This is a genomic window from Streptomyces sp. NPDC088350, from assembly GCF_044753545.1.
Lineage (GTDB): Bacteria > Actinomycetota > Actinomycetes > Streptomycetales > Streptomycetaceae > Streptomyces.
In genome coordinates, this window is the sequence record NZ_JBIVNL010000013.1 from 219,697 (window position 1) to 274,259 (window position 54,563).

General features: G+C 69.5%; 59 protein-coding genes and 2 pseudogenes (2 of these 61 only partly in view). 28 read left to right on the forward strand and 33 right to left on the reverse strand.

Annotated elements, in window-relative coordinates:
- Positions 1-202, reverse strand: a pseudogene (locus tag ACIQBL_RS38660) (helix-turn-helix domain-containing protein); it reaches 1,027 nt to the left of the window's first position.
- Positions 203-860: 658 nt separating this feature from the next.
- Between ACIQBL_RS38660 and ACIQBL_RS38665 the strand changes: the two are divergent.
- Positions 861-1,214: a hypothetical protein gene (locus ACIQBL_RS38665; protein WP_401950961.1), complete on the forward strand. Its 354-nt coding sequence runs from the start codon at positions 861-863 to the stop codon at positions 1,212-1,214.
- Between the two features lie 121 nt (positions 1,215-1,335).
- Here the strand turns inward: ACIQBL_RS38665 and ACIQBL_RS38670 are convergent, their stop codons facing one another.
- From ACIQBL_RS38670 to ACIQBL_RS38680, 3 genes are read right to left on the reverse strand one after another with little or no spacing between them, the layout of a single operon-like run.
- Positions 1,336-1,974 (reverse strand): hypothetical protein, encoded by a 639-nt coding sequence (locus ACIQBL_RS38670; RefSeq protein ID WP_401950963.1) that lies wholly within the window; start codon positions 1,972-1,974, stop codon positions 1,336-1,338.
- Positions 1,967-3,229, reverse strand: a complete 1,263-nt coding sequence (locus ACIQBL_RS38675; protein ID WP_401950966.1) for an ABC transporter permease — start codon at positions 3,227-3,229, stop codon at positions 1,967-1,969. Before ACIQBL_RS38675 ends, ACIQBL_RS38670 begins: the two co-directional genes overlap by 8 nt.
- Positions 3,229-4,035 (reverse strand): ATP-binding cassette domain-containing protein, encoded by an 807-nt coding sequence (locus ACIQBL_RS38680; protein ID WP_401950969.1) that lies wholly within the window; start codon positions 4,033-4,035, stop codon positions 3,229-3,231. The genes ACIQBL_RS38675 and ACIQBL_RS38680 overlap by 1 nt, the downstream gene beginning before the upstream one ends.
- Before the next feature lie 869 nt (positions 4,036-4,904).
- On the opposite strand from ACIQBL_RS38680, the pseudogene ACIQBL_RS38685 reads away from it, so the two are divergent.
- The 3 genes and pseudogenes from ACIQBL_RS38685 to ACIQBL_RS38695 form a co-directional block, all read left to right on the forward strand.
- A pseudogene (locus tag ACIQBL_RS38685) lies at positions 4,905-5,141 on the forward strand (helix-turn-helix domain-containing protein); the annotation flags it as partial.
- Between the two features lie 129 nt (positions 5,142-5,270).
- Positions 5,271-5,729 (forward strand): SRPBCC domain-containing protein, encoded by a 459-nt coding sequence (locus ACIQBL_RS38690; RefSeq protein ID WP_401950972.1) that lies wholly within the window; start codon positions 5,271-5,273, stop codon positions 5,727-5,729.
- Positions 5,726-6,070, forward strand: a complete 345-nt coding sequence (locus ACIQBL_RS38695) for an ArsR/SmtB family transcription factor (protein WP_401950974.1) — start codon at positions 5,726-5,728, stop codon at positions 6,068-6,070. Before ACIQBL_RS38690 ends, ACIQBL_RS38695 begins: the two co-directional genes overlap by 4 nt.
- A 15-nt stretch (positions 6,071-6,085) precedes the next feature.
- Here ACIQBL_RS38695 and ACIQBL_RS38700 read toward each other — a convergent pair.
- From ACIQBL_RS38700 to ACIQBL_RS38710, 3 genes are all read right to left on the reverse strand, one after another.
- Positions 6,086-6,912 (reverse strand): IS5 family transposase gene (locus ACIQBL_RS38700; RefSeq protein WP_401950977.1). Its coding sequence is split into 2 segments (ribosomal slippage): positions 6,086-6,552 and positions 6,552-6,912, totalling 828 coding nucleotides; the frame shifts between segments, so codons are not numbered across the junction.
- Positions 6,913-7,045: 133 nt separating this feature from the next.
- The gene (locus ACIQBL_RS38705) at positions 7,046-7,462 is read right to left on the reverse strand and encodes a hypothetical protein (RefSeq protein WP_401950980.1); all 417 of its coding nucleotides are present in this window, start codon (positions 7,460-7,462) and stop codon (positions 7,046-7,048) included.
- An 84-nt stretch (positions 7,463-7,546) separates the two neighbouring features.
- Complete coding sequence (locus tag ACIQBL_RS38710; protein ID WP_401950982.1) at positions 7,547-8,077, reverse strand: hypothetical protein; 531 nt, start codon at positions 8,075-8,077, stop codon at positions 7,547-7,549.
- Between the two features lie 627 nt (positions 8,078-8,704).
- Here ACIQBL_RS38710 and ACIQBL_RS38715 point away from each other — a divergent pair.
- On the forward strand, positions 8,705-9,187 hold the full coding sequence (locus tag ACIQBL_RS38715; RefSeq protein WP_401950985.1) for an NUDIX hydrolase: 483 nt from the start codon (positions 8,705-8,707) through the stop codon (positions 9,185-9,187).
- A 76-nt stretch (positions 9,188-9,263) separates the two neighbouring features.
- Here ACIQBL_RS38715 and ACIQBL_RS38720 read toward each other — a convergent pair whose 3' ends face one another.
- Entirely contained in the window at positions 9,264-12,032 is a 2,769-nt protein-coding gene (locus tag ACIQBL_RS38720; protein ID WP_401950987.1) for a helicase-associated domain-containing protein, read from the reverse strand.
- A gap of 154 nt (positions 12,033-12,186) precedes the next feature.
- On the opposite strand from ACIQBL_RS38720, the gene ACIQBL_RS38725 reads away from it, so the two are divergent.
- Both ACIQBL_RS38725 and ACIQBL_RS38730 read left to right on the forward strand, forming a co-directional pair.
- On the forward strand, positions 12,187-13,188 hold the full coding sequence (locus tag ACIQBL_RS38725; RefSeq protein WP_401950990.1) for a hypothetical protein: 1,002 nt from the start codon (positions 12,187-12,189) through the stop codon (positions 13,186-13,188).
- A 44-nt stretch (positions 13,189-13,232) separates the two neighbouring features.
- Positions 13,233-13,874: an HAD family hydrolase gene (locus tag ACIQBL_RS38730; RefSeq protein WP_401950993.1), complete on the forward strand. Its 642-nt coding sequence runs from the start codon at positions 13,233-13,235 to the stop codon at positions 13,872-13,874.
- Here the strand turns inward: ACIQBL_RS38730 and ACIQBL_RS38735 are convergent.
- Complete coding sequence (locus ACIQBL_RS38735) at positions 13,853-14,101, reverse strand: hypothetical protein (protein WP_401950996.1); 249 nt, start codon at positions 14,099-14,101, stop codon at positions 13,853-13,855. The genes ACIQBL_RS38730 and ACIQBL_RS38735 overlap by 22 nt on opposite strands.
- A gap of 151 nt (positions 14,102-14,252) precedes the next feature.
- On the opposite strand from ACIQBL_RS38735, the gene ACIQBL_RS38740 reads away from it, so the two are divergent.
- Complete coding sequence (locus tag ACIQBL_RS38740) at positions 14,253-14,636, forward strand: cold-shock protein (protein WP_019072514.1); 384 nt, start codon at positions 14,253-14,255, stop codon at positions 14,634-14,636.
- Positions 14,637-14,649: 13 nt separating this feature from the next.
- On the opposite strand, the gene ACIQBL_RS38745 is transcribed toward ACIQBL_RS38740, so the two are convergent.
- The 4 genes from ACIQBL_RS38745 to ACIQBL_RS38760 all read right to left on the reverse strand — a co-directional run bounded on the left by ACIQBL_RS38745 (position 14,650) and on the right by ACIQBL_RS38760 (position 18,300).
- The gene (locus ACIQBL_RS38745; RefSeq protein ID WP_401950998.1) at positions 14,650-15,501 is read right to left on the reverse strand and encodes a 1,4-dihydroxy-6-naphthoate synthase; all 852 of its coding nucleotides are present in this window, start codon (positions 15,499-15,501) and stop codon (positions 14,650-14,652) included.
- On the reverse strand, positions 15,498-16,181 hold the full coding sequence (locus tag ACIQBL_RS38750; RefSeq protein WP_401951001.1) for a futalosine hydrolase: 684 nt from the start codon (positions 16,179-16,181) through the stop codon (positions 15,498-15,500). Before ACIQBL_RS38750 ends, ACIQBL_RS38745 begins: the two co-directional genes overlap by 4 nt.
- Positions 16,151-16,615: a DUF2771 domain-containing protein gene (locus ACIQBL_RS38755; protein ID WP_401951004.1), complete on the reverse strand. Its 465-nt coding sequence runs from the start codon at positions 16,613-16,615 to the stop codon at positions 16,151-16,153. Before ACIQBL_RS38755 ends, ACIQBL_RS38750 begins: the two co-directional genes overlap by 31 nt.
- Before the next feature lie 260 nt (positions 16,616-16,875).
- On the reverse strand, positions 16,876-18,300 hold the full coding sequence (locus tag ACIQBL_RS38760) for an MFS transporter (protein ID WP_401951007.1): 1,425 nt from the start codon (positions 18,298-18,300) through the stop codon (positions 16,876-16,878).
- Positions 18,301-18,677: 377 nt separating this feature from the next.
- Between ACIQBL_RS38760 and ACIQBL_RS38765 the strand changes: the two genes are divergently transcribed.
- Both ACIQBL_RS38765 and ACIQBL_RS38770 read left to right on the forward strand, forming a co-directional pair.
- Positions 18,678-19,604, forward strand: coding sequence for a DUF3027 domain-containing protein (locus tag ACIQBL_RS38765; protein WP_401951009.1), 927 nt, complete (start codon positions 18,678-18,680; stop codon positions 19,602-19,604).
- A 37-nt stretch (positions 19,605-19,641) separates the two neighbouring features.
- On the forward strand, positions 19,642-20,196 hold the full coding sequence (locus ACIQBL_RS38770) for a Uma2 family endonuclease (RefSeq protein ID WP_401951012.1): 555 nt from the start codon (positions 19,642-19,644) through the stop codon (positions 20,194-20,196).
- Here ACIQBL_RS38770 and ACIQBL_RS38775 read toward each other — a convergent pair.
- Complete coding sequence (locus ACIQBL_RS38775) at positions 20,190-21,059, reverse strand: helix-turn-helix domain-containing protein (protein ID WP_401951015.1); 870 nt, start codon at positions 21,057-21,059, stop codon at positions 20,190-20,192. The genes ACIQBL_RS38770 and ACIQBL_RS38775 overlap by 7 nt on opposite strands.
- 207 nt (positions 21,060-21,266) lie before the next feature.
- Positions 21,267-21,773 (reverse strand): ATP-binding protein, encoded by a 507-nt coding sequence (locus tag ACIQBL_RS38780; RefSeq protein WP_401951018.1) that lies wholly within the window; start codon positions 21,771-21,773, stop codon positions 21,267-21,269.
- Between the two features lie 157 nt (positions 21,774-21,930).
- On the opposite strand from ACIQBL_RS38780, the gene ACIQBL_RS38785 reads away from it, so the two are divergent.
- The 5 genes from ACIQBL_RS38785 (at position 21,931) to ACIQBL_RS38805 (ending at position 27,659) form a co-directional block, all read left to right on the forward strand.
- Positions 21,931-22,797, forward strand: a complete 867-nt coding sequence (locus tag ACIQBL_RS38785; protein ID WP_401951021.1) for a helix-turn-helix domain-containing protein — start codon at positions 21,931-21,933, stop codon at positions 22,795-22,797.
- Positions 22,794-23,003 carry a DUF397 domain-containing protein gene (locus tag ACIQBL_RS38790; protein WP_401951024.1) on the forward strand — a complete coding sequence of 70 codons (210 nt, stop codon included), beginning with the start codon at positions 22,794-22,796 and terminating at the stop codon, positions 23,001-23,003. Before ACIQBL_RS38785 ends, ACIQBL_RS38790 begins: the two co-directional genes overlap by 4 nt.
- Positions 23,000-23,188, forward strand: coding sequence for a DUF397 domain-containing protein (locus ACIQBL_RS38795; RefSeq protein WP_401951027.1), 189 nt, complete (start codon positions 23,000-23,002; stop codon positions 23,186-23,188). Before ACIQBL_RS38790 ends, ACIQBL_RS38795 begins: the two co-directional genes overlap by 4 nt.
- Positions 23,189-23,466: 278 nt before the next feature.
- Positions 23,467-26,598 (forward strand): sacsin N-terminal ATP-binding-like domain-containing protein, encoded by a 3,132-nt coding sequence (locus ACIQBL_RS38800; RefSeq protein ID WP_401951030.1) that lies wholly within the window; start codon positions 23,467-23,469, stop codon positions 26,596-26,598.
- Positions 26,599-26,825: 227 nt separating this feature from the next.
- A complete protein-coding gene (locus tag ACIQBL_RS38805; protein WP_401951033.1) occupies positions 26,826-27,659 on the forward strand; it encodes a hypothetical protein in 834 nt (277 codons plus the stop codon).
- 12 nt (positions 27,660-27,671) lie between these two features.
- Here ACIQBL_RS38805 and ACIQBL_RS38810 read toward each other — a convergent pair whose 3' ends face one another.
- Positions 27,672-30,068, reverse strand: a complete 2,397-nt coding sequence (locus ACIQBL_RS38810; protein WP_401951036.1) for a cation-translocating P-type ATPase — start codon at positions 30,066-30,068, stop codon at positions 27,672-27,674.
- A gap of 113 nt (positions 30,069-30,181) precedes the next feature.
- Complete coding sequence (locus ACIQBL_RS38815; protein ID WP_401951039.1) at positions 30,182-30,463, reverse strand: DUF2530 domain-containing protein; 282 nt, start codon at positions 30,461-30,463, stop codon at positions 30,182-30,184.
- 122 nt (positions 30,464-30,585) lie between these two features.
- On the opposite strand from ACIQBL_RS38815, the gene ACIQBL_RS38820 reads away from it, so the two are divergent.
- Entirely contained in the window at positions 30,586-31,980 is a 1,395-nt protein-coding gene (locus ACIQBL_RS38820; protein ID WP_401951042.1) for an NCS2 family permease, read from the forward strand.
- Positions 31,981-31,999: 19 nt separating this feature from the next.
- Here the strand turns inward: ACIQBL_RS38820 and ACIQBL_RS38825 are convergent, their stop codons facing one another.
- Complete coding sequence (locus ACIQBL_RS38825; protein ID WP_262064267.1) at positions 32,000-32,182, reverse strand: BrnA antitoxin family protein; 183 nt, start codon at positions 32,180-32,182, stop codon at positions 32,000-32,002.
- A gap of 163 nt (positions 32,183-32,345) precedes the next feature.
- Here ACIQBL_RS38825 and ACIQBL_RS38830 point away from each other — a divergent pair, with 163 nt between their 5' ends.
- Both ACIQBL_RS38830 and ACIQBL_RS38835 read left to right on the forward strand, forming a co-directional pair.
- Positions 32,346-32,783 carry a MarR family winged helix-turn-helix transcriptional regulator gene (locus tag ACIQBL_RS38830; protein ID WP_026150457.1) on the forward strand — a complete coding sequence of 146 codons (438 nt, stop codon included), beginning with the start codon at positions 32,346-32,348 and terminating at the stop codon, positions 32,781-32,783.
- 25 nt (positions 32,784-32,808) lie between these two features.
- Positions 32,809-34,167: an MFS transporter gene (locus ACIQBL_RS38835; protein WP_401951046.1), complete on the forward strand. Its 1,359-nt coding sequence runs from the start codon at positions 32,809-32,811 to the stop codon at positions 34,165-34,167.
- Between the two features lie 33 nt (positions 34,168-34,200).
- On the opposite strand, the gene ACIQBL_RS38840 is transcribed toward ACIQBL_RS38835, so the two are convergent.
- A complete protein-coding gene (locus ACIQBL_RS38840) occupies positions 34,201-34,713 on the reverse strand; it encodes a GNAT family N-acetyltransferase (protein ID WP_401951049.1) in 513 nt (170 codons plus the stop codon).
- 26 nt (positions 34,714-34,739) lie between these two features.
- Between ACIQBL_RS38840 and thpR the strand changes: the two genes are divergently transcribed.
- Positions 34,740-35,294: an RNA 2',3'-cyclic phosphodiesterase gene (gene thpR / locus ACIQBL_RS38845; protein WP_401951051.1), complete on the forward strand. Its 555-nt coding sequence runs from the start codon at positions 34,740-34,742 to the stop codon at positions 35,292-35,294.
- Between the two features lie 219 nt (positions 35,295-35,513).
- Here thpR and ACIQBL_RS38850 read toward each other — a convergent pair whose 3' ends face one another.
- A complete protein-coding gene (locus ACIQBL_RS38850; RefSeq protein WP_401951054.1) occupies positions 35,514-36,506 on the reverse strand; it encodes an aldo/keto reductase in 993 nt (330 codons plus the stop codon).
- Positions 36,507-36,549: 43 nt separating this feature from the next.
- Positions 36,550-37,143 (reverse strand): Uma2 family endonuclease, encoded by a 594-nt coding sequence (locus ACIQBL_RS38855; protein WP_401951057.1) that lies wholly within the window; start codon positions 37,141-37,143, stop codon positions 36,550-36,552.
- 146 nt (positions 37,144-37,289) lie between these two features.
- Here ACIQBL_RS38855 and ACIQBL_RS38860 point away from each other — a divergent pair, with 146 nt between their 5' ends.
- The gene (locus tag ACIQBL_RS38860) at positions 37,290-38,063 is read left to right on the forward strand and encodes a Stf0 family sulfotransferase (RefSeq protein ID WP_401951060.1); all 774 of its coding nucleotides are present in this window, start codon (positions 37,290-37,292) and stop codon (positions 38,061-38,063) included.
- On the opposite strand, the gene ACIQBL_RS38865 is transcribed toward ACIQBL_RS38860, so the two are convergent.
- A complete protein-coding gene (locus tag ACIQBL_RS38865; RefSeq protein WP_401951141.1) occupies positions 37,994-38,773 on the reverse strand; it encodes an SGNH/GDSL hydrolase family protein in 780 nt (259 codons plus the stop codon). The genes ACIQBL_RS38860 and ACIQBL_RS38865 overlap by 70 nt on opposite strands.
- A 118-nt stretch (positions 38,774-38,891) precedes the next feature.
- Here ACIQBL_RS38865 and ACIQBL_RS38870 point away from each other — a divergent pair, with 118 nt between their 5' ends.
- Positions 38,892-39,893 (forward strand): WD40 repeat domain-containing protein, encoded by a 1,002-nt coding sequence (locus ACIQBL_RS38870; RefSeq protein ID WP_401951062.1) that lies wholly within the window; start codon positions 38,892-38,894, stop codon positions 39,891-39,893.
- Positions 39,894-39,945: 52 nt separating this feature from the next.
- On the opposite strand, the gene ACIQBL_RS38875 is transcribed toward ACIQBL_RS38870, so the two are convergent.
- Complete coding sequence (locus ACIQBL_RS38875) at positions 39,946-40,728, reverse strand: TetR/AcrR family transcriptional regulator (protein WP_401951065.1); 783 nt, start codon at positions 40,726-40,728, stop codon at positions 39,946-39,948.
- A gap of 111 nt (positions 40,729-40,839) precedes the next feature.
- Between ACIQBL_RS38875 and ACIQBL_RS38880 the strand changes: the two genes are divergently transcribed.
- From ACIQBL_RS38880 to ACIQBL_RS38890, 3 genes are all read left to right on the forward strand, one after another.
- On the forward strand, positions 40,840-41,844 hold the full coding sequence (locus ACIQBL_RS38880) for an ATP-binding cassette domain-containing protein (RefSeq protein WP_401951067.1): 1,005 nt from the start codon (positions 40,840-40,842) through the stop codon (positions 41,842-41,844).
- Positions 41,841-42,713, forward strand: a complete 873-nt coding sequence (locus ACIQBL_RS38885) for an ABC transporter permease (RefSeq protein WP_401951070.1) — start codon at positions 41,841-41,843, stop codon at positions 42,711-42,713. Before ACIQBL_RS38880 ends, ACIQBL_RS38885 begins: the two co-directional genes overlap by 4 nt.
- Positions 42,714-42,858: 145 nt before the next feature.
- A complete protein-coding gene (locus tag ACIQBL_RS38890; RefSeq protein WP_401951073.1) occupies positions 42,859-43,398 on the forward strand; it encodes a hypothetical protein in 540 nt (179 codons plus the stop codon).
- A 59-nt stretch (positions 43,399-43,457) separates the two neighbouring features.
- On the opposite strand, the gene ACIQBL_RS38895 is transcribed toward ACIQBL_RS38890, so the two are convergent.
- Positions 43,458-44,117, reverse strand: a complete 660-nt coding sequence (locus ACIQBL_RS38895) for an ester cyclase (protein ID WP_401951076.1) — start codon at positions 44,115-44,117, stop codon at positions 43,458-43,460.
- Between the two features lie 95 nt (positions 44,118-44,212).
- On the opposite strand from ACIQBL_RS38895, the gene ACIQBL_RS38900 reads away from it, so the two are divergent.
- On the forward strand, positions 44,213-44,671 hold the full coding sequence (locus tag ACIQBL_RS38900) for a MarR family winged helix-turn-helix transcriptional regulator (RefSeq protein ID WP_401951079.1): 459 nt from the start codon (positions 44,213-44,215) through the stop codon (positions 44,669-44,671).
- 99 nt (positions 44,672-44,770) lie between these two features.
- Here the strand turns inward: ACIQBL_RS38900 and ACIQBL_RS38905 are convergent, their stop codons facing one another.
- Positions 44,771-45,142: a winged helix-turn-helix transcriptional regulator gene (locus ACIQBL_RS38905; RefSeq protein ID WP_401951082.1), complete on the reverse strand. Its 372-nt coding sequence runs from the start codon at positions 45,140-45,142 to the stop codon at positions 44,771-44,773.
- 105 nt (positions 45,143-45,247) lie between these two features.
- On the opposite strand from ACIQBL_RS38905, the gene ACIQBL_RS38910 reads away from it, so the two are divergent.
- Positions 45,248-46,087 carry an SDR family oxidoreductase gene (locus ACIQBL_RS38910; RefSeq protein WP_401951144.1) on the forward strand — a complete coding sequence of 280 codons (840 nt, stop codon included), beginning with the start codon at positions 45,248-45,250 and terminating at the stop codon, positions 46,085-46,087.
- Between the two features lie 94 nt (positions 46,088-46,181).
- Here the strand turns inward: ACIQBL_RS38910 and ACIQBL_RS38915 are convergent, their stop codons facing one another.
- Positions 46,182-46,595 carry an ATP-binding protein gene (locus ACIQBL_RS38915; RefSeq protein WP_401951085.1) on the reverse strand — a complete coding sequence of 138 codons (414 nt, stop codon included), beginning with the start codon at positions 46,593-46,595 and terminating at the stop codon, positions 46,182-46,184.
- Between the two features lie 186 nt (positions 46,596-46,781).
- Between ACIQBL_RS38915 and ACIQBL_RS38920 the strand changes: the two genes are divergently transcribed.
- Together ACIQBL_RS38920 and ACIQBL_RS38925 are read left to right on the forward strand one after the other, a co-directional pair.
- Entirely contained in the window at positions 46,782-47,651 is an 870-nt protein-coding gene (locus tag ACIQBL_RS38920) for a helix-turn-helix domain-containing protein (protein ID WP_401951088.1), read from the forward strand.
- Positions 47,648-47,830, forward strand: coding sequence for a DUF397 domain-containing protein (locus ACIQBL_RS38925; protein ID WP_401951090.1), 183 nt, complete (start codon positions 47,648-47,650; stop codon positions 47,828-47,830). The genes ACIQBL_RS38920 and ACIQBL_RS38925 overlap by 4 nt, the downstream gene beginning before the upstream one ends.
- Positions 47,831-48,011: 181 nt before the next feature.
- On the opposite strand, the gene serC is transcribed toward ACIQBL_RS38925, so the two are convergent.
- The 7 genes from serC to ACIQBL_RS38960 form a co-directional block, all read right to left on the reverse strand.
- Positions 48,012-49,130 carry a phosphoserine transaminase gene (gene serC / locus ACIQBL_RS38930; RefSeq protein ID WP_401951093.1) on the reverse strand — a complete coding sequence of 373 codons (1,119 nt, stop codon included), beginning with the start codon at positions 49,128-49,130 and terminating at the stop codon, positions 48,012-48,014.
- A gap of 93 nt (positions 49,131-49,223) precedes the next feature.
- The gene (locus ACIQBL_RS38935; protein WP_401951095.1) at positions 49,224-50,447 is read right to left on the reverse strand and encodes a cytochrome P450; all 1,224 of its coding nucleotides are present in this window, start codon (positions 50,445-50,447) and stop codon (positions 49,224-49,226) included.
- Between the two features lie 46 nt (positions 50,448-50,493).
- Complete coding sequence (locus tag ACIQBL_RS38940; RefSeq protein WP_401951097.1) at positions 50,494-51,699, reverse strand: cytochrome P450; 1,206 nt, start codon at positions 51,697-51,699, stop codon at positions 50,494-50,496.
- Positions 51,696-52,334: a GTP-binding protein gene (locus ACIQBL_RS38945; RefSeq protein WP_401951100.1), complete on the reverse strand. Its 639-nt coding sequence runs from the start codon at positions 52,332-52,334 to the stop codon at positions 51,696-51,698. The genes ACIQBL_RS38940 and ACIQBL_RS38945 overlap by 4 nt, the downstream gene beginning before the upstream one ends.
- A complete protein-coding gene (locus ACIQBL_RS38950; RefSeq protein WP_401951103.1) occupies positions 52,315-52,659 on the reverse strand; it encodes a DUF742 domain-containing protein in 345 nt (114 codons plus the stop codon). Before ACIQBL_RS38950 ends, ACIQBL_RS38945 begins: the two co-directional genes overlap by 20 nt.
- Entirely contained in the window at positions 52,659-53,063 is a 405-nt protein-coding gene (locus ACIQBL_RS38955) for a roadblock/LC7 domain-containing protein (RefSeq protein WP_401951106.1), read from the reverse strand. The genes ACIQBL_RS38950 and ACIQBL_RS38955 overlap by 1 nt, the downstream gene beginning before the upstream one ends.
- Positions 53,060-54,563: the 3' portion of an ATP-binding protein gene (locus tag ACIQBL_RS38960; RefSeq protein ID WP_401951109.1), read on the reverse strand. 203 nt of this gene lie beyond the right edge of the window; only the last 1,504 of its 1,707 coding nucleotides appear in the window; the start codon falls outside the window, past its right edge; it ends in the stop codon at positions 53,060-53,062. Before ACIQBL_RS38960 ends, ACIQBL_RS38955 begins: the two co-directional genes overlap by 4 nt.

Consider the following 54,563-nt stretch of genomic DNA (forward strand, 5'->3'; position numbering starts at 1 on the left):
TCAGGTCGTTCGGGTGTACGTGCAGTTCCGAGGCGAGCAGGTTGAGAAGGCCGACACGGTCCAGCTCGATGTGTCCTCGTTCCATCTTGGACACCCACCCCTGTGTCTTGCCCAAGGCGGAGGCGAGGTCGGCTTGCGTCATCCCGAGGCGTAGCCGCGCGCGCCGTACACGACGGCCGATCTCTTCGGCTTCTTCCAGCATCAGCGCGCCCCCCCTGTAGGTGAGGCGCCGGCGGTCCTGTATGCGGCGAGGCATCGTGCTCCATCCGTCGGGCTTCTACCCTTGACGGTACCGAGGCCGCGCACCTCGTGTGCAGAGCTACGGGTCAGGACGTGCTCGCCAACACATTCAGCGGCCCCTGGGACCAAGTCCCGAGCGAAACGACGGGGCTGGGACGGCAACCCTGATGGCAACGACAGTGCTCTTGAAGACGACCGTTGGCGATCACGTCGGAGCCAGTTGGGACGTTCTGCCACGACGCTGGCTGACCCTACTGGTCAGCACATGGATCAGGACGTGATCAGGCTATTGCGCAGCACGAGTTCAACCTGAGTAACTCCGCCACGGTCCGCAACCCAAGGGCCTCCTGCGCCGACGGCGACAACCGCCATGCCGCCCCGAACAGTTCACGCACGCAGGGATCAGCGGCCGAGGACCTACCGTTCGATCAATATCCTGCTGTTTTCGCACTATGGTCGTTGCGCAACAGAAATCCTGATGCGATCATGACAGTCGGTGTGAGCGTTCAACCGCTCACACTTTTCAGTCAACCACCGGTAGCGGAACAACGGTTGGGGTTACGGCGAGGCAACGCCGCTATCCCGCCCCGTCGCCGGTCTGCACATCAGGAGAAATAAATATGGCGGAGCTCACTCAAACCGCGACGCGAGCGCGAAAGACGATGGTGCGAGCGGTTGCGATCGCGGGACTGGCCGCGGCAGCCGTCACGATGGCCGCCCCGACCGCGCTGGCCAGCGGCACGAGCAGCACGACGTACGGCTGCTATTCCACTTGGGGCAACACCGGGTCCAACGGACACTGCCAGTCGGTGTCGCGCACCGGTGACTTCCAGAACGAGATCGACTGCAGCCTCTCCGGAGACTCGTCGATCTGGTACCTGTTCCACTCCGGGTCCGCCCATTCCAGTTGGGGCTACGTGGAGTGCACTTTCTCCGCAAACAAGTCCTGGATAAACTTCAAGATTGACTCGTAAGAGGCAACGCGAGATCAGCGCTGCGGGGGTGCTCCGGTTCGGGGCACCCCCGCAGCGCGTCCATTGAGCATGCGTATGGGCAATCAGATGATCGCATACGTCGGAACTAATTTCTCTGCTGCTACCTGTTGCGCTGAAATGCGCGTCGCAACCGGTTTACGCGCCATGGAGTCAACGCCATTGCGACTCCGCCCGCAAACATGCTGCCGATTGCGATTCCCCAGCAGGGAATCGAGAAGCCGGGCTGATCCGTCCAGTCCCACCACCGGAACCGTCCCAGGCCGTCGATCTGCCAGTACGTCAGGGGGAACAGAGTGACCAGCGGAAGGATCCAGGAGAATCTCCATCCCCATGCCCGCCCGGACAGGAGGGCGAGCCCGACCCAGATCAGCAAGCCTCGGAGGAGCAGCAGAACGGTGCCCATGGGGCTTACGAGCGCTTCTGCCGCGACGAGCAGCACCGCAGCAGCTGAGACGGCTCCGACCAGGCAGGAGATCTCGACTCGTCTGAAGCCCTTCGCTGCCGCCTCTTCCAGGGAATCCATGGCGCTGCCGAGGCCGCCTACGGCGATCACGGCCAGGGCGAGGGGAATCTCATGCCTCAGAGGAGTTGCCGAGGATCCGCCACCGCTGAAGGGAAAATCGAGACGGGCGGACCCGAACGCCACATCGCATGCGATTACCACAGCCCAGGCCACTGCGATTCCGTGGAAGCGATGAGCCTGCAGGTAACGGATCCAGGTCTCGCGGAGATCAAGCACAGCGCGTCACCTTGATCACCTTGATCCGCTTCTCCACCCAGTCCTGCTGTGCCGACTGGGACTGCTTGATCAGCCTTGCGATCGCTCTCTGGTCAACACCGGGCGGCCCGCCGTGAATGCCGGACGGCTGTCCAGCGCCTGAGATTCGGGCTGCAAGCCATGAGTCCAGCTCGAAGTACGCCATCAGGCGCCGGTCTTCCGCGCTGCTGTTCGCTGCCTGGCAGAAAGGCGGAGTGGACGCCCGGGAGATTGCGATGGACATGCTGTCGGCCACCTCCCACATGGACCCTTCGAAGATCGAGAAGTCGGTGTCCTGCGCCTTGTGGCCCCTCAGCCCTTCCTCGTAGAACACCGAGGGCGACTTGATAGCAGGAGGAAGCCCGGATATACGCTTTGCCATCGCATCGAGCCGCGGTAGATACATGCGCTCTTCGGGCCATACGCAGATCTTCGGCGCTGTAAGCGTGCACGCCGGAGCACTCGGATTCGCTCGCGCCGTCTGCACCGGTCCTGCCGCGATCACGCCTGCCAGGCATGCGACAGCCAGTGCCGAGCTGCCGACGGCTGGCAGCCTCGCGATCAGTTTCCCGCGTGCGCCGGTGTATCCGGGCAAGCTTCGTGGCGTGAGAACGGCGACGGCCACCGCGGCGAGCGCCAGAGCCCACCGAATGGCGAGACGCTCCGAATTCACTTCCACGGCAGGGGCACCGGAGAGCACGAACAGGCCGGCCTTCGACGGGCCCCCGTTCATCGTCACTACTACGAAGCAGACCAGACCGGAGATGACCGGGGTGGCGAAAGCGGACGGGAACCAACGTCCGGCGCTGTGGCCGACAGCGATGCACAGAACGATGAGGGCCGCTCCCAACAGCAGGTAACTGGGCCACAGGAATCCAGGTCCGGCGTCGCGGTAACTGACTGCCGCGGCAACCGCGGCGCCCACGACGTAGGCGGCACCACCGTAAACGGCGGCTGCCGCGATGTGCGTTCCCTCGACCTGCCATCTGGGCCTGGTTCCCGCAGTGTGCTGGTCCTCGAAGCCGAGTCGATGGATCCGGCCGGAGGCCCAAGCGGCGTAGGCCGCCAGGAACGGGCCGATATAGAAGGCGGGTATCTGGGCCGCCGCGCTGGCCTGCGGCCAGACCCCGATCCACCATTGAGACCGTCCGAAAAGAACTGCCACGTCCAGGGCGACGAGGACGGGGAACCACCATCGCAGGGGAGAGCGCCGCAACTCCATCAAGAGGATACGCATCAGGCAGGCTCTCCTTGTCCTGACAAGGCCGCCATATATCCGCGTTCCAACGGGCTGTCGCCCGCCACTCCAGATCGGGTGTTGCCCGCAAGGGCCTCAGGGGTGTCGCGGAAGAGGAACCGTCCGGACTGCATGACGACGACCTCATCGCAGACTGCCGCCACGTCCTCGACGAGGTGTGTGCTCAGCACGATCGCCGAGCCCGTCAGCGACCTGATCAGCTCGCGGAACTGCAGGCGCTGTTCAGGGTCCAGGCCGACGGTCGGCTCGTCCAGGAGCAGGAGTCTCGGCGAGCCGACGATTGCGGCGGCAATGCCTGCGCGACGCAACATGCCACCGGAGAGGGACTTCATCTTGGCCTGCGCCCGTCCGTCGAGAAGGACGGATGCGATTGCTTTCAGAGTCGCGCCATGCGCCTCACGGTCAGGAACCCCGCGCAACCACGCGCTGTATCTGACGAAATCGTAGACGGAAAAGGACGGATAGTATCCGAATTCCTGAGGCAGGTAGCCGATCATGGGGCGAGCCGCCCTCGCCGACCGCTCGGAGTGCACCTTTCTGCCGTAGATCTCCAGAGTCCCCTCCCGGGGAGGCGCAACCGTGGCAAGAGTGCGGAGAAGTGTCGTCTTACCCGCACCGTTGGGGCCCAGAAGTCCATAGACTCGCACGTCGAGATCCCAGTCGAGTCCAGTGATCACCTGGTGCCGGCCGTAGCCCTGAGTGATTCCCGACAGTGACGCGATCGGTCCCACGTTGTTCCTTTCACGTGTGTGACCGGGTGCCACCCTCGGGTGGCACCCGGTCACGTCACCTCTGACTGCCGATATACCTCAAGACGTGTACAAGATGTAAGACTTCTCGATATCAAATGTGCACTCGACGCCGCCCCACTTCGAGTCCGACTCCCCGTACCCGAAGACCGTCCAGAGTGAGTCCTCGTTACCAAAGGTGCACACGCCGCGGTTCTTGTACTGGCCGGACTTCGTCACGGAGACGCAGTGCCCCACTGATCCGGTACTTCCCCAGGTGGAGTAGCAACCGTTGAGTTTGGCGCTCGTGCCGCTCGCCATCGCGGATGGCGCAGCCAGGGCGACGACAGCGACCGCCGCGCCTGTGAGCGCAGCAACCCGCGCTATTGTGTTCCGTGCCCGTCTTGTGGGCTGAGTGTGCTCCGTCATCACTGTCTCCTCCTGATGTGCAGACCGATGGCGGGGGCGGGGTCGCAGCGTTGCCTCGCTGCGGCCCCAACCATGCTGTCCGTCACCGACGCTTGACCGTGAAGGTCTCGTGAAGCGCTTTCACGACTTGTCATGATCACAGTTTTTTTTGGATCATGCAAGATCATAAAAATCATGATCAGACCAGCTGGGCGGGTCGGATGGGCTATGTCCATCGCGCCTGCTGAGCGGCAGCGCTTCTCGCCGGAAGTGCCGATGAAGCCCTGAGTTTCCGAAGTTGGCGGCAGTCCTGACGGCAACGACGGCACACGGAAGCGCATGATCGCTGCACTGGGCAATTGGAGCGGCCGACCGCAGACGCCTCTCGCCGCGCTCTGACCGATCCCACGGATCAGAAGGTCGAAGGCTAGCTAGTGCTCTGACCGCGTAGGTTCGCCGGTTTGATGGTCGTGGCGGTTGGGTGTGCGGTGACGTCTGACCCGACCGCTGGAGGCGCGGTGGCTGAGCCTGTCCGTGTGCGCAGACTGACCGACCAGGAAGGACAGCGGCTGCAGCAGATCGTGCGCCGTGGCAGCACGAGTTCGGTGCGCTACCGGCGCGCGATGATGCTGCTGGCCTCGGCCGGCGGGAACCGTGTGCCGGTGATCGCCCAGCTGGTGCAAGCCGACGAGGACACCGTCCGGGACGTCATCCACCGGTTCAACGAGATCGGCCTGGCCTGTCTGGACCCTAAGAACTCCTGACGAAATGCACGGTGTGAATCTGGCGCGGGGACTCGCCACCCGATGCGCAACCAGTTGGTTGCGCATCGGGTAGCGAGTGTGCAACCTTGATGTGGCAGGCCCAGACGAGATGAGGTTGCAATGATCCACGACACGATCGAACGCACCATCGCGATCAACGCCCCCGTGCAGCGGGTGTGGTCCGTGCTGACCGAACCCGCCTTCCTCGGTCGCTGGTTCGGCAACGGAGAGCCAGTCAAGATCGACCTGCGCCCCGGCGGTCTTCTCGTCTTCGACCACGGTGTCCATGGCGTTATTCCCGCCCGTATCGAGACCGTCGAGCCGCCGCGGCTCTTCTCCTGGAGGTGGTCCCAAGGCGCCGCTGGAGAAGAGCCGGACGACACCAATGCCACCCTGGTCGAGTTCACCCTGGCCGAAGACGACTCCACCGGAAGCACCCAACTCACCTTGATTGAGAGCGGATTCGCGCGGCTCGGGCTGCCAACCGACGAGGCTGCCGAACGTCACCGCGCCAACAGCCAGAACTGGCCCGGCAAGCTCGACCAACTGCGCGCGGTCTGCGAACCGACCAAGGCATGACCCGCACTGCCGATGACGATCAGGTCTCCGAGCATGTGCTGGTAGCCCTGGCTGACCCGATTCGTCGAGAAGTGCTCGCCATGCTTGCCCGCGAAAGCGGCGCCACATCGACATCCCTGGCAGCGAGCCTCCCCGTCACCCGCCAGGCGGTGGCAAAACACCTGGCCGTCCTGGACCGAGCTGGGCTCGTCCGCGCCCACCGGGCCGGCCGCGAGGTCCGCTACGAAGCCGACCTGCAACCGCTGAAGCAGACAACGCGGTGGATGGCCGCCCTCGCCACCCAGTGGGAACACCGCCTCAACACCATCAAGGCCCTGGCGGAAGGCGCCACTGAGCCCTGAATCCCGCATGCCACCTCACGAACCCGTGGCACGGCACAGTCTCCTCCAGCAGATGAGCGCGCACCCGAGGGTGAGGAAGGCTTCGTGGATGTCGTCGCGTATCTCCCAGCGGATCCGCAGGCGGCGGAACCAGTGCAGGAGTGCGAAGCTCTGTTCGACGACCCACCGGTGGACGCCCAGCCCTGAGCCGTGTTCGGTGCCGCGGCGGGCGATGGCCGGGGTGATCCCGATGGCCCGGACCTGCTTGTGGTACTTGTCGTGGTCGTAGCCGCGGTCGGCGTAGAGGCGGTCGTGGCGTCGGCGGGGTCGTCCGCGTCGGCCGCGTACTGGCGGAATGGCCTCGATCAAGGGCATGAGCTGGGTGACGTCGTTGCGGTTGCCGCCGGTCAGGGAGGCGGCCAAGGGGATGCCGTGCGCTTGGGTGATCAGATGGTGCTTGGAGCCTGCTCGGGCACGGTCGACAGGGCTCGGTCCAGTTTTGGGCCGCCCTTCATGGCCCGCACGTGAGAGCCGTCGATCACCGCCCGGGACCAGTCCAGAGCGCCGGCGGCGTGCAGCTCGGCCAGCAGCGATTCATGCAGACGCCGCCACACACCCGCGTCGTTCCAGTCCCGCAGGCGCCGCCAACAGGTCATGCCGGAGCCGAAACCCAGTTCCTGGGGCAGGAACTCCCACGGAATGCCGGTGTACAGCACGAACAGGATCCCGCACAGGACCTTGCGGTCGTCCAGACGCCTGCGTCCCGGGTGATCCGCGCGGCGGCGCACGACCGGCAACAACGGCTCGATCCGCGCCCACAACTCATCGGACACGATCCACGGCAGCTTCTCACCCCTCCTCATGTGAAGGCTAACCCGCCATCAAATACCAACATTCCAAGGAGAGAAGCAGCATCCTGTTAGGAGTTCTTATTGGGCACCGGGCATAGTGCCCGGTCGTGCCGGACGTCACTACATGATCTCAGTGGGGCTCGTCCTACCCGCCGGTGACCAGAGTGACGTCTCCGACTTCCATGGATTTCGGAAGATCGGGGAACTCGGCCGAGGCAAGCATTCGCGTTACCGCGTGCTCGATCTGCAGGGCGGCTAGGTCAGGCATGGCGTCCCATGCTCTGAGGTCGGTGACATGCGCGAAGAGCCGGTTGGTGGGCAGCCAGCGAAAGCTGACGATGATCAGTTGGCCCGCTGCGCTGACATCCAGTACTTCGACCTGGTCCCAGGGTGACGGAGGTTGGTACGGGGGCGCGTCGCTGTCGAGGGGAGCGTAAGCGTGCCATCCGGGGTGATCATTCATGGTTTCGGACGATGGTTGACTCTCGCGGGCTTCTCTTGCCAGTTGGGGCAGGACGCGGGACAGATCCGCAACGACAGACTCCATCAGCAATGCGTCCATGGTGCCCTTCTCGTTCTGCGTGGGATCCCGGCCGGACAGGTATCAGGCTATGTCTGGCCGGGATCCCACGCCCCTTTCAACCTGTCAGAGTGAGGTGTTGACCCAGTCGGGGCACTGGTTCTCCTCCTGGAAGGAGGCGTTCCTGCAGAAGGCAGTCACGACACCCATCGGGTGATCGTCCGGAGATCCCGATCCCTTGGTTCGCTGCTCGTACAGCTCGACGAACTGCTTGATGCCTCTGGGCCCCTTGAAGTACATGCCGTACAGATACCGGCCGTTGCTCTGCTTGATGCCGTGGGAGTTGTTGTAGATCACGACGAGCATGGGATCCTCGTACAGGTTGTGATCTACGAATGCGTGGGTGTAGCCGAACCCCCTCGGGTTCGCCTTTCCGACACGGATCCACACGGCGTGCCCTCTGTCCGCGTTGTCCTTCATGATGTCCATGCAGGACCAGGCCGCATGAGCACCGTTGTAGGTGGTCCCCCTCGGGCACGAGGTCTGCGGCGTGGGAGGATCGGACGCGGGTGTCACGGCGTCGGTTGTGGCATCCGTGTCGTCGGCTGCAGTGGATGTGTTCACCTCCGCCATGTCGGCAACGTCGTCATCCGACATGCCGGCCGAGCTGGCGGTGTTGATCGCATCCGCGTCGGCCCCCGTGGCGTCCGCGTATGAGTGCCACTCACCCTCGGGGGCGGTGGTACTGCTGTCCGCCGTGGTGCTGCCGTCTGTGGACGGGTCCGCGGCCGATGCCGTGGCTCCTCCGACGAGCAGGCTGGCCCCGAGGGTCAGCGCGGTGATGGTGCATCTGAGTCTTGCTCGCAATGCGGTTCCCCCTATTGCTGTGCATGACAATCGGTCGTGATCACGCTACGGGTGGACGCGAAAGGAGGCGAACGCTTGATCGAAGGCGTGGGAAGGTTTTGCCGTCCCGTGAGGGGGAGGGAATTGATCACCCTATGGGCCCAGCAGGAGACGCCGTCCGAGGGTCACGGCTACGCATCGGAAGGTGGCAGGTGTCCGAGTGGAACGCGGGGCCAGCGGATCTCGTGTTGACCACAGCGCCCGTGACCAGGCAAACCGCTCCACAGCTCGGACCTATCCCATAGTGTGTGCATCACGCCTGATCGTATGGACGATGAGGGGGCCATTCACGTACGTACACATCCCTTCCGCACGGCCAAACGTCCAGTGTGCACTACCGGCCGATGATCACGGCGTGCGCTCTGCGAGGGTGGGCCCATGGGAGAGCTGGTGGATCGGGTGGACGAACGGGACCGGGTGCTCGGGATCGTGGACCGGGGCGAGGCCATCGCGCAGCACTGGCTGCACCGCGTAGCGACGACCGTGTGCCGGGACGGGGAGGGCCGCGTCCTGGTGCACCGGCGGGCGGCGGACATGTCCCGGTTCCCGGGGCAGTACAACTTCCTGGTCGGCGGCGCCGCGGAGGTCGGGGAGTCCTACGAGGAGGCGGCGGCCCGTGAACTCACCGAGGAACTCGGGGTGCGGGCGCCGGTGCGGTTCGCGTTCAAGTACCTGTGCCGGGGCGTGATCAGCCCGTACTGGATGGGCGTCCACGAAGCGGTCCTCCGCACGGACATCACCCCTGACCCGACCGAGATCGCCTGGCACGCGTGGGTCACGGAGGACGAGGTGCGGAAGATGGCCCGCCGCCCCACGTTCGTGGCGGATTCCGTCGAGGCGCTGGACCGCTACCTGAGCTGAGCCGCGCCGACCCCAGCCACTGCCTTCTGCGGAAATGTGACACATGGGGGTAGGGGTGTCACATTTCTCCAGCCGCCTACCCCTCCGCCAGCTCGGCGACCCCCGTGACCCGGTGCAGCGGATACGTCCGTACCTCGTCCGCCGTATGGTCGTACGCCGTGACGAAGCCGCCCTCCACGCGGAGGGGGGCGATGACGCGCTGGCTGGCGGAGCCCTCGGCGTTGACGTAGCCGATCCAGAGGGTGTCGCCGGTGAGGACGGCGGCCTGCATGGTGGCGAGGGTCTCGGCGGAACTGGTGCGGGGGAGTTCGCCGGCCGGGGACGGGGTCGTTTTGAGGGGAGTCGTGGAGGCCCGGTCGCCCGCCCTGATCGCCCTGATCGCGGCCGACAGGAGCGTCGTGTCCGGGGTCGGCGGGCCGTCCGGTACCGGTTCCGGGGCCGTGCGCGGCGGGGTGCGGTGGGCGTGGGCGCGGGTGATGACGACATCGCCGTCGGCGGACTCGGCGGCAGGGGCGAAGCCCATCGCGCGCAGGCCGTCGAGGAGTGCCGCCGGGTCGGCCTGGGCGGCGAGCACGGTCGGGGCGAGACGACGCAGGCGCAGGCCCGCGGACCGTTTGTCGGCCAGGATCTCGCTGAGTACCGCGTCGTCGTCGCAGCGCACGTACGCCGAGGCCGCGCCGATCCGCAGATGGCCGTGCCGGCGGGCCACGTCGTCGATCAGATAGGCGAGCGGCTGCGGGACCGGCGTACGGGAGTGCGCGGTGAGGAAGTCGTGCAGGTCGGAGGCCGAACGCCCCGCGTCCAGCGCGCGGCGCACCGAGCCCGGCGTGAAGCGGTACACCGTCGCACCGCCCTTGGACTCCACGTCCGCGAGCACGTCCAGCATGTCCGCCAACGGCCGTTCCAGCGGGCCGGGGGCAACCGCCGTCAGGTCCGCCTGAAGCAGCACGTGGTCCAACGGCTCGGGGAGCAACGGCGCGAGCAGCCGAGCGGCGGCGGCACTGGCCACGGACTGCTCGGCGGGGGAGAGGGGTTCGGGGGGTGCGGGTGTGGGTGTGGGTGGGCGGTGGGCGTAGTGGTGGACGGGAAGCCTGTCGCCGGGACCGGAGGAGCCCGACGCACCGGAGGGGTTCAATACGCCGGAGCCGCCGGAGCCGCCGGAGCCGCCGGAGCCGCCGGAGCCGCCGGAGCCGCCGGAGCCGCCGGAGCCGCCGGAGCCGCCGGAGCCGCCGGAAGGGCCGGCCGTCGCAAGCCCGCCCCCCGCCGCCACACGCGTCGCGGAACCCGCCCCCGAACCCGCCCCCGAACCCGCCACCGCCCCCTTCCCCGCCCCCAACAACGCCCGCCCCTGCCCCGACAAGGCCCCCCGCCCCGTCACCCCCAACATCTCCGCCTCGCCGAGCGTCCACCGCGCGAGGCGACTACGCAGATCGTCGTCCCCCTGAGCACTTCCCTGGGTACCCCCCGGCGGATTCGCCTGCACACCCCCCGCCCCCCGCAACGGCCGCTCCCACCGCAACCGCGCCAGCACCGACTCGGCGGACGGCGACGCACCCTCGGGCAGCCCGGCGAGCAGCCCGAGCACCCGGTGTCGTACTTCCGGCGCGGCCGAGCGGTCCAGACCGGGCCCCAGCGCCGACAACGTCCGCTCCTTCGCGTCCCGCCCCCCGACCAGCCCCGACGTCCGGGTCGCCGTCAGCCAGGTCTCCGCGAGCCGTGCCCAGCGCTGCGCGGCGGGCTGCTCCAGCCATTCGTCGTAGGCCGGGGTCGCCGCGTACCGTTCGTCCGCCTCGCCGTCGGAGGCCAACAGGCCTGCCGCGTAGGCGAGTTCGACCCAGAACGCGGCGACGGGCTCCGCCACGTCCAGCGCGACGGCGGTCCGCTTCAGGTCCCGGACGCTCAGCCCGCCCGCCCGCAGTACCGTCGGCCCGCCCTCGTCCCAGTCCTTCAGCAGCTCCTCGACCGTCGCGAGCGCCGTGTACGCCTGCCCGGCCGCTGCCTCGTCCACAACCTGTGGACGGTGCGTCGCCTTCGCCTCGACGGCCGGCGCCACCGGCTCCGTTCCGCGGTGCGCCCGCCCGGCCCGCAGATGCAGGGCCACTTCGCGGGGGAGTACGACCGTGCCGGGCGCCGTCGGCAGCAGCAGCCCCCGGTCGATGAGCCAGCGCAGCCGGGCCGCGGGGTCGGCGGTCACCTGCCCGTAGGGCGGCCCCCAGACCAGCCGGTTCAGCACCTCCAGGGACTCCTCGGGGGCGCCGGCGAGCAACGCCTTCATCCGCCGCCGGCCGGTGAACAGCTTGGTGAGCGCGGCCACCGCGGACACCGAGTCGTGTGTGGAGGGCAGACCCGCCGCCGTCACGATCTCCTGGATACGGCCCGGCGACATCCCCGCCGTGGCCTCCGCGACCGTGGGCCCCAGGCCGGTCGGCGACGGATGCTGCGGCGACGGCGCCAGCAGCTCACGCGCCGTACGCACCAGCCGCAGCCGGTCGTCCCCGCCCCACACCAGCGCCTGCTCGCGCAGGGTCACGACGGCGCGGGGCAGCGCGTCGGCGACCGCCGGGTCGCGCGCGTCCCCCGCCATGAGCCCGAGCAGCTCGTCGTACGGCGCCGGGTCCGCCGCCACGGCCAGCGCCTCCGCCGTCTGCAGCGTGAAACGGTCCAGCCGCTCCAGCGCCCGCACGACCGACGCCCGCGTGCCGGCCCGCGTCGCGAGCTGCGTGAGGTCGGTGGGCACGGGCGTGATGAGGTCGGGACGGCTGCGCAGCAGCGCGGCCAGGGAGACGTCGTCCCTGCTTCGAAGTGCCTCCGCGAGCGAACGGGGCGGCGTGGCCGGGGTGCTCATCCGACCCACGGTAGCGGGTACGGGGGTCGGGCCGGTGTCGCCCGTTCTCACCCCGACCCCCCGTAACCGCTGATGCGCGCGCCGACACGACACTCCACCTGCGCTACCGTCGTTCCGGCGGGGTATCCAACGCACCCGCCCCGGAGGGGACTTCGTGGGTATCGAGAGCGACCAGGTCGTCTACGAGTATCTGAGCCGTGTCGGTGATGTCGCGCACCAGCGGCAGTTGCCCTCGGTCACACGGATGCGGCTCGTGTCCGAGCTGCGCAACGAGATCGACCGGCGGCGGGCCGGTGCCACCGCCGACACCCCCGCCGCCGTCCAGCGCATCCTCAAGGGCCTCGGCAGCCCGGACGAGGTCGTCGCCGCGGCCGGCACCGGCACCGGTGTCCCCCAGGCGCCGACCGCCTCCGTGCCCGTACAACGGGACCACGAGGACGATCTACGGCCGAAGGGCCTGCGCCGGGTCGTACCGCTCCCGCGTCCGCGCCCCACCCGGACCGCGCCCGAACCCGACACCGCCCCTTCCCCGCCGCACCTCGCGAGCGCGTCCGAACTCGGTGCCAGTGTCATGCAGCCCGACTGGTGGCGGGCGGAGGGCGGCAACGGGTTCGCGCTCGGCGACAGCGTGCCCGGGTTCACCGGCGGGGTCGAGATCCCCGAACTCCTCAAGCCCCCGCCGCCGAAGGAGACACCGAAGGAATCGCCCGCGGCGCCGGAGTCGGCGGTCGAGCAGGCAGCGGTGACCGTCCCCGAGGCACCGCAGGCGCCGGAAGCCCCCGCCCGCCGGCGCCGCATGGTCCCCCGCCTCCCCGCCGGACGCTGGTCCAACCCCCTCCTCCTGATCGCCGCCGCGCTGCTCGTCGTCGGCGCCGTACTCGGGAACTGGTTCGCGCTGCTGCTCGGCTGGCTGATCGCGTACGCCTCGCGGCGGCTGAGCGACGCCGAGACGAAGGCGGCGGTGATCGGCCTGCCGGCGACGGCCGTCGCGGCCGGGATCGGCTGGCTCTGGGGCAGGAACACCGGCCGCTGGGGCACCCCCATCGCCCAGGGCCACATGAACGACGCGATCTCCGAGACCTGGCCGTGGGTGGTGCGGGGCGCGGCCGTGGCGTCGGCGCTGTTTCTGGTGTGGCGGTCGCAGCGGCAACGCTAGGGCGAAGGGGAGCGCCGGTGGGATTGTCGTAGTCGCTGGGCACAATGGCCCATATGACTTCGTACTCCGCGCCCGCCCCCACCGTCGGCTTCGATCTCGACATGACCCTCATCGACTCCCGGCCCGGTATCCACGCCTGCTATCTGGCGCTGGCGGAGCGGACGGGGACGTACATCGACGCCGATCTGGCGATCACCCGGCTCGGGCCGCCGCTCGCGGACGAGTTGATCAACTGGTTCCCGGCGGACGAGGTGGCCGCGGTGGCCGACCTGTACCGCGAGATGTACCCGTCGATCGCCATCGCCGCGACCCCCGCGATGCCCGGCGCCCCCGAGGCGATCGAGGCGGTACGGGCGGCGGGCGGCCGGGCGGTCGTGGTGACCGCGAAGTACGAGCCCAACGCGAAGCTGCACCTCGCCCATCTCGGCATCGACGCCGACGCCGTGATCGGCGACCTGTGGGCCGAGCGGAAGGCGGAGGCGCTGCGCGAGGAGGGCGCGAGCGTCTACGTCGGCGACCACGTCGGCGACGTGCGCGGAGCCCGCGGCGCCGGTGCCCTGTCGGTCGCCGTGGCGACCGGGCCGTGCGACGCGGACGAGTTGCGCGCGGCCGGCGCGGACGTCGTGCTCGGCGGTCTCACCGACTTCCCGCGATGGCTTTCGGACTACCTTCCGGCGCGCGCCTGACGGCGGCCCGCGGCGACCGACTGGAGCACGCCCGCGGCGGCGAGCACGAACCCGACGCCCATGAGCATGCTCAAGAGGTACATGTACGTCGGGAAAGGCGTCGTGTGGAGCAACAGCGGTACCACGGTGACGAGTGTGGCCACCGCACCGACGAAGAAGACGATGGCACCGGCACGGACCAGTCGGTCACCGGCCACGGCGGAATTCGTTTGGGTTTTGTCACGCACTGGACCAGGGTAGTTCCCTGCGCAAAGGAACAACCCGGCGACGTCTTGTCACCGGCCTGAAGACCATTAGCCTTGGTACCGGCGGGTCCCGACGACCCGCCGGTGTGTTATCCAGAGCAGTTTTCCGACGAGTACGAGGACGAGGACAGACGTGCCTACCGGCAAGGTCAAGTGGTTCAACAGCGAGAAGGGCTTCGGCTTTCTCTCCCGCGACGACGGCGGTGACGTCTTCGTCCATTCCTCGGTTCTGCCCGCCGGAGTTGATGCCCTGAAGCCCGGACAGCGTGTCGAGTTCGGGGTCGTCGCCGGTCAGCGCGGCGACCAGGCCCTCTCGGTGACCCTGCTCGACCCGACCCCGTCGGTCGCGGCGGCCCAGCGCAAGAAGCCGGACGAACTGGCCTCCATCGTCCAGGACTTGACGACCCTCCTGGAGAACATCACCCCGATGCTGGAGAAGGGCCGCTACCCCGACAAGGCCTCCGGCGGAAAGATCGCGGGCCTGCTGCGGGCGGTGGCGGACCAGTTGGACGTGTAGATATCCAGCAGATCTAGGGGAATTCGAGCGAGTTCGGGCCGAGGGGCGGCACCAGCCCCTCGGCCGCCGCGCGCGTAAGCAACCCCCGGATCGCCGCGTACCCGTCCTCCCCGAGATCCGCCGTGAACTCGTTGACGTACAGGCCGATGTGCTGGTCGGCGACGGACGGGTCCATCTCCTGGGCGTGGGCCATGACGTACGGGCGGGAGGCCTCGGGGTCGTCCCAGGCGGCGCGGACGGAGGTGCGGACGGAGTCGGCGAGGAGCGTCAACGTGTCGGCGCCCAGGGACCGTTTGGCGATGATCGCGCCCAGCGGGATCGGCAGACCGGTGGTGGCCTCCCAGTGCTCGCCCATGTCCGCGAGCTTGTGCAGACCGTAGTTCTGGTACGTGAAGCGCGCCTCGTGGATGACGAGCCCCGCGTCGACCTTCCCGTCCCGCACGGCCGGCATGATCTCGTGGAACGGCATGACGACGATCTCGCCCACCCCGCCCGGAATCGTGTCCGCCGCCCAGAGCCGGAAGAGCAGATACGCCGTCGACCGCTCGCTCGGCACGGCGACCGTACGACCCGTCAAGTCTCCTGGTCCCCGGGTGAGGACCAGCGGCCCGCACCCCCGGCCCAGCGCACCCCCGCAGGGCAGCAGCGCGTACTCGTCGAGGACGTACGGGAGCACGGCGTACGACACCTTCAGCACGTCCAGCTCGCCGCGCTCGGCCATGCCGTTGGTGATGTCGATGTCCGCGAAGGTCACGTCGAGCGCGGGCGCGCCAGGCACCCGGCCGTGCGCCCAGGCGTCGAAGACGAAGGTGTCGTTCGGGCAGGGGGAGTAGGCGATCTGCAAAGCCTTGGTCGATGAGGTCATACCTGTTTCCAACTCTCCAGTACGGGCGCGCACTTCCCGAATCCGTCCGTCAGGGCCGCGAGCGCGTCGCCGATGCGCCAGGCGGCGCGGTCGCGCGGGCCGACGGGGTTGGAGACCGCGCGCAGTTCCAGGACGGGGACGCCGTGGGCGGCGGCGGCCTCGGCCACTCCGAAGCCCTCCATCGCCTCCGCGAGGGCCCGGGGGTGGCGGGCGCGGAGTTCCGTGGCGCGGGCGGCGGTTCCGGTCACCGTGGAGACGGTGAGTACGACGCCGGTGCGGGCGCCGGTCGCGGTCGCGAGGTCTCGTACGAGTGCAATCGGCGGACGGTGGGTGACGGTGCCGAAGCCGAGTTCGGTGACCGGGAGGAAGCCGTCGGGGGTGTCCGCGCCCAGGTCGGCGGCGGTGATCTCGTCGGCGATCACGAGGGAGCCGACGGGGGCCTCGGGCTGGAAGCCGCCGGCGATCCCGGCGGAGACGACGAGGTCGTACGGGGTGCGGGCGAGGGCGGTCGCGGTGGCGGCGGCAGCGGCGGCCGGACCCACCCCGGCGGCGATGACATCAACCCAGTTGTTGCTCGTCAACGCCCGTGCCACCGCGTCCCGTTCGGCCGGGACGGCGGTGGCGACGAGGACACGGGGAGAAGACGTGGTCAGGAGTCCTTCTTGAACTTGAAGGACCACAGGCCCTTGACCGTCTTGTCGCCCTCCTTGATGGAGACGACGGTCGAGTTGCCGGTCGCGCCGTACTGGGTGTTGAAGAACACGCTGCCGGGGATCGTGCGGTAGGTCTTCTTGCTGGCGTCGGTCAGCGGCTGACCGTTCATCAGGATCGTCCAGCCGCTGTCGGCGATCTTCGGGTCGACACCGAAGCGCACGGTCTCGTCCGGGTCGACCGAGATCGACGTGGAGGCCTTGAGGCACTTCGTCAGCTCGGCGGTCTTCACCGCGTCGCCGTCGTTGTAGCAGGTGGCCTCCGTGTGGACCGAGTTCCTCCCGACGGTGATCGTCGCGATCGGCGTCGGCTTGTCGCACGCCGACAGGACGAGCAGTCCGGCGGATACGGCGCCGGCGGCGGCGACGGCGCGGCGGCGTCGCACAGCGGATTGCATGGTCATGGGGCGAAGGCTATCGGGCCCGTCCAGTACTCCCCCCACGTGGGGTGCGGCGTGCCGGGCCGGGTGGTGCGGGTTAGGGCCTGTTCGGCGGATCAGGACGCAGGAAAGCGACGGTGCCTGATCAGCTCCGACGAGCGGGGTGTGGTGCGTGCAGCTGCAAGGCGGAGGAGGGCGGCGACGCGGAGCGTCGGCAACCGACGACAACGCGGCAGATGTGCGTGCCACACCCCGCGTCTGCGACAGGATCCGCCGGACAGGCCCTAAGCCACTCGCGGGCGCCCGCTGCCCCCGTGACGTGCCGAGGCGAGCAGCCCGCGCAGGGTGGTCAGCCAGCCCAGGGCGATGACTCCGGCGGCCAGCGTGAAGCCGAGGGCGCCGTTCAGGGGCATCACGATGCCGATCGCGCCGCCGAACACCCAGGCCATCTGGAGCATCGTCTCGGAGCGCGCGAACGCCGAGGTGCGTACCAGCTCGGGTACGTCCCGCTGGATCAGCGCGTCCAGGGACAGCTTGGCGAGTGCCTGGCAGAACCCGGCCGTGGCCGCGAGACCCGCCACCAGGGCCGCGCCGAAGAAGATCGCCGCCGTGACCGCCGCACTCAGCACGACCGCCATCACCGTCACGATGATGAGCTCCGGCGCCCGCTGGCGCAGCCAGGAGCCGACCGCCGTACCGAGCGCGTTGCCGACGCCCGCCGAGACGGCGACTATGCCCAGCGACACGGCCGCGCTCTGCCCGGTCATGGGGTGCTCGCGCAGCAGGAACGCGAGGAAGAAGGTCAGGAAGCCCGACAGCCAGCGCAGGGCCGCGTTGGCGCCGAGCGCGTGGGTGACGGCGATGCCGACCGTGCGCAGCCCCGGACGCTTGACCTCCTTGGGATGCGGGCCGTGCAGATGGTGCTCGTCCGCCGCGAGCAGCGCCGTGTCCTCGCCCTTGGCCGAGTCGACCTTGGGGTCCAGGAAGAAACACAGGACCGTACCCGCGACGAAGATCACGAAGGCGCCGTAGAGCGGCCAGGGGTCGCCGATGGCGTGCAGGCCGCCCGCGATCGGGGCGGCGACGCCGGTGGCGAGGAGCCCGGCGAGGGTGACTCTGGAATTCGCCTTCACCAGGGAGATGCGGGGTGGCAGCAGCCGGGGCACCACGGCGCTTCTGACGACGCCGTACGCCTTCGAGGCGACCAGGGCGCCCAGGGCGGCCGGATACAGCTCCAGGCTGCCGCTGGCGACCGCGCCGGAGATGATCAGCGCCAGGAGGGCGCGGGCCAGCATCGCGGCGGCCATCGCGGCGCGGCGGCCGTGCGGGAGCTTGTCGAGGAGGGGCCCGATCACCGGAGCCAGGACGGTGAAGGGCGCCATCGTGATCGCGAGGTACAGGGCGACCCGCCCCCGCGCCTCGTCGGTCGGGACGGAGAAGAAGACGGTCGACGCGAGGGCGACGGTGATCATGACGTCACCGGCGCCGTTCACCGCGTGCAGCTCGATCAGCCGGCCGAGGCCCGACTCGCCCGCGCCGTGCGCGTGGGTCGCCTTGCGGATGCCCCGGGCGGTACCGGTCACCGGGAAGTGCAGGGCACGACCCATCGCGCGGACGGAACCGCCGACCCGGCCCGAACCGCCACCTCGGATGCTCCCCTTCGTGCCACCGATCCCGGTGGCACCCTGGGGCGACCTCGCGGCTGCCACCCCGTCATAGTGCCCCGAGAAAGGCGCGAGTAGTGCGGTTACCGCGCGTATGGAGGTGTACGGGGGCGGATTCTGGGCCGTTGCACAGGTCACCGTTTGGGCGCGGCGCGGCGCCCAAGAGGCTGTCGGTGTGGGCGCATGGCGCGGGAGAAGGTAGCGTGCGTAGCGCGCCGTGGCGATTGTTCTCGGCCGCGCGCCTCTCGGCCATCCCGCAGAATGGATGGCGTAGGCGTGCCCGAGCGCGATCGGGCGCGGACGTCGACGCGGCCCTCCACCAGTGCCCCCAAGGGCCTGGTACATGTCTTTCAGCCGCTCCGTCCGCTCCCTTCGCCACACCAGGCGCACCCGTGAGACGGCGTAGGAGAGAAGCGATACCTGTGAGCGCAGCGACCACGCGAAGCCGCACCCCCGACCGCCTGTGCGCCGAGGCCGTCGACCTCGCCCGTGCCGCAGCCGAGGAGGCCGCCGCGCCCGGCGTGGTCGGCGAGCACGCGGGCTTCGCATCCGAGGGCGACCGTGTGGTCACGCACTTCTTCGAGTGCAAGGAGTTCGGCTACCGGGGCTGGCGCTGGGCGGTGACGGTCGCGAGGGCGTCCCGCGCGAAGCTGATCACCCTGGACGAGGTCGTCCTGCTCCCCGGCCCCGACTCGCTCCTGGCCCCCGAATGGGTCCCATGGAGCGAACGCCTGCGCCCCGGCGACATGGGCCCCGGCGACCTGCTCCCCACCGACGCCGAGGACCTGCGTCTGGAGCCCGGCTACACGGGCGAGGACGAGCCCCCGCCGAACTCCGCGGTCTCCGAGGAGATGGCGGAACTGGCCGAGGCGGAGGACGCGGAGGTGACGGCGGGCGCGCCCTCGACCCTGCCCGTCGCGCCGACCCGCGGCTCGATCGCCGCGGTCGCGGAGGAACTGGGCATCCGCCGCGCCCGAGTCCTCTCCCGCTACGGCCTCCACGTCGCCGCCGACCGCTGGGAGGACGGCTTCGGCTCCAAGACCCCGATGGCCCAGGCGGCCCCGGCGGCCTGCGTCAGCTGCGGCTTCCTGGTCGCGGTCGGCGGCTCCCTCGGCCAGGCGTTCGGCGTCTGCGCCAACGAGTTCTCGCCGGCGGACGGCCACGTCGTGTCCTTGGCCTACGGCTGCGGGGGCCACTCGGAAGCGGCGATCATGCCCAAACCGCCCCAGCCGCCGGCACCGGTGATCGACGAGACGATGGTGGACCCGTTCCCGCTGCGGCCTGCGGCGGATTCGGGGTCGGTATCGGTGGGGGCGGACGAGGAATCTGCGGAGTTGGGGCACTCGTAGGGCCCAATGCTGGCTGTACGTCGGAAGGAGCAGGGGCATGAGCATCAGCTCGATCGCGCGTACCGAGTTCCCCGAAGGGCATGTGGTTTTCTTCGGAATCGATGGGAAGATCATTTTGACGCCGCAGAGCCTTGAGCACTCCAGGACCATCAAGGTGATGCAGTACAACACGATCTTGTCCTTGGGGCTTCATGCGGAAACCCCCTCTGACGTGTACATCGACTTCCCCGCCGACGAGAACTCCGCTCCTAACCTGGCCATCGTGCGCGATGACGCCCGCCCGGAAGGCAATCGGTACAGCTTCGAGGACGTCCTGCTGATCTCCGAGGTCGTCTCGACGTCCTCCATCCGCAAGGACTACGACGACTGCACGGCGAAGTATGGCCGCTACGGCATCCCCATCTACCTGGTCGTCGACCCCTACGCGCGGGAAGTCGTCCTCCACACCCAACCCACCGGCACGGGCTACATCGCGGCCCACACCCACAAGTACGGCACCGGCAAACTCCCCATCCCCTTGGCCGACGGCCGCACCTTCACCCTTGACCTCGACCAACTCCCCCTGCCGGAGCCGGAGAAGGACGTTCACTGACCAATGCGGCCAGCGGAAACCGGCGTGCGGCAGTTATGGCAGCGTCCCGGGACCGGTGAGCGGAAGGCGTGGTCGCAGCTGTCGCAGTTCTGGAGCGGGTGCCGTACGGCTGGTGGTGGTGCCGGGGCCCGGAACGGTGGTGGGGGCGGGAGTTGGGCCGCCAGGCGGTGGGCCAGGAGGGCTGCGGGGCGGCGTAGGGGGTCGGGTGGCAGGTCGGTGGTCAGGGTGTGGCGTACGGCGGTGGGGGTGACGTCCCGCTCCAGCCAGGCGGCGACTCCGGGGGCCAGGTGGGTTGTGTCGCAGGCCGAGAGGAGCAGGCGGGGGTCGTGGCGGCGCAGGTCTGCGAGGAGGTCCGTGGCCCGCTGGATGAGCGCGGGGGAGGGGTGGGCCGGGCGCGGCACGGGCGGCAGCGCCTTGCGGGGGGTGTGTTTCTTCGGCTTTTTCTGCGTCGCCGGGGCATGGCTGTCCCTACGGCGGCTGCCGGGCTGGTTGCAGGAGATCGTGCGGGTGACGATGCGGCCGTCGGGGATGCGGTGGCGTTCGCGGCGGAGGTAGCCGTGGGTCTCCAACTCCCGTAGCGCGGCGGCGATTCGGGTCCTGCCCTCCGGGAAACGGGCCGCGAGGGTGTTGATGTCGGCGCGGGCGCCTGCGGGGAGGGACTGGAGGTGGACGCCGAGGCCGATCGCTAGGGCCGACAGTTCCGGGTGCTGGGCGAGGTGGTTGCCGATCACCGTGAAGCGGGTGGTGTGGCGGGCGTTGTCGTGTGTGAGCCCGCTGTGCGCGCTGTGCCGCTGGTTCGGGTGTTTGTCGGCGGTGTGCCGGGACTGGGCGCGCGGGGGCGCGGTAATGTCGCGTGTATCCATCGGGAAGTTGGAGTCTTCCTAGGTGGTCAGGCCCTCGCCTTGGGATGCCAGTCCCGGCGAGGGCCGTCGTATGTCTGGGGTTGTGTTGCGCTGAGCGTAGATCATGCAACCCGCTCGGAATCCAGCCCAGTTGGCGATGTTCACCCGGATGGGTGATCGGTGGGCTGTGCTGCCGGGAGGGTGGGGTGGGGCTTGGTGGGGGTTCTTTCACCGTCGTGGTTCTTGGGAAAAGGCGTCACTTGCACCGGAGTTCGGGTTTCCGGAGTTCGGTGGCTCCGCTACGACGTGAAGTTCCGCCCAGACCGTCTTACGCGGGTGCGGTCCCGGGGCCCAGCCCCAGCGGTCGGCGAGCGCGTCGACGAGGAGGATGCCTCGGCCCGACTCCGCGTCCGGGGTGGGGTCTTGGGGGTGGGGCGGGCGGTCACCCCGGGTGTCGGTGACCTCGATGCGCAGGGTGCCGCCGACGACGTAGAGGGTGAGTCTGAAGTCCCGGCCGGGTACGCGACTGTGCGTGGCGGCGTTGGAGGCGAGTTCGGCGACGAGTTGGCGGGCGGGGTCCAACGGGAGTGCCCAGGCGCGGAGTTGTTCGGTGGCCAGGAGACGGGCGAGGCGGGCGCCGCGGGGGGTGGGGGACAGCTGCACCGTGAAGTTACGGATGGGGTTGTCGAGTTGGGGTTTGGGTTGGGCTTCGGTGGCGGTGGTTTCTTGGATCACGTCACTCAGCGTGGCCGTGTGTGCTTACCGTGAACAGTGACATGGCCGTTGCGTACGGTGACTGTCCAGGCGTTGTCCGGTCGTGTCCAGGCTGTCGAGACCGGTCGTACGGGTAGGGGCGTCGCGGCACGGTCGTACGGATCTGGAGGGGTGCGGGATGAGCGAACCGGAGCAGGTCAACGGCGAGGTGGACGAGCCGGGTTGGGAGGTGGACCCGGACGACGAGTGGGGGTTGGCGGTCCTCGCGACGGTCGGGCGGCAGTTGAGGCTGCGGCGTGAAGCGGTGGGAATGCGGGTCGCCGACTTCGCGGTGGCGGCGGGGTACAGCGAGGATCTCGTCTACAAGATCGAGGCTGGGAAGCGGATCCCGCGGCCCGAGTATCTGGACAAGTCCGAGGAGGTGCTGCGGGCGGACGGGCTGATCTCGGCGATGAAGGAGGACACCGCCAAGGTCCGGTACCCGAAGAAGGTACGTGCGCTGGCGAAGATGGAGGCCCAGGCGGTCGAGATCGGCATCTACGAGTGCAACATCATCGCGGGGCTGTTGCAGACGCCAGAGCATGTCCGGACTGTGATCGAAGCAGCACAACCTCCGTACTCACCGGATGACGTGGAGCGCATGGTTGCCGCCCGTCTGGCCCGGCAGTCGGTCTTCGAACGAGACCCGGCTCCGTCGATCCACTTCGTCCTGGAGGAGGCGGTGCTACGCCGTCCCATCGGAGGCACAATGGCGTGGCGAGGGCAGCTCGAACACCTGCTGGAGGTGGGGAGGCTGCGCAACGTCGTACTTCAAGTGATGCCGATGAACTGCGAGGTCCACTCCGGTCTGGACGGGAGGATCGAGGTGCTGAAGTTCCCGGACGGCACGGCGGTGGGGCGTTCCGACGGTGCGTTCAGCGGTCGCCCGACCACGGATCCGAAACAGCTGCGCATCCTCGAACTGCGGTATGGCACCATCCGGGCGCAGGCTCTCTCCCCACGGGAGTCATCGGCCCTCATCGAACAACTGCTGGGAGAGACATGATCCGCAAGACCGCTGCCGAGGATGCCTTCGAACTCGCGTGGTTCAAGAGCAGTTACAGCGGCGGCAACGACGGCGAGTCCTGTGTCGAGGTCGCCGTAGCCGCCGGCATGGTCCACGTTCGTGACTCCAAGACCATTGAGGGCCCCCGGTTCGCGGTCACCCCGGCCGCGTGGACGGGCTTCGTGCACCAGTTGGGAGAAGCGTGACTCTGCCCGAACTGGCCTGGTTCAAGAGCAGCTACAGCGACGGCCCTGACGGCGACTCCTGTGTCGAGATCGCGATAGCGCCCCGCACGGTCCACGTCCGTGACTCCAAGACGATCGCGGGCCCCCGCTTCACTGTTGCCCCGGCCGCCTGGGCGGACTTCGTGACGTACGCGTCCGAGGCCTGACCCGCACCCACCCCTTCCAGAAAATCTGACACTCGGACCCCCATGTGTCACATTTCCGCGAAGACACGTCCCCCCCCCCCACCTCACCCTCACCCCTCCACAAGCCGGGGCCATTCCTAACCGTCCACCGAGGTGCACAACGGTTAGTTTTACCCCCGGCTTCCAGCAACCCCCTGCACCCCCGCACCGGATACCCCGCACCCACCCCGCTCCCGGACAACCCCACCCCCCTCCGCGCGGTACCTTCATCGCGACGTCGATGAGGAGAGTGAACGTACGTGAGTAAGTTCGTGCGGCCCGCTGCCGAGGGTGCCGACCCGTTCGGGACCGCCCGTCTGCGGCGTGGGGTGCTCGACGCCTGGGCGACCAGCCCCGCCCGGTTCCGGGAGGACGCCAACGCCGAGGAGGATCTCGTCCTCGGCGGGTACCGGGACCGGCTCGTCGTCGAGCTCGCTCAGAACGCCGCCGACGCCGCCGCCCGCGCGGGCGTACCCGGGCGACTGCGGCTCACCCTCCGCGACGGCGTCCTCTGCGCCGCCAACACCGGTGCCCCGCTGGACGCGGCCGGTGTCGAATCGCTCTCCACCCTCCGCGCCTCCGCGAAGCGCGACGCGGGCGACAGTGCCGTCGGACGATTCGGGGTCGGCTTCGCAGCCGTCGTCGCCGTCACCGACGAACCCGCCGTCGTCGGGCGGCACGGCGGTATCCGGTGGTCTCTCGCCGAGGCCCGCGCGCTCGCCGACGACACCGCCCGGCACAGCCCCGGACTCGGCACCGAGATCCGCCGCCGCGACGGTCATGTCCCCCTCCTCCGCCTCCCGTTCGCCGCCGAGGGCACCGCCCCCGACTCGTACGACACCGTCGTCATCCTCCCGCTGCGCGACACCGCCGCCGAGGACCTCGCCGAGCGCCTGCTCGATGCCGTCGATGACGCCCTGCTGCTCGCTCTCCCCGGGGTGACGGAAGTCGTGGTCGAGGTGGGTGACCAGGCCGCCCCGCGTACCCTCACCCGGCACGCCGACGGCGCCGACACCGTCGTAGAGGACACGCGGGACGGGACCACCCGCTGGCGTACCGCCGCCGCGCACGGGGCGCTCGACAAGGAGTTGCTCGACGGCCGGCCCGTCGAGGAGCGGGCGCGGCCGTACTGGTCCGTCACCTGGGCCGTGCCCGTCGATGACGACGGGACTCCGGCTCGGCCCCGCACCAGCCCCGTCGTGCACGCGCCCACGCCCAGTGACGAACCCCTCGGTGTGCCCGCGCTGCTCATCGCCTCGCTCCCGCTCGACACCACCCGCCGGCATGCCGCGCCCGGTCCGCTGACCGACTTCGTCGTGGAGCGCGCGGCGGACGCGTACGTCGAACTCCTCGCCGCCTGGCGGCCGGTGACCACCGGCATCATCGACCTCGTGCCCGGACCGCTGGGGAAGGGGGAGCTGGACGGCACGCTGCGGCAGGCGATTCTGGAACGGCTGCCGCGTACTTCGTTCCTGCCGCCCGCCATCGAACCCACGGGCGACGAATCCGACGAACTGCCCGAGTCCCTTCGGCCCCGGGACGCCGAGGTCGTCGAGGGCGCCGGCGACGACACCGTGCGGGTCCTCGCCGAAGTGCTCCCCACCCTCCTCCCCGCCGGGCTCGAACGACGCGTGGAACTAAGGACGTTGGGCGTCGCCCGCGTTCCGCTCACCGACGCCGTGGACCGGCTGGCCGGCTTGGAGAAGGAACCCGGCTGGTGGCGGCGGCTCTACGACAGCCTCGCGGGCGTCGACCCCGACCGGCTCAGCGGGCTGCCCGTGCCGCTCGCCGACGGGCGGACGACGATCGGGCCCCGGCAGGTTCTGCTCCCCACTCCCGACTCCGCCCAGGTGGAGCCCGAAGTCCTCGCCCGGCTCGGGCTCAAGGTGGCCCACCCGGACGCCGCGCACTCCCTCCTGGAGAAGCTCGGCGCGCTGCCCGCCACGCCCCGCGCGGTCCTCACCACGCCCCAGGTGCGGGCCGCCGTGGCCGCCTCCCTCGACGACGAGGGCGGGGCCGTATGGGACGAACCCGCCCCGGACGCCGAAGAGTTGGCGGACACGGTGCTGGCCCTCGTGCGGGACGCGGATCTCGAACCCGGTGACGAGCCCTGGCTCGGCGCCCTCGCGCTGCCCGACGAGGACGGCGAACTCGCGCCCGCCGGTGAACTGGTCCTGCCCGGCAGCCCGTTCGCCCAGGTGATGCGGGAGGACGAACTCGCCTTCGTGGACTCGGAATTGGCTGAGCGCTGGGGCGAACAGCCCCTCGCCGCCTGCGGAGTTCTCGCCACCTTCGCCCTGGTCAGGGCCACCGACGTGGTCCTCGACCCGGACGAACTGGAGCCCCGCGACAGCGACTTCGCCGAACCCGACGACCCCGGTCTGCTGGACTCCGTGGACGTGTGGTCGGAGGACGTCCTGGACCGCTTCCCCGACACCCCCGTACCTCCCGTGGCCACCGAACTCGTGGCGGTCCGCGACCTCGACCTCGTGGACGACGACCGCTGGCCCCAAGCCCTCGCCCTCCTCGCCCAACCCCCTCTCCGTGACGCGATCACCCAGCAGGTCCGCATCCTCCTGCCCGACGGCACCCACGAGGTCGTACGGCCCTACACCGCTTGGTGGTTGCGCGGCCACCCGGTCCTCGACGGCCGCCGCCCGGCCGGCCTGCTCGCCGCCGGCGGCGACCCGCTCCTGCGCGGCCTCTACGACGAGGCCGACGCGACCGGCTTCGACGACGAACAGGTGCTGCGGGCGCTGGGCGTCCGCACGTCGGTGGCCGCGCTCCTCGACGAGCCGGGCGGTGCCGCCGAACTCCTCGACCGCCTCGCCGACCCGGACCGCGAGGTCACCGGCACCCAACTCCACGCTCTCTACGGCGCGTTGGCCGACCTGGACCCGGAACAGGTGACCCTCCCGGACGACCTGCGCGCCGTCGTCGACGGCGAGGTCACCGTCGTGGACGCCGCCGACGCCGTGGTCGTCGACTCACCGGACCTGCTGCCGTTCACCGAAGGTGTCCCGCTCCTCCCCGTACGGCCGTCCCGGGCCGCCGAGCTGGCCGAACTCTTCCAGGTGCGGCGACTCAGCGAGTCGATCACCGGCGAAGTCACCTCCGAGGGCACCGAACACGACGTACCGGACTCCGTCCGCACCCTCCTCGGCCCGCTCACCCCCGCCACCTACGTCGAACACGAGGAACTCGTCGTGGACGGCGTGGAGATCGACTGGCGCCGGACGCGCGACGGCGTGCTGCACGCCTCGACGCTGGAGGGCGTCGCCGCCGGGCTCGCCTGGGCGGCGGGGCAGTGGCCCCGGCGGTTCGAGGTGGCGGCACTCCTGGAGGATCCTTCGCGGACCGCGGAGCTGGCTCGGGACCGGTGGTTCGACTGAGAGCGAGACCCTGAAGCAGTCCTGTGGACCTGCGGAGTCTCCGTACTTCGTCATCGGTTCGCAAACCCCGTACAAAAACCTGATTCCGGCGTACAACCCTTAACACCCCTCGTGGATCAGATCACATGAGCCAACAGGCTCCGCCATCACTTGGGCCCCTGCGCCGACGACGAGCCGTTCGGAGCGACCAGCGCGCTGGGGCCCCTTTCTCCACTTGGGGAACACGCATGCGCATACGCGCCACCGTGGCCGCCGTCTCCGGCGCCCTGGTTCTCTCCGCCTTCGCCGTGCCGGCCGCACAGGCCGCCGACGCCTCGTCCGGCAAGGCCGCTTTCAGCTCCGCCACGTCCGCCGCCGCGGCCACGCTCAACGTCACCTTCTCCAACATGAAGGTCAACAGCGGCAAGGCCGTCGTCGTCGGTGCCACCGCGAAGGTCGCCGTGCCGGTCACCTACACCCTGACGCACGCCGCCGGCCTCGACGTCAGCGCCGACAACTTCGCCAGCGGCCCGCTCATCTACCGCGGCACCTCGGTCACGAGCCCGACCAACGAGATCATCAGCGACGACCCGGGCACCTGCACCGCCGCCTCGACGACCGTCCTGAACTGCAAGGCCACCATCTACATCCGGCCGACCAGCGACCTGGCGAACACTGACGCCGCCACCTGGAAGGCGGGCGGCCTCGCCATCAACGCCGACGGCACCAAGACCCAGGGCGACCTGGGCAGCGTCCCGGTCAAGCGTCTGGCCAAGCTCACGGCCGACGCCACCCCGGAGCCGGTCAAGAAGGGCAAGACCATCACGGTCACCGGCAAGCTGACCCGGGCGAACTGGGAAACCAACAAGGACGCCGGTTACGCGAGCCAGCCGGTGAAGCTGCAGTTCCGCAAGAACGGCTCCAGCACGTACACGACGGTCAAGACCATCAAGACCAGCTCGACGGGCGCCCTGAAGACCACCGTCAAGGCGACGGTCGACGGCTTCTTCCGCTACAGCTTCGCGGGCACCTCGACCACCCCGGCCGTCAACGCCACGGGTGACTACGTCGACGTGAAGTAAGCGGTAACCGCTTTACGCGGGCACGCGGCGGTCGACCACTCTCCACACGAGTTCCAGGGCGACCGCCGCCACCGCCGAGATCCCCACCGCGATCCACGGCATCGTCACCCCCACCAGCTTCAGCGCGAAGAAGTGCTGGAGCCACGGCACGATCAGGACGACCACGAAGGCCGCCCCCATCGAGGCGACCAGGGTGATCCGCCACCAGGTGTAGGGGCGGGCGATGATCGCCAGGACCCACATCGAGATCAGGAACAGGGTCAGGGTCGCCGCGCTGGTCTCCGCCGCCAACGACCCCTTCCCCGTGTACTGGTGACGGGCGATCAGATACGTCACGAAGGTCGCCGCCCCGGCGATGACCCCGCCCGGGATCGAGTACCGCATCACCCGCCGCACGAAGTGGGGTTTCGCGCGCTCCTTGTTGGGCGCCAGGGCGAGGAAGAACGCCGGGATGCCGATCGTCAGGGTGGACAGCAGGGTCAAGTGCCTTGGCAGGAACGGGTATTCCACCCGCCAGCACACCACCAGCACCGCCAGCAGCACCGAGTAGACCGTCTTCACGAGGAACAGCGTCGCCACCCGCGTGATGTTGCCGATGACCCGTCGGCCCTCCGCGACCACCGAAGGCAGCGTCGCGAAGCTGTTGTTGAGCAGCACGATCTGCGCGACCGCCCGCGTGGCCTCGGAACCCGAACCCATCGACACCCCGATGTCGGCGTCCTTCAGGGCGAGTACGTCGTTCACGCCGTCCCCGGTCATCGCGACCGTGTGCCCGCGCGACTGCAACGCGCCCACCATGTCCCGCTTCTGCTGCGGGGTGACCCGCCCGAACACCGTGCCCTCGTCGAGGGACTTGGCCATCTCCTCCTGGCCGGTGGGGAGTTGGCGGGCGTCGACGACCTGCCCAGTGAGCCCGAGCTTCCCGGCGACCGCGCCGACGGACACCGCGTTGTCCCCGGAGATGACCTTGGCGTGCACGTCCTGCTCGGCGAAGTAGCGCAGCGTCTCCGCCGCGTCGGGCCGCAACCGCTGCTCCAGGACGACGAGCGCGGTCGCCTCGGCCTCCCGCGCGACCCCGGGATCGTCCAGCTCGCCCGCCACCCGGGCCAGCAGCAGCACCCGTAGCCCCTGCTCGTTGAGCCGCCCGGTCTCCGCGAGCGCGGGATCGTCGGCGCCCAGCAGGACGTCGGGCGCGCCGAGCAGCCATGTGCTCGACTCGCCGTTGCCCTCGCTGAAGGACGCCCCGCTGTACTTGCGTGCCGAGGAGAAGGGGAGCGACTCGACGCAGCGCCACTCCTCACTGTCCGGGTAGGCGGTGATGATCGCCTTCAGGGACGCGTTCGGCCGCGGGTCCGACTCCCCTAGCGCGCCGAGGACTTTGCGTACGTACGCTTCGTCGGCCCCGCCGAGCGGACGCAACTCGGTGACGTCCATCCCGCCCTCGGTGAGCGTGCCCGTCTTGTCGAGGCAGACCGTGTCGACGCGGGCGAGGCCCTCGATGGCCGGAAGCTCCTGGACGAGGCACTGTTTCCGGCCAAGCCGGATGACACCGATCGCGAAGGCGACCGAGGTGAGGAGCACCAGCCCCTCGGGGACCATCGGGACGATGCCGCCCACCGTCCGGGCGACGGAGTCCTTGAACCCGTGCCGTTTGACGACGAGTTGGCTGATGACCAGGCCGATCGCGGTCGGGATCATCATCCATGTCACGTACTTGAGGATCGTGGAGATACCGCTGCGCAGTTCGGAGTGGACGAGCGTGAACCGGGAGGCCTCCTCGGCGAGTTGGGCGGCGTACGCCTCGCGCCCCACCTTCGTCGCCTCGAACGCGCCACCGCCGGCGACGACGAAACTGCCCGACATCACCTGGTCCCCGGGCCGCTTGACGACCGGGTCCGCCTCACCGGTGAGCAGCGACTCGTCGATCTCCAGACCGTCGGCCTCGACGCACTCCCCGTCGACCACGACCTTGTCACCGGGCCCGATCTCGATGAGGTCGCCCAGCACGATCCCGGAGGTGCTCACCTCCACCGCGGCCCCGTCACGCCGTACCGTCGGCTTCGCCTCGCCGATCACCGCGAGGGAGTCGAGGGTCTTCTTCGCCCGCCACTCCTGGATGACGCCGATCCCGGTGTTGGCGATGATCACGTACCCGAACAGGCTGTCCTGGAACGGCGCCACGAACAGCATGACCAGCCAGAGCACGCCGATGATCGCGTTGAACCGGGTGAAGACGTTGGCGCGGACGATCTCGCCGAGGGAGCGGCTGCTGCGCACCGGGACGTCGTTGACCTCCCCGCGCGCCACCCGGTCGGCGACCTCGGCGGTGCTGAGTCCATGGGCCCGCCGCGCCGGAACGGGCACGGGGTGCACAGGATCGAGTTCGGCGCCCGCGTCGGTGTGCGTCATGCATTCGACGGTACGTGCGGATTTACGGCTTCACCCGCCGAGTGCCCGGAAGATCCGACCAGGGGAGGACGGCGGGCGGGGCGGAGTGATGCCGTGGTTGTACGGGGGTGTCGTTACTCGGCAGCAGCCGGCGGCCCGTCGGGGCTCACCGTGGCCGCCGCGCGCTTGAGCGCCGCGTCCCGCCCCCGGACGTACCAGATGCCGATCAGCCCGAGCCCGGCCCCGGCCAGGCAGGTCCACAGCCACCACAGATGGCCGTGGTCTTCGAACCAGCCGTAGAAGGGGAGCTGTACCAGGAAGAGGACGAACCAGAGGATCGTGCCGCCGATGATGGTCGGGACGATCGGGCCCTCCAGGGGCTCCGGTGCCTCGTGTGTCGGTGTCCACTTCGCCATGCCCACAGCTTACGAGGCCAGGCAACACTCTCGGATCTACGCGCGGAGATAGCGCCTGACGTCTTCATATGTTCATACTGAAACGGTTTCCGTCTGTCCACTTCTGCTCGTAGGAACATCCCATGCCGACCGCCCTCGACCGCTACTTCAAGATCTCCGAACGGGGCAGCAGCCTCCCCCGCGAGATCCGGGGCGGGTTCGCCACCTTCTTCGCGATGGCGTACATCATCGTGCTCAACCCGATCATCCTCGGCAGCGCGAAGGACATGTACGGGCACCACCTCGACAACGGCCAGCTGGTCACCGCCACCGCCGTGACGGCCGCGTTCAGCACCCTCCTCATGGGCGTCATCGGCAACGTGCCGATCGCGCTCGCCGCCGGACTCGGCGTGAACTCCGTCGTCGCCCTCCAGCTCGCGCCGCGCATGTCGTGGCCGGACGCGATGGGCATGGTCGTGCTGGCCGGCCTGGTCGTGATGCTGCTGGTCGCCACCGGGCTGCGCGAGCGCGTCATGAACGCCGTGCCCTACGGCCTGCGCAAGGCCATCTCGATCGGTATCGGCCTGTTCATCATGCTGATCGGACTCGTGGACTCCGGGTTCATCACCCGCATCCCGGACGCCGCCCAGACCACCGTCCCGCTCCAGCTCGGCGGCGACGGTCACCTCAACGGCTGGCCGGTCCTGATCTTCGTCATCGGTGTGCTGCTCACGCTCGCGCTGATCGTCCGCAAGGTGTCCGGCGCGATCCTGATCTCGATCGTCACGACGACCGTCCTCGCGGTGATCGTGAACGCGGTCGCGACGGTCCCCTCCTGGGGCCTGACCACCCCGAAGTGGCCCGGAAACCCGGTCGCCACCCCGGACTTCGGCCTGATCGGCAAGTTCAGCCTGTTCGGCGGCTTCGGCAAGGTCGGCGTACTGACCGGCGTCCTCTTCGTCTTCACGGTCCTGCTGTCGTGCTTCTTCGACGCGATGGGCACGATCATGGGCATCAGCGACGAGGCCAGGCTGACCGACGCCCAGGGCAACATGCCCGGCATCAACAAAGTCCTCTTCGTCGACGGCATCGCGGTCGCGGCCGGCGGCGCCAGCTCCTCGTCCGCGACCACCTGCTTCGTGGAGTCCACGGCGGGCGTCGGCGAGGGCGCCCGCACCGGCTTCGCGAACGTCGTCACCGGCGCGCTCTTCGCCGTCGCGCTGTTCCTCACGCCCATCGCCACGATGGTCCCCTCCCAGGCGGCCACCCCCGCGCTGCTCGCGGTGGGCTTCCTGATCCTGGCGGGCTCCGTCAAGGAGATCGACTGGGCCGACCACACGATCGCGATCCCGGCCTTCATCACGATGGTGATGATGCCGTTCACCTACTCGATCACCAACGGCATCGGCATGGGCTTCATCACGTTCGTGGTACTGCGGCTGGTGGCGGGCCGGGGCCGGGAGGTCCCGGTGCCGATGTACGTCGTCGCGGCGGTGTTCGGGTTCTACTACCTGATGCCGGCGCTGGGCCTGACGTGACCCGCGTTTCTACGGGCCGTCACGTGACGCCGTAGAACTTCTCCGTCTCCTCGACGGCGGTCTGGAACCGCTCGTCGAAGTCGTCCCGAATGAGCGTCTGGACCACATAGTCCTGGACGCTCATTCCCCTTTTCGCCGCATGGTGTCGGAGCCGTTCGAGCAGCTCCCCGTCTATCCGCAGGCTGAGCACACTGGTCCCCATGAAGTCGAGGGTCGGGGGCGGTCGCGGGTGCCGTGTCACGTTCCGCTCGCGGATCACTCATATGGGTGACGGAAGGGTTCAGTGGCCAGGGTCACGGGCATCTCGGCGTGTCGCATGGCATTCGGCTGGTCTTTAGCGAGAGTAATGAGTTACGCTAAACAACATGCCGGACCTTACCCATGGCGACGACGCTGCCGCTGTGAACTCCCTGCGATCAGCCGTGATGCGGTTGTCCCGTCGACTCAAGCACCAGCGGGTCGACGAGTCACTCAGCCCCACCGAGATGTCGGTGCTCGGCACCCTGTCCACCTGCGGCAGCGCGACCCCCGGCGAGCTCGCTCGCAAGGAGCATGTGCAGCCGCCCTCGATGACCCGCATCGTCGCGCTGCTCGAAGCCAAGGGCCTGGTCCAGCTGGAGCCGCACCCCGAGGACCGGCGTCAGAAGGTCGTCACCAAGACCCCCCAGGCAGAGGCGATGCTCGAAGAGAGCCGCCGCAAGCGCAACGCGTTCCTGGCCGGCCTGGTCGACGGCCTCGACGAGGACGAGTGGGCGAAGATCGTCGCCGCCGCCCCCGTGCTGGAGAAACTCGCGCATCTGTAAGTCCATCTATGTAGGAGGCGACCCTTTGAGTTCGGGACCCGGAGCAGATTCCGCCCCCGCGCCAGCCACCCCCGACTCCCCGCCCACCCCTGACACCCCCGGCAAGTCCTCGATGTTCAGCTCGCTGAGGATCCGGAACTACCGCCTGTTCTTCATCGGCCAGGTCGTCTCCAACACCGGCACCTGGATGCAGCGCATAGCCCAGGACTGGCTGGTCCTCAGCCTCACCGGCTCCTCCGCCGCCGTGGGCATCACGACCGCCCTCCAGTTCCTGCCGATGCTGCTGTTCGGGCTCTACGGCGGTGTCCTCGTCGACCGGCTGCCCAAGCGCCCCACGCTGCTCGTCACGCAGTCCGCGATGGCCCTCACCGGTCTCGCCCTCGCCTTCCTGACCCTCTCCGGCCATGTCCAGGTCTGGCACGTCTACGTCGCCGCCTTCGCCGTGGGCCTCGCCACGGTGGTCGACAACCCGGCCCGCCAGTCCTTCGTCTCCGAGATGGTCGGCCCCGAGCAGCTGCAGAACGCGGTCAGCCTCAACTCGGCGAACTTCCAGTCCGCCCGCCTGGTCGGCCCCGCCGTCGCGGGCGTCCTGATCACCGGCGTCGGCACCGGCTGGGCGTTCCTCTTCAACGGCCTGTCCTTCGTCGCGCCCCTGGCCGGCCTGCTGCTCATGCGCAACCGCGACCTGCACTCCGTACAGCGCGCCCCGCGCGGCAAGGGCCAGCTCCGCGAAGGCCTGCACTACGTCGCCGGCCGCCCCGACCTGATCTGGCCGATCGTCCTCGTCGGCTTCATCGGCACCTTCGGCTTCAACTTCCCGGTGTGGCTGTCGGCCTACGCCGACGACATCTTCCACGCGGGCGCCGGCGCCTACAGCCTCTTCAACACCCTGATGGCGGTCGGCTCCCTGATCGGCGCCCTGCTGGCCGCCCGCCGCGGCACGACCCGCCTGCGCGTACTGATCGCGGCTGCGGTGGCCTTCGGCCTGCTGGAGATCGTGGCGGCCGTAGCGCCCTCCTACTGGCTGTTCGCCCTCCTCATGATCCCGATCGGCATCGCGGGCCTGACGGTCAACGTCACGGCCAACACCGCCGTCCAGATGGGCACCGACCCCGCCATGCGCGGACGCGTCATGGCCCTGTTCATGATGGTCTTCATGGGCGGTACGCCGGTGGGCGCACCGATCGTCGGCTGGATCACCGACGCCTACGGCCCCCGGGTGAGCTTCGCCCTCGGCGGTGTCATCGCCGCCGCCGCGGCGGCCACGATCGGCCTGGTCCTGGCCCGCATGGGCGACCTGCGCCTGTCGTTCGGCTGGCACCACGGCCACCCGAGCGTCGCCTTCGTCCCACGCGAGCGGGAGCAACTGGCCACGGTGGCCTGAGAGTTGCGCGGTACGACTGGACTGGCCCGGGGGTTACACCCTCCGGGCCAGCACCTGTCCCGGCCACGCGTCCTCACCGACGACGAACGCCTCGGTCGCCGTGAACCCGTTGCTCTCGTAGTAGGCGACGAGCTTGCGGTCGTCCCCCGCGTAACAGTCCACCCGCAGCAGGGAGATCCCGGCCGCCCGCGTCACCTCCGCCGCGTGCGCGAGCAGCGCGCCGCCGACGCCGTAGCCCTTGAACCGGCGGTCGGAGGCGAGGAGATGGACGTACCGCTCGGGCTCGTCCACGGCGGCGATGTACGACCCCGGGGAGTCGGTGAGGGTGAGCGTGCCGACGGGGACGCCGTCGACCTCGGCGATGTAGGGCGAACCCTGCGCCACATACCGCTCCACCATCGCCACGGCCTTCGGATTCCGTGACCACGGCGTGCTGCCCCACTGCCCGGTACGCCCCTGAGCGACGAGCCACGCCACCGCGCTGTCGAGCATGCCGAGTATCGCGGGGATGTCGTCCGCGCCGCCGTCCCTGATGCTGATCGCCATGCGTCCATGGTGGCAGGCTGGTCGGCATGAGACTCTTCGCCGCCGTGCTGCCCCCGGAGGACGTCACCGCCGAACTCGCCACGAAAGTGGCCGAGTTGAGGAGCCTCCCGGGCGCGGACGCCCTGCGCTGGACCGGCCGCCCGGGGTGGCACTTCACCCTCGCGTTCTACGGCGAGGTCGACGAGGAGGTCGTACCCGAACTGTCGGCCGCCCTGGAGCGGACCGCGCGCCGGACCGAACCGTTCGGGCTGACGGTGCGTGGGGGCGGGCAGTTCGGGGAGGGGCGGGCGCTGTGGGCAGGGGCGGCGGGCGATCTCGCTGCGCTGCGGCTGTTGGCGGAGGGATGCGAGGAGGCGGTGGCGCGGGAGCACCGGCGTTATCGCGCGCACCTCACGCTGGCGCGGAGCCGGGAGGCGGTCGATGTGCGGCCGTATCTCGACCGGCTCGACGGATTCGTGGGGCGGGCGTGGACGGTGGACGAGTTGGTGCTGGTGCGGAGCAACCTGCCGAGGTCGGGGGTTCCTGGGGAGCAGCCGCGGTACGAGGCGGTCGGCCGTTGGGGGTTTGGGGCGGGCGGTTAGGCTCGGGTACGTGGACCCGAAAACCCGGAACCGGATCATGGCCGGTGCGCTTGTGTTGTTGTTCGTTGTCGTCGCGTTGGCTGCCGCGCTCGGTAGGTGAGGGTGGGGGGAACTGCGCGTCGTTGTCGGGTGCGGGCCGAGTGCGGCTGGTCGCGCCCACGCGGCGGAGCCGCACATGTCACAGCCCCGCGCCCCTAAAGGGGCGCTGTCCTCACGGGATTACCAGGCGAAGGCCTCCGGCGACGGTCCCGGACCCGGGAAGATCTCGTCGAGCGAGGTGAGGAGTTCCTCGCCCAAGTCCAGCTCTACGGCCCTCAGCGCGCTGTCGAGTTGTTCGGCCGTGCGCGGACCCACGATCGGGCCGGTGACGCCGGGGCGGGTGAGGAGCCAGGCCAGGGCCGCTTCGCCGGGTTCGATGCCGTGTTTGTCGAGGAGGTCCTCGTAGGCCTGGATCTGGGCGCGGGAGGTGGGGTTGGCGAGGGTGTCGGCGGCCCGGCCGCTCGCCCGGCGTCCGCCCGAGATCTCCTTCTTGATGACGCCGCCCAGCAGGCCGCCCTGGAGCGGGGACCAGGGGATGACCCCGAGGCCGTACTCCTGCGCGGCCGGGATGACCTCCATCTCGGCGCGGCGCTCGGCGAGGTTGTAGAGGCACTGCTCGCTGACGAGGCCGATGGTGCCGCCGCGGCGGGCGGCGGTCTCGTTGGCCTGGGCGATCTTGTAGCCGGGGAAGTTGGAGGAACCGACGTAGAGGATCTTGCCCTGCTGGACGAGGGTGTCGATCGCCTGCCAGATCTCCTCGAAGGGGGTGGCGCGGTCGATGTGGTGGAACTGGTAGACGTCGATGTAGTCCGTCTGGAGCCGCTTGAGGCTGGCGTCGACAGCCCGGCGGATGTTGAGTGCGGAGAGCTTGTCGTGGTTGGGCCAGGACTCGCCGTCGGCGGCCATGTTGCCGTAGACCTTGGTGGCGAGGACCACCTTGTCGCGGTGGTCGGGGCTCTTGGCGAACCAGTTGCCGACGATCTCCTCGGTACGGCCCTTGTTCTCACCCCAGCCGTACACATTGGCGGTGTCGAAGAAGTTGATGCCCGCGTCCAGCGCCGCGTCCATGATCGCGTGGCTGTCCGCCTCGTTCGTCTGGGGTCCGAAGTTCATCGTGCCGAGGACCAGTCGGCTGACCTTGAGGCCTGTGCGTCCGAGCTGCGTGTACTTCATGGGTAACCAGCCAACGACTTCGAGCGCGCTCTATGCAAGGGGGTCAGTCGCGGGGGAACCCGTCGGTCTTGAGGACGAGGTCGACCACCGTGCCGGTCAGGTCGATGTCGGTGCCGAAGTCCACCCGTACGGGGTCGTCGTAGTCGCCGCTCTTGGGGTCGGTGTAGATGTGGCACCGGCCCTGGTAGGGATCTGCGATGACATAGAGGGGGACCTCGGCCTCCGCGTACGCGAGCCTCTTGTGGACGTAGTCGTTGCCCGCCGTGCCCTTGGAGATGACCTCTGCGACGAACCGTACGTCCTGGTAGCGCCAGTGCCCCTTGGCGTCCTTCTTCGCCGTGTCCTTGAGCAGGGCGATGTCCGGGCAGAAGCCGTTCTCGTGGCCGGGGAAGTCGATGCGGACGTCCGAGAACACCTTGACCTTCCTCCCGAACCTGTCCTCGATGGCCCACAGGAACTCGCGGATGATCTCCCAGTGTGTGTCCCGCTGTGGCGTCATGTGGACGCTGCCCCCGACGATCTCGACCCTGAATCCTTCGGGGACGGGCATACGCTCAAGCCGCTCGAACCATTCGTCCAAGCGCTTGGTGTTGGCGTCGGCGTCGGCCATCGCGATCCTGTCTTCAAGGACGGTCATCGTGGCGCTCCTCCCCGGCTGCCCCACGGACGGGTCCAGCCGCGCAGCACAACGATACGCACGGTGACCGGGATGCGTAGTGATCACGCCATCGTCACCGTCGTTATTCGGTTGCCGCCCACGCCCCCACCCCCGACCCTGTTCCGGTGACCCAGCCGACGGACACGGACACGTACTTCATCTGCGCCACCCCCCGAACCGGCAGCTCCCTCCTCCTGGGCCTGCTCGACTCCACCGGCGTCGCCGGGCACCCGCAGGCCTACTTCCGGGCGCCGGACGAGGTGGCGTGGGCCAAGCGGTGGGGGATCGCCCGCACATCCCAAGGGGCCCTGGACTACGGCGAGTTCGTGCGGGCCGCGCTGGTGGCGGGCCGGACCCGTAACGGGGTCTTCGGGGCCAAGCTCATGTGGGGGACGCACGCCGAACTGACCGGCAGGCTGGCGGGGTGGCACCCCGAACTCGCCGGGGACGAACTGCGGTTGCTGGAGCGGGAGTTCGGGAGGCGGGTGAGGTTCGTCCAGCTGCGGCGGGACGACACGCTGGCCCAGGCCGTCTCGTGGCTGCGGGCCGAGCAGACCGGTGTCTGGTTCGTCGGGGGGAGGGGCGAGATCGGCGGAGGGCAGGACCCCGCCGGGAGCCGGCCCGCTTTCGACCGTGACGCCCTCACCCGCATCATGCGCACGATCGACGAGCACAACGCGGGGTGGGAGCGCTGGTTCGACCGCTACGGCATCCGGCCGTACCGCATCCGCTACGAGGACCTCTCCGCCGACCCGGAAGCCGTCACCCTCCGCGTCCTCGACCACCTCGGTCTCACGCTCCCCGCCGGGGGCCGCGTCACCCCCAGTCATCAGCGCCAGGCCGACCGCCTCAACGAGGAGTGGGGTGCCCGGTACCGGCTGCCGCCCCCCGCCCTCTGATCGTCGGATGCGCTGAACGAGGAGGAGTCCGAGCCGTCCTCGTCGTACTCCCCACCCACCCCCCACGCCTGATGCATCGCCCCCGCGAACGCCCCCGCGATCTTGTGCTCGCCGGACGCGTTCGGGTGGGTGCCGTCGTACGTGTCGTGGGTGACGTCGTACGACTCGGGGAGGGAGGCCAGGAGGAGGGGGGAGCGGGGGTCGTCCAGGTCGGCGACGGCCTTGGCCTGGAGTTCGTTGAAGAGGGCGACCTCGGTGGCGAAGGGGGCGTCGCTCCGGGCGCGGACGTTCGGGATGACCGGGAGGAACACCATGCGGACGGACGGCTTCGCGGTGCGGGCCCGCGCCACGAAGGACCGCATGTTGTCGGCGGTCTGGGTCGCGTTCGTGTAGAAGCCCAGGTCGATCAGGCCGAGGGAGACCAGGAGGACGTCCGCGCGGTGTGCGTGCACCGCCTCGCCGATCAGCGGGGCCATGTGCAGCCAGCCCTCGCCCCAGCCGGCGAGGTGGAAGTGCGGGAAGTCGGGGTCGGCGTACTCGTACGACGTCGGCGTGTCCGTGGCCTTGTCGTACAGCGTCTCGCGCGGGCCGACCACGGCGAACGGGCCGCCGCAGGTCGCGCGCAGGTGCTGCCACATCCGGTAACGCCATGTGTGTTCGCCCGCGCTCCCGATCGTCATGGAGTCGCCTACGGGCATGAACCTGAGCATCCGCTCATGATGGACGATCAACCACCGATCGACGGAACGGGTGCGGTGTGAGGCCCACCACGCCCGGCCCGCCGGGGCGCTCTCCGTGCCGTACGGCGCGGGATGGCAGGCTTGGCGCATGCGTCGCTTCCTCGCGTTCCTCGGCGCCGGCTTCCTCGTCGGCGCGCTCGCCCTTCCCGCAGCAGCAGCGACCGCCGACGACGGCGGCGGCAAGGGCGACAAGGGGTTCACGATCATGGACTCCCGGATCACCGAGTCCAGCGGACTCGCCGCCTCGCACCTGCACCCGGGCATCTACTGGACGCACAACGACAGCGACGACGGCCCGTACATCTACGCCGTCGACAGCGGCACCGGCAAGACCGTCGCCACGGTCACCTTCGGCGGGGTCGGCAAACCGCGTGACGTCGAGGCCATCTCCATCGGGCCGGGCAATCAGATCTACGTCGGCGACATCGGCGACAACCTCGACGGGACCTGGCCGTACGTCTGGATCTACAAGCTGCCCGAGCCGAAGGTGCTCAAGGACCAGACGATCCGGGCCACGCAGTACGTCGTGAAGTACTCGGACGGGGCGCGCAACGCCGAGTCGCTGATCGTGCACCCCAAGACCGGGCGCGTCTACATCATCGACAAGAAGGAGGACGGGGGGCATCTCTTCGAAGGACCGGCCGCCCTCTCCTCCTCCGGCACCAACTACTTCAAGCCCGTCGCCGCCGTCGACCTCTGGGCCACCGACGCCGCCTTCTCGCCGAACGGCCAACAGCTCGCCGTACGCGGCTACTTCGGCGGTATCTACTACGACTGGAACGGCGGGAGGATCAAGCGCGAGGGGCGCCTCGACGTGCCGTTGCAGGGGCAGGGGGAGTCGGTCAGCTACTCCCTCGACGGGACCAAGCTCCTGTACGGGAGCGAGGGCACCGACAGTCCGGTGCAGGCGGAGGACGCGCCCGAGGGGGCCACGTCGTCCTCGTCCAAGTCGCCTTCCGGGAGCGGGAGTTCGGCGAGTGGTGGCGACGGCGGGAGCAGCTCGGGGAACGATGTGAAGGTGGGCGCCCTGGCCGTCGTGGTCGTCTGCGGGGCCGTGTTCGGGCTGCGGCGCCTCACGCGCCGTAGCTGAAGTCCCGGGTGAAGACCTGGGTGAGGGCCTAGGTGAAGTCCCGGGTGAGGGCCTAGGTGAACTCGCTTGCCCCGCCGCGCTGTTGGACGACGACCTCCAGGCCGTCGAGGATGCGGCCGAGCCCGAACTCGAAGTGGTCGAAGCCGGCGGTGAAGGTGTCGGGGGAGAGGGACGCGAGGGTGGGGTAGGCGCCGGTCGCCATGGCCTTCTCCAGGGCCGGAACCTGGGCGCCGTAGAACTCCGCGTCGCTCAGACCGGTGCTGCGGGCCGCCTCCTCCTGGTGGACCTGGGTGCGGGCGGCGCCGACGACGTAGCCGTCGATCATGACGACCGTCGAGACGAGTTCCGGGTCGGTCAGGCCCATGGGGCGGATGCGGCTCAGCAGGTGTTCCAGGGCGGCGAGGGCGCGCGGGCCCAGCAGCGGGCGGGACTGGTTGACGCGCAGCAGCCAGGGGTGGCGGCGGTGGACGGCGAGGGCGTCGCGGGCCGCCGTCTCCAGGGCCGCGCGCCAACCGGAGGTGGCGGCCTCGGCGGCGGGGCGGTCCGGGAAGCGGACGCGGTCCAGCATCAGGTCGAGGAGTTCGGCCTTGCCGGGGACGTACCGGTACAGCGACATCGCGCCCGTGCCCAGGTCGGTGGCCACGCGCCGCATGGAGACCGCGTCGAGCCCCTCCCCGTCCGCGATGCGGATGGCCGCGTCCACGATCCGGTCGACGGTCAGGCCCGGCTTGGGGCCCCGGCTGGGGCGGGGGCCGGTGTCCCACAGCAGTTCGAGGGTGCGGGCGATGTCACCGCTGCCGCTGGATTCCGTCGAGTGGGCGGGCCTGCTCGTCATGCGGGGAGTCTAGGCGGCGGGGCGAAAACCGAGTACACCGTACGCGCAATCGGATACGGTGCACGCAGTTCGCATTGTTTGGAACGCTCGGTACGGGAGGGAGGGAAGAGCATGTCCGGTGCCGACGGGTACGTCGTCGAGGCCGAGGGGCTGGAGAAGCGCTACGGCGACAAACGCGCCCTCGACGGCTTCGACCTGGCCGTCCGCGAGGGCACCGTGCACGGTCTGCTGGGGCCGAACGGCGCCGGCAAGACCACCGCCGTCCGCATCCTCTCCACCCTCGTCCGGCTCGACGGCGGCCGGGCGACGGTCGCCGGTCTCGACGTGGCCAGGCAGCCGCGCCAGGTGCGCACCCGGATCGGGCTGACCGGCCAGTACGCGGCGATCGACGAGATCCTCACCGGCCGGCAGAACCTGGAGATGTTCGGCCGCCTCTTCCATCTCGGGCGCAGGCGGGCCAAGTTGAGGGCGACCCAACTCCTGCGCCAGTTCGACCTGGAGGCCGCCGCCGACAAGGGCGCCGGCGGCTACAGCGGTGGCATGCGGCGGCGTCTGGACCTGGCCGCGTCGATGATCCTCGCCCCGGCCGTCCTCTTCCTGGACGAACCGACCACGGGTCTCGACCCGCGCAGCCGGGGCGAAGTCTGGGAAGCCGTACGGCAGTTGGTGGCCGACGGCACCACCGTCCTCCTCACCACCCAGTACCTGGAGGAGGCCGACCGGCTGGCCTCCCGCATCACCGTCATCGACCAGGGCCGCGCCATCGCCGACGACACCCTCGACGGCCTCAAGAACCGCGTCGGCGGCGACCGCGTCGAGGTCGTGGTGCGCGAACCCGCCCACATCCCCTACGCGTTGCAGGCGGTCGCCCGGGTCGCCCACGGCGGTCAACCGGAGGCCGACATCGCGGAGTTGCGCGTCCACGCACCGGTGGCCGACCGGGTGGGCTCCCTGACCGAAGTCGCCGGATTCCTCCAGCACTTCGGCATCCCGGTCGAGGACATCGGCCTGCGCCGCCCGAGCCTGGACGACGTGTTCCTACGCCTGACCGGCCGCCGTACGGAAGAAGAACCGGAGGCGGCCGAGGCCCCGGAGACCGAGGAGGCGGTGGCATGAGCGGCGGTGTCCCGACGGCGGACGGCACCGGCCGTACGTACCGCAGACGACCGCAGCACGGCCGCCTCTTCTGGACGGTCGCCGACTGCTGGAACGTCGTCCGGCGCGGTCTGACCCACTACCGGCGTCAACCGGTCAGCATCCTCTGGCAGTTGGGCTTCCCGATCCTGTCCGTGCTGCTGTACGGGTATGTCTTCGGCAAGGCGATCCAGGTGCCGGGCGGCGGGGACTACAAGTCGTTCCTGATGCCGGGGATGTTCGTGATGACGGTCGCGATGGGGTTCGTCTCCACGGCGACGATCTTCGTGAACGACTCCAAGAAGGGTGTCATCGACCGGTTCCGCTCCATGCCGATGGCGCCGTCGGCGGTGGTGGCGGGCCGCGGCGCGACCGATCTGATCGTCTCCTGCGCGGAGTTGGGCATCATGATGGCCACGGCGTACGGCATGGGCTGGCGCCCGGAGTTCGGCACCGGCCCCCTCTTCGGCCACGGCCTCGGCTTCGTGAAGGCCGTCGTACTGCTGCTGTCGCTGCGCTTCGCGCTGATCTGGGTGGGTGTCTGGCTCGGGCTGCTGCTGCCGGGGCCCGAGCAGGTGGGCGGGCTGTTCGCGATCGTGTTCCCGCTGACGATGATCTCCAGCATCTACGTCTCCCCGCAGCAGATGCCCCACTGGCTCGGCCGGGCGGCCCTCTGGAACCCGCTCTCCTCGACGGCCGGCGCCACCCGCGCGCTCTTCGGCGCGCCGACGGGCCAGGGCACGTCCTGGCCGGAACAGCACGCGCTGCTGCTCGCCGGGGCGTGGCCGGCCGCGCTGACACTGGTGTTCCTGCCGTTGGCGGTACGGAGGTTCCGCAGGCTCAGCCGGTAGGTGTTCGTGGTGCGACGGCGCCGGTCGATGCAACCCCTCGCCTTGTTGCGGTGAAGGTGACCGACTCGCGCACCCCCACTCCGCCCGGCAACTACTCTGCGGTTACGCCGTGTTACTCAGTGCGGCCGGACTGAGGAGGAATCCTGTGTCATCGCCTTGCGACCCCCAGTACGCACCCGTCGGTGACGTGGGCGCGGTGCTCATGATGGTCGACTCCCGGCTCAAGGCCGTACACGACGGCAAGTCCGCGACCGACCCCGAACAGCAGGCGCTGATGGACCAGTTCGTCGCGTCGCTGGGTCCCGGCGGGCTCGACGATCTGCTGAACGGCGCGTGCACGCTCATCTATATGTTCATGACGTGGCTGAGGAAGGCCCACGAGAGCCAGGACAAGGACGTCCTGGAGTACGTGGTGCCGACGCTGGTGGCCACGATGCGGATGATGCCCCGGAGTTGTCCCCCCGAGGTCATCCCGATGATGGCCGGCCTGACCATCGCGGCCGGCACCGGTCTGAGTCCCAACCTGTGGCGTCAGCAGTACGGGGACTGGACCAAGGAGGAGATGACTCCGCTGGAGGCGACCGCGTTCCTGCTCGCTGAGCACATCAACCGCATCACCGAGAACCCCGAGTTCGCCACCCGCATGATCATGGAGGCGCTGAACAACGCGGGTGGCGAAGGGTAGTTCTCCGGCAGGGACTTCCTCCGGCGGTTCACTTCCTCCGGCGGTTCCGATCCCGATCCTCAGGCCAGGCCGATCTGCCGCTGCATCGTCAGCTGGTCGAAGAAGAGGTACTCCTCCTCCATCACGCCCCGCTTGTTCAGGACGCCGATCGTCGCCATGTGCAGAGCGAACGGCTTCCCGGTGGGCTGGATGAAACCGCCCTCGCCGTCCGGCATCGGGCCGGTGAAGGTGCCCTCCCAGACGCCGGTCACGGCGACGAAGTTCGCCTTGGCTATGCGGACGGGGTGCACCTCGATCTTGATGTCCGGCGCCCACAGGAACTGCGCCTTCATGTCCTCGATGTGGATGTCCAGCCCGTCGGTGTAGTGGCCGTCGGGCCAGTGGACGCGCACGTCCTGGTCGTGGCTCTCGTCGAACCGGTCCCATTCCTGATGGGTGTAGACGTCGAAGTCCGCGACGTCGAACATCTCCAGGTTGCGGCGCTCCTCCCGGGTGAGGTCCCTGGGCCAGGGGTACTCCTCGCGCGTCTTGACCGGATCCCCCATCTTGCGCCCGTTCCTCAGCACGCGCCCGCGGTCGCCCCGCCCGCCCGTGTGCGTGCCCGGGGCGGGGTAGCGGCCGGCGGCCTCGGCGGGGGTCCCGCCGTCGAGGACGGTGGTGAGGGCCAGGGCGCCGAAAGCGGCTCCGGCGCCACCCCTGATCACGGCACGACGATCCATGTGTCATCACTCCTGCTGAGCAGTTGGCGAGAACTTTACCTGCGCACACAATTACATAAGTTAGGTGCGCATGCAAGTAGTCATAGAATGGGTCCATGCCCGACGACAGCGACCCGATCGCCCCTCTGACCGCCGATGAATACGCCCTGGTCAAGGCGCTACGGCCGGCGATGGCCGCCCTGACCCGCACCCTGGACGCGAACCTTCAGCCCATGGGTCTGACGCACGCCGAGTACGTCGCCCTGATGTTCCTGTCCGAGGCCCCCGACCGCGCGCTGCGCCTGGGTGACCTGGCCGAGCTGTGCCAGCAGTCCGCCTCCCACATGGGGCGTACCGTGCAGCGACTCCAGGGCGAAGGGCTGGTCGTGCGGGAGCAGTGCAGCGAGGACGCCCGTTCCTTCCGGGCCGTCCTCACCGCCGCCGGCCTCGCGCGCCTCGAACAGGCCTGGCCGCTGCACATCGCGGGCGTCCGGCACCGGCTGTTCGACCAGCTGGAGGGCGTCGACGTCGGAAAGCTCGCGGCGGCGTTCGAGCGCATCGCCGCAGCCGGGTGAGGCAACCCCTCACGTTGTTGCCTTGTTGCCTTGTTGCCTCGTTGCCGAGAAGGTGGCGAAGGTGGCGAAGGGGTGGAACTCCGGCTCAGGGCTTGAGTGTTATCCCGCGTCGCGCGGCGACAGTCGCCGTGTGACCCGGTCCAGCAGGTCCGTCAGCGGCTCGCCGACTTCCCGGCCGAACTCGGTCAGCCCGTAGGTGACTTGGGGCGGGGTCGTCGGCTCGACCTCCCGCCAGAGCAGGCCGTCCTGGACCAGGGCGCGCAGGGTCTGGGCGAGCATCTTCTCGCTGATGCCCTGGATGCTCTCGCGCAGCTCGTAGAACCGGAGGCTGTTGGCCCGCAGGGCGATCAACACCCACACGCCCCACCTGCTGGTCACATGGTCGACCACGTCGCGCGCGGGGCAGTCGGTGTGAAACACCTCATACGGCTTCTCCGCCTCGCCCCCGCTGCGCTGCACGCCTCCCGCCATGTGCGGAGCTTACCCCGAGGTATGTCCTTACCGATAGTTAGCCCTGCCTCTAGCGTGAAGGCCACAGAAGACAGGTGCCAGGTGACAGGTGACAAGGGGCTGATCATGATCGTGGTGACCGGGGCTACCGGAAATATCGGCCGGCCGTTGACGCGGGCGCTGGCCGAGGCGGGCCGGCAGGTGACGGCGGTGTCGCGGCACACGGCGGAGGTGCCGGACGGCGTGCGCCACGTCACGGCCGACCTGGCCGACCCGGCCGGCCTCGAACCCGCGCTGGCCGGAGCGAAAGCGCTGTTCCTCCTGCTGTCCGGCGACCTGCACGCCGCCGGAGCCGACCCGGCCGACATCATTCGCGCGGCCGGGACCGCCGGGGTCCGCCGGGTCGTCCTGCTCTCCACACTGGGCGTGGTGACCAGGCCCTTCGGCGCGACGCGGATCGCGATGCGCGCGCTGGAAGACGTGCTGCGGGAGTCCGGCCTGGAGTGGGCCGTCCTGCGACCGGGCGGCTTCGCCTCCAACGCCCTGTGGTGGGCCGAGTCCATCCGCGAGCGCCGGGTCGCCGCCGCGCCCTTCGGCGACATCGGGGTACCGGTCGTCGACCCGGCGGACATCGCCGAGGTCGCGGCGGCCTGTCTGCTGGAAGACCGTCACAACGGGGGCGTGTACGAGCTGACCGGCCCGGAGGTGATCACGCCGCGCGGCCAGGCGGAGGCCATCGCCGCCGAGTTGGGCTCGCCGGTGCGGTTCCACGAACTCACCCGCGACGAGGCCAAGGCAGCCATGGCCCAGAGCATGCCGGCGGAGCTCGCCGAGGACACCCTGACCATCCTCGGCGCCCCGAACCCGGCCGAGCTGCGCGTCAGCCCGGACATCCAGCGGGTCCTCGGGCGCGCCCCGCGGCCGTTCGCCGACTGGGCGGGGCGCAATATCGCCGCGTTCCGCTGAGGCCGGCGGCTGAAGCGAGCGGCTGAGAATGGACGCCCGCGAGAATTCCATGTCTCTCAAGGGAGTTCGGGGCGTGACCAGGCGGGCCGGCGCGTCATAAAGCCGCCGGAACATGCGCCCCCTCCAGCCCGAACCGGGCCCACACGCACTTCGCGTACGGCTCCTGTCGGCATCCCCAGCCGTCGGCCAACGCGGCGACGAGTGCGAGGCCCCGTCCGCCTTCCTCCTCCGGGGTCGAGTCGTGGGGGCGGGGGAGTCTGTCCCGGTCCGGGTCGGACACCTCAAGGACCAACTCCGTGTCGTCGAGGGTGAGTTCGACCTTGATCTGGGAGTGGGAGACCCGGCAGTGGGTCACGGCGTTGGTCACGAGTTCGTTCGCCAACAGGGTTACGGCGTCGGCGAGTTCGTCGGTGATACCCCAGTCCGCGAGGGTCTTGCGGAGCCGTTGGCGGGCGGTGGGGACGTGCCGGCGGTGTTTGGGGATGCGGAAGCTCTCGGACGCGGGCATGGGGAACTCCGTCCTGACGTGCCGTCAAGGTGGGCTGTGCTGCGGCGCCTTGATGAAGCTACGGCCGGATTCGGCGTCCTCGCAACAGGTTCGAGTGAATGCATTCACTTGTCCACTCGATCGAGTGACATGCTCTCGGATGTAGCGGTCTGTGTGGCATCGTTGCCGAAGGAGAGGGGAGGTCCCATGCCCGCAGGGGGACGGCCGACGGTACGCAGCAGGCGTTTGGGTACGGCACTCAGGCAGTACCGGCACGCCGCCAAGCTCGATCAGCCGGAGGCCGCCGAGGTCATCGCGTCAAGTCAGGCCAGGATCAGTCGCCTTGAGAGCGGTCATGTCACCGCGCGTGTGATCGAAGTGCGGCTGCTGCTGGATGCGTACGGCGTCACGGACCATGAAGTACGGGTCAAACTGGAGGACTTGGCCAAGCACTCCAAGAACCGGGGCTGGTGGCTGGAGCATGCCGCACACCTGAGGCCGGACTACGTCGATCACATCGCGTTGGAGGACGACGCGAGCTATATCCGCGAGTGGCAGCCGGTGATGATGCCGGGCCTCCTGCAAACTCCGGGCTATGCGGAGGCAGTTATCGCCGCCAGTCCCCACTACATCGAGCCGGAGCGGGCCGCCCAGTTGGTGAAGGTCCGTGTGGGGAGGCAGGTGAAGATCGAAGAGGGTGGGGCCTCGTACACAGCGATCCTTTGGGAAGCCGTCCTCGCGCAACCGCTGGTGAGTGTCGAGATTCACCGGGAGCAGTTGTCCGCGATCCTTGAAGTCGGAAAGCGGAAGAACGTCACCGTACAGGTGCTGCCGGTCAGTGCGGGCGTGCTGGCGGGTTACTCCTCCGCCTTCTCCTCCTTCAGCTTCGACGAGGAACCGACGGTCGAAGCGGTCGCCATGGACAATCTGCGAGGCACGTCGATCCTTGAAGGAGCCGAAGACCTTGCCGCTTACGCCAGTGCGTTCGACCTACTACGATCGTCAGCGTTGACACCGGACGCGAGCGCGAAGCTCATCCGGGGCATATTGCGGAGCTTGAAGGAAGACGCATCGTGACCGAGGTTGTTAGCCCCTTCTGGAAGTCCTCGTACTCGGGGGCGGAGAACGCCTGCGTCGAGGTCGCCGACACATCCACCCACGGCCGAGCCGTCCGCGACAGCAAGCACCCGGGAGACGGTGGCCCCCTCCTCGCTGTCTCCCGCGAGAGCTGGCACGGCTTCATCCAGCAGTTCTGACCCCACCAGACAGGACCCTCCGCGCAGAAATGTGACACTTCCAGTACCAACTGTCACATTTCCGCGCCCCACCTCCCTGGCACCGAGCGTCCCCGCTCACCGCGCAACTTCGAAGACCCGACGACAAAGGGCGCCCCGCGGTCGATCCGCAGGGCGCCCTCCGGCGTCGTAGCGAAGACGACTACAGCTTCTCGATGACGTAGTCGACGCAGCGCGTCAGCGCCTCGACGTCCGCCGGGTCGATCGCCGGGAACATCGCCACGCGGAGCTGGTTGCGGCCGAGCTTGCGGTAGGGCTCGGTGTCGACGATGCCGTTCGCGCGGAGGACCTTGGCGACGGCCGCCGCGTCGATCTCGTCGGCGAAGTCGATCGTGCCGATGACCTGGGAGCGCTTGGTGGCGTCCGCGACGAAGGGCGTCGCGTACTTGCTGTCCTCCGCCCAGGTGTAGAGGCGGCTGGACGAGTCCTTCGTGCGGGTCGTCGACCAGGCCAGGCCGCCCTGGCCGTTGATCCACTCCAGCTGCTCGTTGAGGAGGAACAGGGTGGAGAGGGCCGGGGTGTTGTACGTCTGGTTCTTGCGGGAGTTGTCGATCGCCGTGGGGAGGCTGAAGAACTCCGGGACGTGGCGGCCGGACGCGTGGACGCGCTCCGCGCGCTCGATCGCGGCGGGGGAGAAGACGCCGATCCACAGGCCGCCGTCGGAGGCGAAGGACTTCTGCGGGGCGAAGTAGTAGACGTCCGTCTCGGCGATGTCGACCGGGAGGCCGCCCGCGCCCGAGGTGGCGTCCACGAGGACCAGCGCGCCCTCGTCGGCGCCCGCCACGCGCTTGATGGGAGCGGCCACGCCCGTCGACGTCTCGTTGTGCGTGTACGCGTACACGTCCACGCCCGCCTCGGCGGCCGGCTCCGGGTGTGTGCCGGGGGCGGACGAGATCACCGTCGGCTCGGCCAGCCACGGCGCCAGCTTGGCCGCCTTGGCGAACTTCGAGCTGAACTCGCCGAAGGTCAGGTGCTGCGACTTGTTCTCGATGAGGCCGTGCGTCGCGACGTCCCAGAAGGCCGTCGAGCCGCCGTTGCCGAGGATCACCTCGTAGCCCTCGGGGAGGGAGAACAGCGCGGAGACGCCCTCGCGCACCTTGCCCACCAGGTTCTTGACCGGGGCCTGGCGGTGGGACGTACCCAGCAGAGACGTACCGGTGGCGGCCAGCGCGTCCAGCGCCTCCGTCCGCACCTTGGAGGGGCCAGCGCCGAAACGTCCGTCGGCGGGCTTGATGTCAGCGGGGATCTGGATATCAGCCACGAACCGGAGGGTATCCCCTCGGTGAAACCGGACGGAAACCCGTCCGTTCGATGAGACGACCCCTCCGGCCCGTGGACAGGCGGACAGCTGGAATCAGGCGCGCGGAGCGAGCCGTACCGGCAGCTCGAAGATGTCGTTCTGCGTCACCACCGGCTTGTTGCGGAGTTCCGACGCCGGGACGGCCAGGTCCAGGTGCGGGAAACGCTCGTAGAGGGCCGGGAGTGCCACGTCCGCCTCCAGGCGGGACAGGGCCGCGCCGGGGCAGACGTGCGGGCCGTGGCCGAAGGAGATGTGGCGGTTCTCGCTGGTGCGGGTGATGTCGAACTCGCCCGCCGTCGGGCCGTGCGCCTGCTCGTCGCGGCCGATCGCGGCGTACGACACGATCAGCGCGTCCCCGGCCGGGAGGACCTTGTCGCCGACCTGGACGTCCTCCGTGGCGAAGCGGATCAGGACGTGCGAGGTGGGCGTCGAGTGGCGCAGGGTCTCCTCGACCACCGAGGACCAGTCGGCCTCGCCGGCCAGGACCAGGGCGCGCTGGACGGGGTGCGTCGACAGGTTGACGACCGCGTTGACGATCAGCGAGATCGTCGTCTCGTGGCCCGCCGCGACCATCAGCTGGAGTGTGGAGACGATCTCCTCGTCGGTGAGGTGGTCGCCGTCCTCGGAGGCCGCGATCAGCGCCGACGTCAGGTCGTCGCCGGGCTCGGCGCGCTTGGCCGCGACCGTTTCCGCCATGATGCCCGCGAGTTCCGTCAGCGTCGCGATGACCTCCGCCGGCGGGGTCTGCGTCGAGAAGAACTTCTCGAACAGCTCCTTCAGGCGCGGCAGTCGGTCCTCCGCCATGCCCATGAGGTCGGCGATGACGTACATGGGGAGCGGGTACGCGAACTCCGCCTTCAGGTCCACGACTTCACCCTCGGCCGCCTCAACTCCGTTGAGCAGGCCCTCCGTCAGCTTCGCGATCCGCTCCCGCATCTGCTCCACCCGGCGCGGGGTGAGCGCCTGCGCGACCAGCGTGCGCATCCGGCGGTGGTCGGCGCCGTCCACGGTCAGCATCGAACGGCCCGGGTTGGCCAGCCCGATCAGCGGCCAGTCCGCGGGGATCTCACCGCGCTGCCAGGCACCCCAGACGTTGATGTCCTTCACCAGCCGCGGATCCGTGAGCAGCTGTTTCGCCTCGGCGTGACGGGTCACCGCCCACACGGGCACGCCACCGGGCAGTTCTACGGCGGCCAGCGGACCGGCCGCGCGAAGCCTGGCGCTCTCGCCGTCCAGGTCGCCGACGAAGGGGTCGAGGACTATGCGCGTGCTGGTCATACGGGGATGCCTCCAGGGGCGTGACGGACGTAGGACGTACGCGAGATCAGAGCGCGGGTACGGGCGTGAAACGGACCGGCAGTTCGGTCAGGCCCCGCAGCCACGGCGAGGGCCTGCGGGTGAGGGACTCGGCCGGGACCGCCAGGTCGATGTCCGGCAGCCGGTCCAGTACGACCTCGATGCCCGTCCGCGCGACGACCTCGGCGACCTCCTGCGCGGGGAACGGACACCGGTGCTCCCCGTGCCCGAAGGAGAAGTGCGCGTTGTTGCCGCCGGTCAGCGCGGAGCCGTCGGTGCGGACCTGGGGGTCGGAGTTGGCGCCCTGGAGACCGAGGAGCAGCAGGTCGCCGGCGCGGATGCGACGGCCGCCGAGCTGGGTGTCGCGGGAGGCCCAGCGCCCGGCGACGTTCTGCGTCGGGGTGTCCTCCCACAGGACCTCGTTCATCGCCTCGGCGACACTGTTGCGGCCACCGAAGAGGGAGGCCGCGAACCGGTCGTCGGTCAGCATCAGGCGCAGCGAGTTGCCGATCCAGTCGGCGGTCGGCTGGTGGCCGGCCGCCATCATCACCATCAGGTCCTGGGCGATCTCCAGGTCCGAGAAGCCGCTCGCGTGCGTGAGCATCCGCGACACGACGTCGTCGGCCGGCCTCGCCTTCCGGTCGGCCAGCAACTGCCCCATGGACTCGGCGAGATGGGTCTGCCCGGCGATCGCCCGCTCACGTCCGTCGATCATGTCGTTGAGCGCGGTGACCAGGCCGGGGCCCTGCTCGTCCGCGAAGCCGTACAGGCGGGCCAGGACGCGTACCGGCAGCAGCATCGCGTAGTCGCCGACGAGGTCCGTCTCGCCCTTGGCGCAGATCCCGTCGATCAGCTCGTCCGCGAACTTCTCGGCGTAGCCGCGCAGTTCGGACGGGTCCACCGCCTCCAGCGCGTCGCTGATCATGCCGACGCGCTCGCGGTGGCGTTCGCCGACCGTGTAGAGGATCGACGGCTGCTTGCGGCCGATCATCGGCAGCAGCGGCCAGTCGTCGGGGATGTGGTCCCACTGGCTCCACAGGTCCGAGTCCCGGCTGAACAGCACCGGATCGCCGGTGACCTGGTGCAGCTCGCGGTAGCCGAGCACCAGCCAGGCCGGGATGTCGCCGTCGAGCACCACCGGGGTCACGGCGCCGTGCGCGCTCCTCATCTCCCGGTACAGCCGCGCCGGTTCGGTCTGGAACCTGGGTCCACTCAGCGGTACGGGCGCGGTCACAGGGCCAACTCCTGGTGCGGGGCGGGGACTTCGGGGCGGGCGGGGCCCGTGGCGCCGTAGACGCTCTTGACGTGCTCGACCAGGGTGATCAGGACCTGTTTCGCGGACGCGCGGGAGCGGGCGTCGCAGTCGAGGAGGGGGATGTGCGGGTCGAGGTCGAGGGCCTCGCGGATCTGCTGCGGGGCGTAGGTGGGGCCGCCGAAGTCGTTGCAGGCCACGATGAAGGGGGTGCCGTGGTGTTCGAGGCGGTCGATGGCGTACCAGGAGTCGCCGATGCGGCGGGTGTCGACGAGGACGACCGCGCCGAGCGTGCCGGAGAACAGGCGGTCCCAGAGGAACCAGAAGCGTTCCTGGCCGGGGGCGCCGAACAGGTACAGCACGTTGCGGGCGTCGAGCGTGACGCGGCCGAAGTCGAAGGCGACCGTGGTCGCGGACTTGCCGCGCACCTCGCTGATGTCGTCGAAGGCCTCGCCGGCCTTCGTCATCGTCTCCTCGGTGTTGAGGGGACGTATCTCGCTGACCGAGCGGACCAGCGTGGTCTTGCCGACGCCGAAGCCGCCCACGACCACGATCTTCAGGCCGTTGTCGGCGGAGGCACCCAACGGGGTGCGCGCGTCAGAGGTTGCGGAGTCCAACGAGCACCTGTTCCAGGACGTCGGGATCGAGGACCGCCTTGCGCGGATGCCGGGCACTGACCCGGCCGGCCGCGAGAAGGTCGGAGAGGAGGATCTTGGTGATGCTCACCGGGAGCTTCAGTTCGGCCGCCAACTCCACGACGGCCGTGGGGTGTTCGGTGAGCCGCAGGATCGCCGCGTGCTCCGACTGCATCCCGGTCACCGGATCGCACTCGGCGACCACGAGGGTCACCAGGTCGAACGGGCTGTCCGGCGCGGAGCGGGCGCGGCCTCCGGTGAGCGTGTAGAGGCGGTCGGGTGAGTCGTCCCTGCCGGGGCGGCTCATCACGAACGGGGTTCCGCGCGCAGGTGCTCGCCGAGCTGTTCCACCAGCTCGCTCATGTTGTGCCCGATCAGCCCCGCGTCCGCGTCCTCGCTGGTGACGAGGGCCAGGTGCGCGCCCTCGCCCGCCTCGACGATGAACAGCACCCCGCCGTAGAACTCGGTCATCGCGGAGCGCACACCGCCGCTGCCGTCCCCGAACTCCACCGACGCGCCGTGCGACAGCGACTGGATTCCGGCGGCGATCGCGGCGAGCTGGTCGGCCTGGTCGACGGAGAGTTCGGGCGTCCGGCACAGCTTCAGGCCGTCCCGGGACAGCACGAGCGCGTGCCGCGCGCCCGGGGTGCGCTCCAGGAGGCCCTCGATGAGCCAGGTGAGCTTCTCGTCGGCTGTCGTCGTGCCGGTCATGAGGTGGGGTTGCCTTCCGCGTGCGGGTGGGAGAGGGAGAGGGGCTCTGCCGGTTCGGTGCGCTCCGGCTCCGACTCCGGTGCGGGCGTGGGCTGTTCGGCCCCCGCGCCGCGCACGGCCTGCCGGAAGCTGTGGAAGCGGGCCGCCCGCGCCAGGGTGTCGTCGGCCGAGGGCGCGCGGCTCGGCACGGGCGCCACGGGCGGGGACTCGGCACGCGCGCGTGACCGCTCGGCCTCCGCCAGGGCCTGGCCCCGGCGCCGCTTGGGCAGGCCTTCCGGGAGACTGCTCGGCGCGTCGGACAGGGGGCCGCGGTCCGGTGACTCGTGGGTGGGCACCGGGTCGGGGTCCAGGTCGGAGAGGGAGCGCCCGGAGGCGTACGACACCCACGGCTCCTCTGCGGCGCCAGGTTCCGGCCCCGGTTCCGGCCCGGTTTCCGGCTCAGGGCCGGGCCGCGCGGCCGGCGGCTCGGGCAGCGCGAGGGACTCCTGCGGTACCGGGGCGTCCTGAGGCACCAGGATGTCCTGCGGTACGAGCATCAGGACGCCTGTGCCGCCGCGCGCGGAGGGCCGGTACGACACCTTCAGGCCGTACTTGCGGGCCAGCCTGCCGACCACCGCGAGGCCCAGCCGGGTGCCGGTGAGGCCGCCCAGTTCGGCCGAGTCGCCGCTCACCGCCCGTTCCGCGCGCCGCAGTTGGATGTCGCCCATGACCAGGCCGCTGTCCTCCACGGACACGATGACCCCGGCCGGCACCTCCTCGACGTACACATGCACCTCGGCGCTCGGCGGCGAGAAGTTCGCCGCGTTGTCGAGGAGTTCGGCCAGCGCGTGCATCACCCCCTCGGCCGCGTGCCCGGCGACGGCGGCGTCGCTCGCGGAGTGCACCCGCACCCGCTGGTAGCCGCTGATCCGGCCCATCGCGCCCCGCAGGATCGACTCCATGACGATGGGACGGGCCCAACGGCGTCCGGAGCGGGCGCCGGTGAGCACGGCGACGGAGTCGGCCAGCCGGCCCGCCTGCGCGGTGCGGTGGTCGAGGTGGAGGAGATCGGTGAGGACGTCCTCGTCCGAGTGCCGCTCCTCCATGCCGCGCAGGTCGGCGAGCATGCCGGTGGCCAACGCCTGCATCCGGCCCGCCGCGTTGGCGGTCGCGGAGAGCGCGGCGGCACGCTCGTGGGAGTCCCGGCGGGCCCGCTCGGACAACTGCTTGTTCTCGGCGGTCAGCCGGGCGCGCTCCAACTCGCTCTCCTCCGTGAGGCGGGTGCGCTCCTCGGCGAAGGACGTGGTGAGCCGCATCCGCTCCTGGGAGAAGTCGGAGATCAACCGGGCGCGTTCCTGCGAGAGTTCCGCGGTCAGCCGGGCCCGCTCGTGGGTCAGCTCCTCGGTCAGCTGCACCCGCTCCCGGTCGAACTCCGCGCTCAGCCGCGCCCGTTCCTGCAACAGCCGCCCCGCGTCCAGCGTGACGGCCTCCAGCCGGCGGCGGGTGATACGGACCGTCTGG

Coding starts and splice junctions, on each gene's coding strand:
- ACIQBL_RS38665 (WP_401950961.1), top strand. CDS start 861: ATGGCGGAGCTCACTCAAACCGCGACGCGAGCGCGAAAGACGATGGTG.
- ACIQBL_RS38675 (WP_401950966.1), bottom strand. CDS start 3,229: ATGCGTATCCTCTTGATGGAGTTGCGGCGCTCTCCCCTGCGATGGTGG.
- ACIQBL_RS38690 (WP_401950972.1), top strand. CDS start 5,271: ATGATCCACGACACGATCGAACGCACCATCGCGATCAACGCCCCCGTG.
- ACIQBL_RS38695 (WP_401950974.1), top strand. CDS start 5,726: ATGACCCGCACTGCCGATGACGATCAGGTCTCCGAGCATGTGCTGGTA.
- ACIQBL_RS38705 (WP_401950980.1), bottom strand. CDS start 7,462: ATGGACGCATTGCTGATGGAGTCTGTCGTTGCGGATCTGTCCCGCGTC.
- ACIQBL_RS38710 (WP_401950982.1), bottom strand. CDS start 8,077: ATGTCGGATGACGACGTTGCCGACATGGCGGAGGTGAACACATCCACT.
- ACIQBL_RS38715 (WP_401950985.1), top strand. CDS start 8,705: ATGGGAGAGCTGGTGGATCGGGTGGACGAACGGGACCGGGTGCTCGGG.
- ACIQBL_RS38720 (WP_401950987.1), bottom strand. CDS start 12,032: ATGAGCACCCCGGCCACGCCGCCCCGTTCGCTCGCGGAGGCACTTCGA.
- ACIQBL_RS38730 (WP_401950993.1), top strand. CDS start 13,233: ATGGCCCATATGACTTCGTACTCCGCGCCCGCCCCCACCGTCGGCTTC.
- ACIQBL_RS38745 (WP_401950998.1), bottom strand. CDS start 15,501: ATGACCTCATCGACCAAGGCTTTGCAGATCGCCTACTCCCCCTGCCCG.
- ACIQBL_RS38755 (WP_401951004.1), bottom strand. CDS start 16,615: ATGACCATGCAATCCGCTGTGCGACGCCGCCGCGCCGTCGCCGCCGCC.
- ACIQBL_RS38770 (WP_401951012.1), top strand. CDS start 19,642: ATGAGCATCAGCTCGATCGCGCGTACCGAGTTCCCCGAAGGGCATGTG.
- ACIQBL_RS38775 (WP_401951015.1), bottom strand. CDS start 21,059: ATGGATACACGCGACATTACCGCGCCCCCGCGCGCCCAGTCCCGGCAC.
- ACIQBL_RS38785 (WP_401951021.1), top strand. CDS start 21,931: ATGAGCGAACCGGAGCAGGTCAACGGCGAGGTGGACGAGCCGGGTTGG.
- ACIQBL_RS38790 (WP_401951024.1), top strand. CDS start 22,794: ATGATCCGCAAGACCGCTGCCGAGGATGCCTTCGAACTCGCGTGGTTC.
- ACIQBL_RS38805 (WP_401951033.1), top strand. CDS start 26,826: ATGCGCATACGCGCCACCGTGGCCGCCGTCTCCGGCGCCCTGGTTCTC.
- ACIQBL_RS38810 (WP_401951036.1), bottom strand. CDS start 30,068: ATGACGCACACCGACGCGGGCGCCGAACTCGATCCTGTGCACCCCGTG.
- ACIQBL_RS38815 (WP_401951039.1), bottom strand. CDS start 30,463: ATGGCGAAGTGGACACCGACACACGAGGCACCGGAGCCCCTGGAGGGC.
- ACIQBL_RS38820 (WP_401951042.1), top strand. CDS start 30,586: ATGCCGACCGCCCTCGACCGCTACTTCAAGATCTCCGAACGGGGCAGC.
- ACIQBL_RS38825 (WP_262064267.1), bottom strand. CDS start 32,182: ATGGGGACCAGTGTGCTCAGCCTGCGGATAGACGGGGAGCTGCTCGAA.
- ACIQBL_RS38830 (WP_026150457.1), top strand. CDS start 32,346: ATGCCGGACCTTACCCATGGCGACGACGCTGCCGCTGTGAACTCCCTG.
- ACIQBL_RS38840 (WP_401951049.1), bottom strand. CDS start 34,713: ATGGCGATCAGCATCAGGGACGGCGGCGCGGACGACATCCCCGCGATA.
- thpR (WP_401951051.1), top strand. CDS start 34,740: ATGAGACTCTTCGCCGCCGTGCTGCCCCCGGAGGACGTCACCGCCGAA.
- ACIQBL_RS38850 (WP_401951054.1), bottom strand. CDS start 36,506: ATGAAGTACACGCAGCTCGGACGCACAGGCCTCAAGGTCAGCCGACTG.
- ACIQBL_RS38855 (WP_401951057.1), bottom strand. CDS start 37,143: ATGACCGTCCTTGAAGACAGGATCGCGATGGCCGACGCCGACGCCAAC.
- ACIQBL_RS38865 (WP_401951141.1), bottom strand. CDS start 38,773: ATGCTCAGGTTCATGCCCGTAGGCGACTCCATGACGATCGGGAGCGCG.
- ACIQBL_RS38870 (WP_401951062.1), top strand. CDS start 38,892: ATGCGTCGCTTCCTCGCGTTCCTCGGCGCCGGCTTCCTCGTCGGCGCG.
- ACIQBL_RS38875 (WP_401951065.1), bottom strand. CDS start 40,728: ATGACGAGCAGGCCCGCCCACTCGACGGAATCCAGCGGCAGCGGTGAC.
- ACIQBL_RS38880 (WP_401951067.1), top strand. CDS start 40,840: ATGTCCGGTGCCGACGGGTACGTCGTCGAGGCCGAGGGGCTGGAGAAG.
- ACIQBL_RS38885 (WP_401951070.1), top strand. CDS start 41,841: ATGAGCGGCGGTGTCCCGACGGCGGACGGCACCGGCCGTACGTACCGC.
- ACIQBL_RS38895 (WP_401951076.1), bottom strand. CDS start 44,117: ATGGATCGTCGTGCCGTGATCAGGGGTGGCGCCGGAGCCGCTTTCGGC.
- ACIQBL_RS38900 (WP_401951079.1), top strand. CDS start 44,213: ATGCCCGACGACAGCGACCCGATCGCCCCTCTGACCGCCGATGAATAC.
- ACIQBL_RS38905 (WP_401951082.1), bottom strand. CDS start 45,142: ATGGCGGGAGGCGTGCAGCGCAGCGGGGGCGAGGCGGAGAAGCCGTAT.
- ACIQBL_RS38910 (WP_401951144.1), top strand. CDS start 45,248: ATGATCGTGGTGACCGGGGCTACCGGAAATATCGGCCGGCCGTTGACG.
- ACIQBL_RS38915 (WP_401951085.1), bottom strand. CDS start 46,595: ATGCCCGCGTCCGAGAGCTTCCGCATCCCCAAACACCGCCGGCACGTC.
- ACIQBL_RS38920 (WP_401951088.1), top strand. CDS start 46,782: ATGCCCGCAGGGGGACGGCCGACGGTACGCAGCAGGCGTTTGGGTACG.
- ACIQBL_RS38935 (WP_401951095.1), bottom strand. CDS start 50,447: ATGACCAGCACGCGCATAGTCCTCGACCCCTTCGTCGGCGACCTGGAC.
- ACIQBL_RS38950 (WP_401951103.1), bottom strand. CDS start 52,659: ATGAGCCGCCCCGGCAGGGACGACTCACCCGACCGCCTCTACACGCTC.
- ACIQBL_RS38955 (WP_401951106.1), bottom strand. CDS start 53,063: ATGACCGGCACGACGACAGCCGACGAGAAGCTCACCTGGCTCATCGAG.